The sequence below is a fragment of the Paenibacillus sp. MABNR03 genome, assembly GCF_050455445.1.
In the GTDB taxonomy this organism is placed as follows: Bacteria; Bacillota; Bacilli; order Paenibacillales; family Paenibacillaceae; genus Paenibacillus; species Paenibacillus xylanilyticus.
Genome location: NZ_JBCIYR010000004.1, coordinates 403,701 through 461,371, shown reverse-complemented (window position 1 = coordinate 461,371; position 57,671 = coordinate 403,701). Strand labels below are relative to the sequence as shown.

At 49.4% G+C, this 57,671-nt stretch carries 54 protein-coding genes and 1 riboswitch (2 of these 55 cut by a window edge); of the genes, 13 read left to right on the top strand and 41 right to left on the bottom strand.

Annotation, left to right across the window (positions count from 1 at the left end; all coding sequences use genetic code 11):
• From AAIH57_RS21820 to AAIH57_RS21680, 29 genes are all read right to left on the bottom strand, one after another.
• Positions 1 to 141: the 5' portion of an ABC1 kinase family protein gene (locus AAIH57_RS21820; protein ID WP_175396741.1), read on the bottom strand. It extends 1,530 nt beyond the left edge of the window; only the first 141 of its 1,671 coding nucleotides appear in the window; it begins with the start codon at positions 139 to 141; its stop codon lies off the left edge, out of view.
• Complete coding sequence (locus tag AAIH57_RS21815; protein WP_175396742.1) at positions 142 to 522, bottom strand: phasin family protein; 381 nt, start codon at positions 520 to 522, stop codon at positions 142 to 144.
• Between the two features lie 72 nt (positions 523 to 594).
• The gene (locus AAIH57_RS21810) at positions 595 to 1,233 is read right to left on the bottom strand and encodes a ThuA domain-containing protein (protein WP_175396743.1); all 639 of its coding nucleotides are present in this window, start codon (positions 1,231 to 1,233) and stop codon (positions 595 to 597) included.
• A gap of 220 nt (positions 1,234 to 1,453) precedes the next feature.
• On the bottom strand, positions 1,454 to 2,173 hold the full coding sequence (locus AAIH57_RS21805) for an SDR family oxidoreductase (protein WP_175396744.1): 720 nt from the start codon (positions 2,171 to 2,173) through the stop codon (positions 1,454 to 1,456).
• Positions 2,174 to 2,343: 170 nt separating this feature from the next.
• Entirely contained in the window at positions 2,344 to 3,843 is a 1,500-nt protein-coding gene (locus AAIH57_RS21800) for a cobyrinate a,c-diamide synthase (RefSeq protein WP_430022959.1), read from the bottom strand.
• 97 nt (positions 3,844 to 3,940) lie between these two features.
• Positions 3,941 to 5,029 carry a cobalt-precorrin 5A hydrolase gene (locus AAIH57_RS21795; protein ID WP_430022957.1) on the bottom strand — a complete coding sequence of 363 codons (1,089 nt, stop codon included), beginning with the start codon at positions 5,027 to 5,029 and terminating at the stop codon, positions 3,941 to 3,943.
• Positions 5,022 to 5,819 (bottom strand): precorrin-4 C(11)-methyltransferase, encoded by a 798-nt coding sequence (gene cobM / locus AAIH57_RS21790; RefSeq protein ID WP_430022955.1) that lies wholly within the window; start codon positions 5,817 to 5,819, stop codon positions 5,022 to 5,024. The genes AAIH57_RS21795 and cobM overlap by 8 nt, the downstream gene beginning before the upstream one ends.
• Positions 5,816 to 6,532 carry a precorrin-2 C(20)-methyltransferase gene (gene cobI, locus AAIH57_RS21785; protein ID WP_430022953.1) on the bottom strand — a complete coding sequence of 239 codons (717 nt, stop codon included), beginning with the start codon at positions 6,530 to 6,532 and terminating at the stop codon, positions 5,816 to 5,818. Before cobI ends, cobM begins: the two co-directional genes overlap by 4 nt.
• Positions 6,533 to 6,564: 32 nt before the next feature.
• Positions 6,565 to 7,845, bottom strand: coding sequence for a precorrin-6y C5,15-methyltransferase (decarboxylating) subunit CbiE (cbiE, locus tag AAIH57_RS21780; protein WP_430022952.1), 1,281 nt, complete (start codon positions 7,843 to 7,845; stop codon positions 6,565 to 6,567).
• Positions 7,808 to 8,944: a cobalt-precorrin-5B (C(1))-methyltransferase gene (locus AAIH57_RS21775; protein WP_175396750.1), complete on the bottom strand. Its 1,137-nt coding sequence runs from the start codon at positions 8,942 to 8,944 to the stop codon at positions 7,808 to 7,810. Before AAIH57_RS21775 ends, cbiE begins: the two co-directional genes overlap by 38 nt.
• Before the next feature lie 498 nt (positions 8,945 to 9,442).
• Positions 9,443 to 10,090, bottom strand: coding sequence for a precorrin-8X methylmutase (locus tag AAIH57_RS21770; RefSeq protein ID WP_430022951.1), 648 nt, complete (start codon positions 10,088 to 10,090; stop codon positions 9,443 to 9,445).
• A 68-nt stretch (positions 10,091 to 10,158) separates the two neighbouring features.
• A complete protein-coding gene (cobK, locus tag AAIH57_RS21765; protein ID WP_175396752.1) occupies positions 10,159 to 10,929 on the bottom strand; it encodes a precorrin-6A reductase in 771 nt (256 codons plus the stop codon).
• Positions 10,926 to 12,104 carry a sirohydrochlorin chelatase gene (locus AAIH57_RS21760; protein ID WP_430022950.1) on the bottom strand — a complete coding sequence of 393 codons (1,179 nt, stop codon included), beginning with the start codon at positions 12,102 to 12,104 and terminating at the stop codon, positions 10,926 to 10,928. Before AAIH57_RS21760 ends, cobK begins: the two co-directional genes overlap by 4 nt.
• 207 nt (positions 12,105 to 12,311) lie before the next feature.
• Positions 12,312 to 14,189, bottom strand: coding sequence for a precorrin-3B C(17)-methyltransferase (gene cobJ, locus AAIH57_RS21755; RefSeq protein WP_430022949.1), 1,878 nt, complete (start codon positions 14,187 to 14,189; stop codon positions 12,312 to 12,314).
• A 387-nt stretch (positions 14,190 to 14,576) separates the two neighbouring features.
• Positions 14,577 to 14,765: riboswitch (cobalamin riboswitch) on the bottom strand.
• Positions 14,766 to 14,959: 194 nt separating this feature from the next.
• The gene (locus tag AAIH57_RS21750) at positions 14,960 to 15,784 is read right to left on the bottom strand and encodes a uroporphyrinogen-III synthase (protein WP_430022948.1); all 825 of its coding nucleotides are present in this window, start codon (positions 15,782 to 15,784) and stop codon (positions 14,960 to 14,962) included.
• 132 nt (positions 15,785 to 15,916) lie between these two features.
• On the bottom strand, positions 15,917 to 17,119 hold the full coding sequence (locus AAIH57_RS21745; protein WP_175396756.1) for a GerAB/ArcD/ProY family transporter: 1,203 nt from the start codon (positions 17,117 to 17,119) through the stop codon (positions 15,917 to 15,919).
• A 52-nt stretch (positions 17,120 to 17,171) separates the two neighbouring features.
• Positions 17,172 to 17,393: a hypothetical protein gene (locus AAIH57_RS21740; protein ID WP_430022947.1), complete on the bottom strand. Its 222-nt coding sequence runs from the start codon at positions 17,391 to 17,393 to the stop codon at positions 17,172 to 17,174.
• Positions 17,386 to 18,585, bottom strand: coding sequence for a Ger(x)C family spore germination protein (locus AAIH57_RS21735; RefSeq protein ID WP_175396758.1), 1,200 nt, complete (start codon positions 18,583 to 18,585; stop codon positions 17,386 to 17,388). The genes AAIH57_RS21740 and AAIH57_RS21735 overlap by 8 nt, the downstream gene beginning before the upstream one ends.
• Before the next feature lie 4 nt (positions 18,586 to 18,589).
• On the bottom strand, positions 18,590 to 20,173 hold the full coding sequence (locus AAIH57_RS21730; RefSeq protein WP_430022946.1) for a spore germination protein: 1,584 nt from the start codon (positions 20,171 to 20,173) through the stop codon (positions 18,590 to 18,592).
• A 175-nt stretch (positions 20,174 to 20,348) separates the two neighbouring features.
• Positions 20,349 to 21,335, bottom strand: a complete 987-nt coding sequence (locus AAIH57_RS21725) for a siderophore ABC transporter substrate-binding protein (RefSeq protein ID WP_430022945.1) — start codon at positions 21,333 to 21,335, stop codon at positions 20,349 to 20,351.
• A gap of 35 nt (positions 21,336 to 21,370) precedes the next feature.
• A complete protein-coding gene (locus AAIH57_RS21720; RefSeq protein ID WP_430022944.1) occupies positions 21,371 to 22,129 on the bottom strand; it encodes an ABC transporter ATP-binding protein in 759 nt (252 codons plus the stop codon).
• Positions 22,123 to 23,085, bottom strand: coding sequence for an iron chelate uptake ABC transporter family permease subunit (locus AAIH57_RS21715; protein WP_430022943.1), 963 nt, complete (start codon positions 23,083 to 23,085; stop codon positions 22,123 to 22,125). Before AAIH57_RS21715 ends, AAIH57_RS21720 begins: the two co-directional genes overlap by 7 nt.
• A gap of 2 nt (positions 23,086 to 23,087) precedes the next feature.
• The gene (locus tag AAIH57_RS21710; protein WP_430022942.1) at positions 23,088 to 24,041 is read right to left on the bottom strand and encodes an ABC transporter permease; all 954 of its coding nucleotides are present in this window, start codon (positions 24,039 to 24,041) and stop codon (positions 23,088 to 23,090) included.
• A gap of 269 nt (positions 24,042 to 24,310) precedes the next feature.
• Positions 24,311 to 24,724 carry a DoxX family protein gene (locus tag AAIH57_RS21705; protein WP_430022941.1) on the bottom strand — a complete coding sequence of 138 codons (414 nt, stop codon included), beginning with the start codon at positions 24,722 to 24,724 and terminating at the stop codon, positions 24,311 to 24,313.
• Between the two features lie 39 nt (positions 24,725 to 24,763).
• Positions 24,764 to 25,624 carry a M56 family metallopeptidase gene (locus AAIH57_RS21700; protein WP_430022940.1) on the bottom strand — a complete coding sequence of 287 codons (861 nt, stop codon included), beginning with the start codon at positions 25,622 to 25,624 and terminating at the stop codon, positions 24,764 to 24,766.
• 1 nt (position 25,625) lies between these two features.
• Positions 25,626 to 26,042: a BlaI/MecI/CopY family transcriptional regulator gene (locus AAIH57_RS21695; protein ID WP_413036278.1), complete on the bottom strand. Its 417-nt coding sequence runs from the start codon at positions 26,040 to 26,042 to the stop codon at positions 25,626 to 25,628.
• 245 nt (positions 26,043 to 26,287) lie between these two features.
• The gene (locus AAIH57_RS21690; protein ID WP_430022939.1) at positions 26,288 to 27,751 is read right to left on the bottom strand and encodes a catalase; all 1,464 of its coding nucleotides are present in this window, start codon (positions 27,749 to 27,751) and stop codon (positions 26,288 to 26,290) included.
• 237 nt (positions 27,752 to 27,988) lie between these two features.
• Entirely contained in the window at positions 27,989 to 28,795 is an 807-nt protein-coding gene (locus AAIH57_RS21685) for a winged helix-turn-helix domain-containing protein (RefSeq protein ID WP_175396768.1), read from the bottom strand.
• The gene (locus AAIH57_RS21680; protein ID WP_175396769.1) at positions 28,771 to 29,166 is read right to left on the bottom strand and encodes a Fur family transcriptional regulator; all 396 of its coding nucleotides are present in this window, start codon (positions 29,164 to 29,166) and stop codon (positions 28,771 to 28,773) included. Before AAIH57_RS21680 ends, AAIH57_RS21685 begins: the two co-directional genes overlap by 25 nt.
• 274 nt (positions 29,167 to 29,440) lie before the next feature.
• Between AAIH57_RS21680 and AAIH57_RS21675 the strand changes: the two genes are divergently transcribed.
• Complete coding sequence (locus tag AAIH57_RS21675) at positions 29,441 to 30,565, top strand: GGDEF domain-containing protein (protein WP_430022938.1); 1,125 nt, start codon at positions 29,441 to 29,443, stop codon at positions 30,563 to 30,565.
• 103 nt (positions 30,566 to 30,668) lie between these two features.
• Here the strand turns inward: AAIH57_RS21675 and AAIH57_RS21670 are convergent, their stop codons facing one another.
• The gene (locus AAIH57_RS21670; protein ID WP_175396771.1) at positions 30,669 to 31,607 is read right to left on the bottom strand and encodes an aldo/keto reductase family protein; all 939 of its coding nucleotides are present in this window, start codon (positions 31,605 to 31,607) and stop codon (positions 30,669 to 30,671) included.
• A gap of 189 nt (positions 31,608 to 31,796) precedes the next feature.
• Positions 31,797 to 33,419: a histidine kinase dimerization/phospho-acceptor domain-containing protein gene (locus AAIH57_RS21665; RefSeq protein WP_430022937.1), complete on the bottom strand. Its 1,623-nt coding sequence runs from the start codon at positions 33,417 to 33,419 to the stop codon at positions 31,797 to 31,799.
• A gap of 393 nt (positions 33,420 to 33,812) precedes the next feature.
• Here AAIH57_RS21665 and AAIH57_RS21660 point away from each other — a divergent pair, with 393 nt between their 5' ends.
• From AAIH57_RS21660 to AAIH57_RS21650, 3 genes are all read left to right on the top strand, one after another.
• Complete coding sequence (locus AAIH57_RS21660) at positions 33,813 to 35,774, top strand: anaerobic ribonucleoside triphosphate reductase (RefSeq protein WP_430022936.1); 1,962 nt, start codon at positions 33,813 to 33,815, stop codon at positions 35,772 to 35,774.
• Positions 35,771 to 36,280 (top strand): anaerobic ribonucleoside-triphosphate reductase activating protein, encoded by a 510-nt coding sequence (gene nrdG, locus AAIH57_RS21655; protein WP_430022935.1) that lies wholly within the window; start codon positions 35,771 to 35,773, stop codon positions 36,278 to 36,280. Before AAIH57_RS21660 ends, nrdG begins: the two co-directional genes overlap by 4 nt.
• A 245-nt stretch (positions 36,281 to 36,525) precedes the next feature.
• Positions 36,526 to 37,365: a methyl-accepting chemotaxis protein gene (locus tag AAIH57_RS21650; RefSeq protein ID WP_175396775.1), complete on the top strand. Its 840-nt coding sequence runs from the start codon at positions 36,526 to 36,528 to the stop codon at positions 37,363 to 37,365.
• Positions 37,366 to 37,457: 92 nt separating this feature from the next.
• Here the strand turns inward: AAIH57_RS21650 and AAIH57_RS21645 are convergent, their stop codons facing one another.
• Entirely contained in the window at positions 37,458 to 40,277 is a 2,820-nt protein-coding gene (locus tag AAIH57_RS21645; protein WP_175396776.1) for a glycoside hydrolase family 3 C-terminal domain-containing protein, read from the bottom strand.
• Positions 40,278 to 40,661: 384 nt separating this feature from the next.
• On the opposite strand from AAIH57_RS21645, the gene AAIH57_RS21640 reads away from it, so the two are divergent.
• From AAIH57_RS21640 to AAIH57_RS21620, 5 genes are all read left to right on the top strand, one after another.
• Positions 40,662 to 42,206, top strand: a complete 1,545-nt coding sequence (locus AAIH57_RS21640; RefSeq protein WP_430022934.1) for an FAD-dependent oxidoreductase — start codon at positions 40,662 to 40,664, stop codon at positions 42,204 to 42,206.
• 259 nt (positions 42,207 to 42,465) lie between these two features.
• Positions 42,466 to 42,795: a PadR family transcriptional regulator gene (locus AAIH57_RS21635; protein ID WP_175396778.1), complete on the top strand. Its 330-nt coding sequence runs from the start codon at positions 42,466 to 42,468 to the stop codon at positions 42,793 to 42,795.
• Positions 42,788 to 43,381, top strand: coding sequence for a DUF1700 domain-containing protein (locus tag AAIH57_RS21630; RefSeq protein ID WP_175396779.1), 594 nt, complete (start codon positions 42,788 to 42,790; stop codon positions 43,379 to 43,381). Before AAIH57_RS21635 ends, AAIH57_RS21630 begins: the two co-directional genes overlap by 8 nt.
• Positions 43,378 to 44,277 carry a DUF4097 family beta strand repeat-containing protein gene (locus AAIH57_RS21625; RefSeq protein WP_430022933.1) on the top strand — a complete coding sequence of 300 codons (900 nt, stop codon included), beginning with the start codon at positions 43,378 to 43,380 and terminating at the stop codon, positions 44,275 to 44,277. Before AAIH57_RS21630 ends, AAIH57_RS21625 begins: the two co-directional genes overlap by 4 nt.
• 78 nt (positions 44,278 to 44,355) lie before the next feature.
• The gene (locus AAIH57_RS21620; RefSeq protein WP_175396781.1) at positions 44,356 to 45,075 is read left to right on the top strand and encodes a 3-ketoacyl-ACP reductase; all 720 of its coding nucleotides are present in this window, start codon (positions 44,356 to 44,358) and stop codon (positions 45,073 to 45,075) included.
• 162 nt (positions 45,076 to 45,237) lie between these two features.
• Here the strand turns inward: AAIH57_RS21620 and AAIH57_RS21615 are convergent, their stop codons facing one another.
• The gene (locus AAIH57_RS21615; protein WP_175396782.1) at positions 45,238 to 45,609 is read right to left on the bottom strand and encodes a glyoxalase superfamily protein; all 372 of its coding nucleotides are present in this window, start codon (positions 45,607 to 45,609) and stop codon (positions 45,238 to 45,240) included.
• A 353-nt stretch (positions 45,610 to 45,962) separates the two neighbouring features.
• Here AAIH57_RS21615 and AAIH57_RS21610 point away from each other — a divergent pair, with 353 nt between their 5' ends.
• Positions 45,963 to 46,934, top strand: a complete 972-nt coding sequence (locus AAIH57_RS21610; RefSeq protein ID WP_217506493.1) for a cation diffusion facilitator family transporter — start codon at positions 45,963 to 45,965, stop codon at positions 46,932 to 46,934.
• A gap of 126 nt (positions 46,935 to 47,060) precedes the next feature.
• Here AAIH57_RS21610 and AAIH57_RS21605 read toward each other — a convergent pair whose 3' ends face one another.
• Positions 47,061 to 47,651 carry an NAD(P)H-dependent oxidoreductase gene (locus AAIH57_RS21605; RefSeq protein ID WP_430022932.1) on the bottom strand — a complete coding sequence of 197 codons (591 nt, stop codon included), beginning with the start codon at positions 47,649 to 47,651 and terminating at the stop codon, positions 47,061 to 47,063.
• Positions 47,652 to 47,808: 157 nt separating this feature from the next.
• Here AAIH57_RS21605 and AAIH57_RS21600 point away from each other — a divergent pair, with 157 nt between their 5' ends.
• Together AAIH57_RS21600 and AAIH57_RS21595 are read left to right on the top strand one after the other, a co-directional pair.
• The gene (locus AAIH57_RS21600; protein WP_430022931.1) at positions 47,809 to 48,846 is read left to right on the top strand and encodes an AraC family transcriptional regulator; all 1,038 of its coding nucleotides are present in this window, start codon (positions 47,809 to 47,811) and stop codon (positions 48,844 to 48,846) included.
• A 193-nt stretch (positions 48,847 to 49,039) separates the two neighbouring features.
• The gene (locus AAIH57_RS21595; RefSeq protein WP_430022930.1) at positions 49,040 to 49,540 is read left to right on the top strand and encodes a hypothetical protein; all 501 of its coding nucleotides are present in this window, start codon (positions 49,040 to 49,042) and stop codon (positions 49,538 to 49,540) included.
• Positions 49,541 to 49,914: 374 nt separating this feature from the next.
• On the opposite strand, the gene AAIH57_RS21590 is transcribed toward AAIH57_RS21595, so the two are convergent.
• From AAIH57_RS21590 to AAIH57_RS21575, 4 genes are read right to left on the bottom strand one after another with little or no spacing between them, the layout of a single operon-like run.
• Complete coding sequence (locus tag AAIH57_RS21590; protein WP_430022929.1) at positions 49,915 to 50,988, bottom strand: ABC transporter substrate-binding protein; 1,074 nt, start codon at positions 50,986 to 50,988, stop codon at positions 49,915 to 49,917.
• The gene (locus AAIH57_RS21585; RefSeq protein WP_413036301.1) at positions 50,985 to 51,791 is read right to left on the bottom strand and encodes an ABC transporter permease; all 807 of its coding nucleotides are present in this window, start codon (positions 51,789 to 51,791) and stop codon (positions 50,985 to 50,987) included. The genes AAIH57_RS21590 and AAIH57_RS21585 overlap by 4 nt, the downstream gene beginning before the upstream one ends.
• Positions 51,766 to 52,599 (bottom strand): ABC transporter permease, encoded by an 834-nt coding sequence (locus AAIH57_RS21580; RefSeq protein ID WP_175396789.1) that lies wholly within the window; start codon positions 52,597 to 52,599, stop codon positions 51,766 to 51,768. The genes AAIH57_RS21585 and AAIH57_RS21580 overlap by 26 nt, the downstream gene beginning before the upstream one ends.
• Positions 52,589 to 53,698, bottom strand: coding sequence for an ABC transporter ATP-binding protein (locus AAIH57_RS21575; RefSeq protein ID WP_175396790.1), 1,110 nt, complete (start codon positions 53,696 to 53,698; stop codon positions 52,589 to 52,591). Before AAIH57_RS21575 ends, AAIH57_RS21580 begins: the two co-directional genes overlap by 11 nt.
• A gap of 217 nt (positions 53,699 to 53,915) precedes the next feature.
• On the opposite strand from AAIH57_RS21575, the gene AAIH57_RS21570 reads away from it, so the two are divergent.
• A complete protein-coding gene (locus tag AAIH57_RS21570) occupies positions 53,916 to 55,298 on the top strand; it encodes an MFS transporter (RefSeq protein ID WP_430022928.1) in 1,383 nt (460 codons plus the stop codon).
• 40 nt (positions 55,299 to 55,338) lie between these two features.
• Here AAIH57_RS21570 and AAIH57_RS21565 read toward each other — a convergent pair whose 3' ends face one another.
• From AAIH57_RS21565 to AAIH57_RS21555, 3 genes are all read right to left on the bottom strand, one after another.
• A complete protein-coding gene (locus AAIH57_RS21565) occupies positions 55,339 to 55,806 on the bottom strand; it encodes an NUDIX hydrolase (RefSeq protein WP_430022927.1) in 468 nt (155 codons plus the stop codon).
• 144 nt (positions 55,807 to 55,950) lie between these two features.
• Positions 55,951 to 57,159, bottom strand: a complete 1,209-nt coding sequence (locus AAIH57_RS21560) for a nitric oxide synthase oxygenase (RefSeq protein WP_175396793.1) — start codon at positions 57,157 to 57,159, stop codon at positions 55,951 to 55,953.
• 127 nt (positions 57,160 to 57,286) lie between these two features.
• On the bottom strand, positions 57,287 to 57,671 hold the 3' portion of the coding sequence (locus tag AAIH57_RS21555; RefSeq protein ID WP_430022926.1) for a Dps family protein. The gene runs 95 nt beyond the window's last position; only the last 385 of its 480 coding nucleotides appear in the window; its start codon lies beyond the right edge, outside the window — the gene reads right to left on this strand; its stop codon occupies positions 57,287 to 57,289.

Below are 57,671 nucleotides of genomic sequence, written 5' to 3'. Positions count from 1 at the left end.
TGCTTCACGTGACATCCACCGCCGGGGTATGGCCAGCAGCTGGAACAGGCCCAGCTCCTCGACCATATAACCGAAGCCATGACGCACCAGCGCCATGGCAATTTCCCGGTATCTGCCGACATGTTTAATTCGCACAGCCATCTACTCGATCTCGTTTCCTTTAAGCGGAGGAGGAACTTCAAGTGGAGCTGGGGATGCATCTGGTTGAAGCTGTGGTGTGTGACCCAGTTCGGCGAGCTTTTTCTCCAGTACCGCAACGCGCTGTTCTAGACTGGTGACATCACTCTCGGACGGCACACCAACTTCCTGAAGCACTCGTTTAACCTGCTCATGGATGATTTTCTTGAACTGGCTCTGCTCTTCATCGCCCCGTTCCATCAGACGCTCAACCAAAGCTTTGGATTCACCGGGCGCAAGTTCCCCGCGCTTGACCAGATCATCTACGGTTTTTTCAATTTTTTCCTTGCTTACGACGGTAAGACCCAGCCCTAACGAGATCGCCTTTTTGAACAAATCGCTCATTCCTGTCATCCTCCTCTTCGTTGATCTCTATATTATACTCTTTATGGACTGCACCTCAAAGAAACGGTCAGATTACACGTAACGTGCGGCCCATTTGCCTGCCTGCAAAATCAGCTGGCGATAGGATTCGTTTGCAAAAGAAGGCACATGATGTCCTGGCATAAGGTAAACGATCCGGCCCAGCCCATAGGTATGCGCCCAAGCTGCCGGCTTAGGTCCATCCTCAGTTTGGTATTCAAGCAGAACGGTCGTTTCCGCAAATGATCCGAACTCGAACAGATAGGGCTCCTCTTCCATCGTGAATCCAGTGATTCCTTCGGTCACGGGATGTTTATGTTCTGTTACGGTAAACTCCAGCGGTGCATACGGTGGATGGTGCAGAAACTTGGCACCAATCATCTGCTTGAGCTCATAACGATTTTGAAGCGAAATCCCGTTATGTAGAATGACCAGTCCACCTCCGTTACTGACGTAGGACAGCAGTCCGGCTGTCTGCTGAGGAGAGACTTTTCCTTTCCAATCGTCCATGTAGGAGATACACACATCAAATCCGGATATATTTTCCTGCAGCAACATGTTGCGATTCTCGCTGCACTGCACGGTCATGCTATCATGAAAAATACGGCTGATCTCTGCGTCAACATCCTGCAGCGGATGCCAGTCTGGATGTGTATAATCGCCGAGTAACAATGCCTTTTTACGATGGTCCATTAATAAAAACTCCTTTCAAGTTAAACCTATATAAAATGAGAAAAGTTTCTACACAGTTCACTCCGATTGCAGAACCATCTTACGATCGCTGTTATCTCCAGATTTTTTGAATCCTTTTATAAATGGGAAAATCCGGGGATAAACCGAGCACTTCGTTTCTCCAGATTGGTTCTTCGCTCTCCGTTATAGTGTGAAATCAGACTCAATTTATAAACGAATATTACCAGGGAAGCTCGTCCCCCTTGTAGTCTACATACGCAGGCTGATCACCCATAAACTCCTTATGACGGTCGATGAGCGCTGCGATATGCTGTGCCGATTGTTCTGGCGTGAGGTCTGCGGCGGTATTCAGTTCCCCGCTCATATAGCTCTGCACCCACCCGGGATGAATCAGCATGACTTGTCCACCTTCATCCTTCAGACCGTTATGCACAAGACGGGCCTGCATGTTCAGCGCAGATTTGGACATGCAGTAGGCAAACCAGCCATGCCTGCTGCATTGCTCAATACTGCCTGCCTCCGAAGAGATGTCCACAATCAGCTTGCCTGCTCCCTGAAGAAGGAGGGGCAGCAGTGCATGAGTTACACGCAGCGAACCCAGGGTATTCACGTTGAATACCTCCGCCATCTCTGCAAAATTTAACGGTCCACGGACGTGGTCCGTAATATTCCCTAGTATAGCCGCATTATTGATCAGCATATCCAGATGTTCTGTATCCAGTTTGAGCGTTTCGGTAAAAAGGGCAACCGAGAGATCGTCGGAAATATCCAGCTCGATGACTCGGAGATGCTCCGGATAAGCTTGCGTAAGCAGACGAATCCCTTCGGATTCTTCCACATCGAGACCTGCTGCATAAACAATATAACCTCTCTTCAGCATTTGTGCCGTCAAAGCGAGTCCAAGTCCCCGGGCTGCCCCGGTTACACATACGGTTTTCATCTTACTATCCCTCCTTCGTCAGGCTACTCTATCTTATAATTCATTCCACATGGTCAGGCAAAAACCTTTAATTGTATACGGGAAAGCTCAACTTCACGACCAAAGTCTCATGAGACTTGCTCAGGAGTTACCACCTCATTTTTCTAACTTATAACCGGATTCCATCCTCGTTACTGGCCTCTTTTTCCTAATCGGTACGTCAAACAATGCTCTACCCATCTCCGTGCTGCATCAGGATACGAACCCAGATGGACATGCGTATACCCGGCAACGATATGACCTGAGGCATACCCCTCCTGCTTCAGGCCTCGTAATCCCTTGGTCTCATACGCATAAGGAATGGTGTCTTCCTTCCGATAGGTCATTGTCGAATAGTGGAACTCATGACCCCGAAGCACTTCTCCTTTTTTCAGTAAAAAAGAGTCCTGAACTGCGCTTGCCTCCCGATACCCGAGTGCCGCTCGCTTCACTTGCATCTGCACCTGTGCGGGAATAATACCCGCCATGCTGTGGGTTACACCCTGCCTGTCAGTCAGCGTCTCGGCAAGCACCATGTATCCGCCACACTCTGCAAACAGAGGCATATCACTGCGCACAGCCTGACGCAGCCCACTTAAGAATAACTCGTTCTCTGCAATGACAGCTGCAAACTCCTCCGGGAAGCCCCCGCCAAGATAAATGCCATCCGCATCCGATGGAATGCCCTCACCAGCAAGCGGACTGAAATAGGCAAGCTTAGCACCCGCAGCTTCAAGCAATTCCAGATTGTCCGGATAGTAAAAATTAAATGCAGCATCCCGTGCAACAGCAATGACAGGGCGCATATTGACGATCGTTTCCTCTTCTCCTGCTGATCCAGAACCGACATCCTTGCGGACATCGGGCTTCCTATCGTATGGTCTGGAAACAGGATTTTCCACCGCGATATCAATGTATTCTGACGTGTTTCCCTCCAAAGGCGGAGCACTCGCTGCAAGCTCCACAATCATGTCCAGATCGGTTCCTTCCAGCAGCACGTCCGCAGCCCGTTGAAATAACGGTTCAAGTTCGCCGCGCTCAATGGCAGGAACCAGCCCCAGATGTCTCTCCGGAATGGACATGTCTTCATCCCGCTTCAGCCAGCCTACAACGGGAATGCCGCACATTTGCTCAATGGCTTTCTTGACGATACTGTAGTGACCCGCACTTCCGCAGCGATTGACGATGACGCCTGCAATGTTCAATTCAGGCTCCAGCTGTTGAAAACCAAGCACAATCGCAGCCGCACTGCGAGCCATGCTGCGAACATCGACAACCAGGATCACCGGGGTTTGAGTTACGAGGGCAATCTCCGCTGTAGAACCTGTATTGCTGAGTGGGTCTTTGCCATCGTACAATCCCATGACGCCTTCTATGATGGAAATATCCTGTCCCGCCGAAGCCTTGGCAAATGTATACCGGACATACTCGGGAGATGTCATCCATGCATCCAGATTGCGAGATGCTCTGCCAGTGACGGCAGTATGATAGGTAGGGTCAATGTAATCCGGGCCGCATTTGAAGCCCTGCACACGCATTCCACGCTGGGCGAGTGCTTTCATCAGGCCGAGGGTCACCGTTGTTTTTCCGGCACCGCTGCCGGTCCCAGCGATAATCAGCCGAGGTCTGGCATTTTTATTGGAATTGGTCATCTTCAGATCCACCTTTTCTTCAATATAACAAAACCGCACCAAGAAACGATGCGGTTACACGATACATGCAGCTTCATATTATTGAAGCGAAATATATTTAGTCGAACGGAATTCTCGTTACGGAAATCGTCAGGTTGCCGCTCTTTTTCTTCTCCAGCAGCCAGTGATTGGCTCCGGAAGAGAGTAATGCCGCAGGCTCGCTTACACCGTAAGCTCCGGTATATTTAAACACCGTCTCGGACGGATTCGGAAGCTTAACCGTATTCAGCTCGGCCGGCGAGTACGTCACCAATTCCCAGCCGTACTTGGCACACAGAGCCAGCAGGCCTTCTTCGTCTTTTTTCAGGTCAATCGTCGCTACGTTGCGCACACTCTTCACCGAAAGGGACAACTCTTCCAATGTCGCGAGTACTTCCTGCTCCAGTTCCTCCACGGATGTGCCGCGATTGCAGCCCATGCCCAGTACAAGGCTTTTCGGACGGTACAGAACCCCGTTCGTAAGGAATCGCGTTTGTTCATCTTCTGTAAGCAGGCGGTCGCTGACCACCAGAGCTGCATTAAACGTGAACGATTCGGTTTCCTCCATGCTGCTGAAGACACGGATATGATCGGGTACGGGTTTGTTATATCGCCACCAGTTCCGCTCCCCTGTCTCCTGAATCAGGGCAACAGGCTCCTCGTTCACAACAGCCGCGCTGACAGGTGTTGCCTTGTCGAAGCTGTCCACGATCCAGCCCAGTTCCCGGCCGAACATGTCTACCGGAATCGTTCCCTGGACGTCTGAAGCCGTCGTGATTACCGCATGTGCGCCGAGTACTTCCGCGACCTGACGAGTCAGTTCATTTGCGCCGCCGAGATGGCCGGATAGTACGCTGATGACGTTCTCGCCGCGGTCATCGATGACCAACACGGCGGGATCGACTTTTTTGTCCACGAGCAGTGGAGCGATCATCCGCACGACCGCACCTAGAGAGATAAAGAGGATGATGCCATGATAGCGCTTGAACAAATCAGGCAAAATCAGCTTCACCGAGCCTTCAAACAGCTGATAACCCAGCTGCTCTTCGTCTCCTCGGGCAAACTTGCTCATATAAAATACGTCCGTGCCCTGAAACTGTCCAGCCAGATTGCGCACCATCTCCACCCCGTGTTTTGTAATGGCAACGGCTGCAAACGGATTACTCACCAGACTTCACTCCTTTGCGATAACCATGGGTGAAGGATTTATCGTACAGCTTGGAACGGTGAGCATCCCGGTTTACCAGATCGGGGTCCAGCGCCCAACCGGCCAGAATCATCGCATGCATTGTAATGCCTGCGGCACGCAGATCCGCTGCCAGGTTGGCAAGGGTGGTCCGTACAATTTTCTGATCAGGCCATGTCGCTCGCTGTACCACTGCCACCGGTGTATCTTCGCTCCAGCCTGCGGCGAGGAATTCAACCACGACTTTTTTCGCCAGCGTCGCACTCAGGAAGAGCGCCACCGTACAGTGATGGGATGCCAGATCACGCAGTTTCTCCCGCTCAGGCACAGGCGTACGCCCTTCTGCACGTGTAAGAATCACCGTCTGCGTTAGTTCCGGTACGGTTAATTCCGCCCCCAATGCAGCTGCCGAAGCAAAGACCGAACTCACACCCGGAATGATCTCATATTCCACACCCTGCTGTTTTAGCAGCACCATTTGCTCCAAAATCGCGCCGTACATCGCCGGGTCGCCGGTATGCACCCGAGCCACACTGCGGCCTGCACGAATGGCTTCACACATCAGCTCTACTTGGTGCTCCAGGTCCATACCCGAGCTTTGCAGCACTTCCGCCTCAGGCTTCGCGGTGGCAATCAGTTCATCATTCACCAGGGAATCGGTATACAGGACTAGATCTGCGCTTCTTAAAATGTTCGATCCTTTTACTGTAATCAGTTCCGGGTCGCCCGGGCCTGCGCCAACGATATAGACTTTCGGTTCCAATGTCTTCATTTGCTCACCACCATCAGGCTCAGATATTCCAGCTCCTGCCCTTTCAGTTCACGGGCATCGCGCCAGACCAGTTCATATGGAGAAGTGACTTTGGTCACAACCGAAGCCTTGCCGCCGAGTCCCATTTCGTCCAGCAGTTCCAGCATCGCGTCAAGCACCTTCGCCACCTTGATAAATACAATCGTATCGTGATGCTCGATCGCCTGCCGCATCGCTTCCTTATCCGATGTTGCCGGAATAATGCCTACTTGTTCGTCTCCGTCTGCCAGATGGATATCCAGCGCTGCTGCTGCACCCAGTACAGATGAGATTCCTGGTATCGAAGCAATTGGCACTTCAGGATGCAGCTCCCGCATCAGCCTTGCGAGATGAATAAATGTGCTGTACAGGTTCGGATCACCTTCTGTAACAAAAGCGACATCCTTCCCTTCCTTCAGTGCAGCCCAGCACGCTTCCACGGTCTTGCCCCACTCGCGTTCAAGCACCACCGGGTCCTTGGTCATTGGGAAGATCAGGCCGAGCATCTCTTTCTCTTCCGGGTTCACGTATAGTTCCACGATCTCGTGGGCATACGATTTACCGCCTTTGCGCTTCTTCGGGTAAGCGACGACCTGACATTCCCGGATCATCCGGTATGCCTTGACCGTAATCAGCTCCGGGTCTCCCGGCCCAACGCCCACGCCATACAGCGTACCTACTGCTGCCGTACTCATGTTGTTTCCCCCCTTGTCCTGTCCTTGAAAGGTCATTCAGCCGTTCCAGCTTCCGCATCATCTGTCGATGCATGCTGTCCTGTAATTACGTAAATCGGGTTCAATCCGTCAAAACGGGTCATGTTCAGGATCGGCTTGCTGCGCGCCGTCTGGAGTAACGTCACGGAGGCAATCAGGCCCGCTTCGCGCATGGCCTTCATGCTGTCATGCAGCGTCTCGATCGTGGCTGCATTCACCACAATGCGTCCCTCCGGGCGGAGCCGGGACGCACACAAGGCGATCAGCTGGCCGAGCTCGCCGCCGCTGCCCCCAATGAACACCGCATCCGGATCGGGCAGTTCGTCCAGCCCTGCTGGTGCTTTGGCATGAAGGACGGTGAAGTCTGTCCGGAATTTCACCCGGTTGGCCTCGATGTTCACGAGGTCACCTTCGTTCTTCTCGATGGCGAATACCTGGCCTCGTGGCGCCAGCCGCGTGCATTCCACTGCCACCGAACCGGAGCCTGCGCCGATGTCCCACACGATGCTGTCCTCCGCGAGCCGCAGCTCAGACAGGCTGAATGCGCGCACTTCACGTTTGGTGATCAGGCCTTTCTCCGGTTTGCGTTGATGGAATTCATCGTCCGCAAAACCGAATCCCCGCCGCGGCGCAGGTGCATCCTTGCGGCGCAGCAAAATAACGACGTTCAGCGGACTGCATTCGGCTGCCGCCAGCTCGTCCAGGGTGTAATGGCGGGCACGCTCATCTGCCCCGCCGAGGTTCTCGGCAACGTAGGCATCATACTCGGTCATGCCGAACTGTTGCAGATAGGCCCCGATCGCAGCGGGGCTGTTATGCTCGTCCGTGAGCAGCGCAATTTTGGCTTTGCCATCGATGCGCTGTGCGAGGCCTTTGAGCGGGCGTCCGTGCACGCTCTCGAGCACGGCATCGTGCCAGCTCTCGCCAAGCTGGGCAAATGCCAGTTGCAGCGAACTGAGATTAGGCCGGATCTCCAGCTGATCCGGGCCTAATTTGCGCGCCAGATACCCGGCAATGCCGTAGAACAGCGGGTCTCCCGAGGCAAGCACAACGACGTTATGTGTGGACTGCAACGCTTTTATTTTCACAACCAGATCGCTTAAACCGCTCTTGATCGCTAACTTCTCACCTGCAAATGCCGGGAAATAGTGGAGCTGACGCTCGCCGCCCACAAGTACATCTGCCGCCTGAATGAGATTCAGGCTATCCGTTGTCAATCCTGCCGCGCCTTCTTCACCCACGCCAATAATGCGGATTTTACGATTCTTTGCTCCAGTTGCTGTCTTCGAGTTCACTGATTTCCGCCCTCCCCAGTTCCATTCCTTTCATCGTCACCAATACCACTTCCACCGTTATGCCGCCTCCCGCATGCTCCAGACAGTGCTGACAGGCATATGTACACAGCTTTTCAAAATAGGGCAAGTACCCGGCCTCGGTCATCATGTCCGCCACCTGAGTCGCCGTGTTGGCTTCCTCGATCGCTTGCGCCAGCTCATCTCCGGCTCCGGTCTCGCGGGCCACGGACGCAAGAAATCCAAAATCCACCGGCGCACTCTTGGAGTGCACCATCATGACACCTTGAGCCACTTTGGCAAATTTGCCCGGCATACCGACCAGACTGATGCGTTTCATGCCCAGTCGCTTACCATGCTTGATGGCGAAGCCGACAAAGTCACCCATCTGGATAAAAGCTTCCTCTGGCAGTTCAGGCATCATCTTCATAGCGTATTTCTCGCTGCTGCCGCCTGTCGTCAGCACAATGTGGTCACAGCCGGATGCCTGAGCAACGGAAATAGCTTGTACCACACTGGCTCTATAAGCAGATGTCGAGAACGGAACAACCACGCCCCGGGTGCCCAAAATGGAGATACCTCCCAGAATACCGAGCCGGGAATTTAGTGTCTTCTTGGCGATCTCTTCGCCTTCCGGCACGCTGATCACGACCCGCACCCCTCTGGCTGTGCCGTGTTCGGCAAGCACCTGGGTGACGGCCTCGGTAATCATGCGCCGCGGGACGGGATTAATGGCCGCTTCGCCGACCGGCACAGGCAGACCAGGCTTCGTGACGCGGCCTACGCCAATTCCCCCATCCAGGTCAATGCCAGGCTCGTCCCGCCAGGACACATGCGCGATGATCTTCGCCAGATGTGTGGCGTCCGGGTCATCTCCGGCATCCTTAATCGTTGCACAGGTGGCTACGCCATCCGTTAGTTCCTGCTCAATCAGTTCGAACGAGTGGTCAAAGCCTGCGGGCAGCGACACAACAGACTGCGCCGGAGTTATCCCTGTTAGCAGGAGTTGGGTTGCCCCTTTGGCAACTGCCGTTGCACACGCCCCTGTGGTGAAGCCGGAACGCATCGGTTTGTCCGGATCGGGTTTTTCTCCGCTTTTCATGGTATTTGACCTCCCGTCCTTTCTTATCGTAAAAGTGATGATTACACTAGCCACTACGCTGGCAGAAAACCTTCAAATCGCTGTTGTCTCCAGATGTTCTTTGATTCCCTTTTGAAAAGGGAGAAATCCGGAGACAAAGGCGAACGCTTCGCTTCTTCAGATTTTTCTGCCCTCTTCGTTATCGTGTAATCACATTGGTATACTCTAAACAACGACCTGCGGTCGTTTTAGGTAACTGAACATTCCATGCCACTAGGAGATGGCATGGAATGTAACGAACCTAGGAGTCGCTATTGGTGCCAAAATGCGCAAACAAAAATAGTAACGAATCATAGCGACGTTATTTCATTAAAAAGACGATGTTCCCAACACTTTTTAGCGTTTTTTACCGGAATAGCGTTACTCCGGTTCGTTAGAATATGAAATGGATGAACATCCTTGATATAAGATCTATAGGGTTTGTTAACGCTCTCCAATAACCTGTGGTCGTTTACTTAACTAGGCCTTCATTGCCATCAGGGAAATGGCGTTCAGGGCTGCTACCACGATGGTACTGCCGCCTTTGCGGCCGATATTCGTGATAAACGGGATGTCCAGCTTGCGCAGCTCGTCTTTGGATTCTGCTGCGGATACGAATCCAACAGGCATTCCGATGATCAGACCTGGCTTGGCCTCTCCTTCCTTCACCAGACGAATCAGCTCCAGCAATGCTGTTGGTGCGTTACCGATCGCATAAATTCCACCTTCGTACATTTGGGTCGCTTTGCGAGTTGAGATGATCGCCCGGGTTGTATTCAACCGCTTTGCCTCCTCCATCACATCCGGATCGGAAATGTGGACGTGAACGTCGCCGCCGAGACTGCGAATACGATCCTTGCTGACGCCAGCCTGGATCATCTGCACATCGGCAATGACGGATTGGCCGGCACGAAGCGCTGCAATTCCAGCTTGAATGGCATCCGGATGGAACACCATGCTGCGGCCCAGTTCGAAGTCAGCCGAGGCATGAATCACACGTTGTACAACAGGGTATTGCTCATCCGTAAAGGGATGCTCTCCCAGCTCCTCGGTAATCATCTCGAAGCTTTTCCCCTCAATTTCCTGAGGCTGTACGGTCAGAGGTTTAAATTCCGTTTTGAAATCCATTTGCACTCACTCCTTCAATGTAATGTGATTCAAAAATGGTTTATCCAAATTTGGACTATTCGGGTGTTCTACTGCACCAATACACGCTTCAACTCGGAGAGCACGCCTTCAAAATGATCAAACACCGTTCCGAATTCAGCCTCCGGACGGGAAATCAGCACGACATGAATGCCAAGCTCCAGAGCAGATTGGATTTTCTCATCCACAGCCCCGGTCTTGCCGCTTTCCTTGGTAACCATAACGGTAGTCGCATAATGCTTGTACAACGCTTCGTTCATTTCACGGGAAAAGGGTCCCTGCATCGCAATAATATTGCGCTGTTCAACACCCAGTTCTCCGCATTTCTCCATATTGTCGAGGCGCGGAAGCATGCGGGCAACAAGACGAATATCCGGATCACCGAGCAGGTGCTTGGTGAACATTTGCAGCGTCTTGCTGCCTGTTGTCAGCATGACAGAACCTTTAAGCTCTTTCGCTTTAAGTGCTGCTTCATCATAGGAAGACACGACATGAAGCAATGGATGGTCATCATATGCCAGTCCTGTCCGCTCATAGCGGATATATGGAATTCCTGCCTGTCTTGCTGCCTCCATCGCGTTCGCGTGGGCCTCCTCAGCGAAGGGATGACTTGCATCCACAATGGCACGGCTTTCCTTCTCACGTACAAGTTCGACCATGGCCTCCACAGTGAGTCTGCCCGTACGAACAGATAATCCCGCTTCGTTTAGACTACTGGCCGCACTGTCAGTTACAACCGAAGTAAGTACGTCCGTCCCCTGCTGCTGAATCTGCAGTGCAAGCTCGCGCGCATCACTGGTACCACATAACATGAAGATCATGGGCGATTCACCTGCTCCGATGCTGCAGCAATCTGAGCATGATCTGGCGAGGTATTTTCTTTACCATTCCCCTCTTCATCATGATCACTTAACGCAACTTCAGGTTCATGGTGCGAATGTTGAAACTCATCGTCATGAACATGGTGATCATGCTCATGGTTATCGTGGTCATGACTATGATCATGTGTGTGATCGTGATGGTCATGGCTGTGATCGTGATGGTCATGGCTGTGATCATGTCCGTGCTCATGATGGTGATGATCGTGGTGATGATCATGATCGTGATCATGATCATGTCCTTGATCGTGATCATGGTGATGGTGATGATGTTTGGCAGCCTCAAGTCTGAATTGGCAGTTGTCACAGTTGGCCGCTACCCGTCCATTTAAGCCTTCATTCGCCCGTTCCAACACCAGTTCCACCAATTGCGGATGGAATCCAAAATATCCGCCTATCTCGACCTGAATGTCGGGATGAGCAGCAGCAAACTCTGCTGTCATTTCATCAATGCGTTTAATCAGCACACCGGTGAACAGGAAATAAGGCATAATGATAATCTTCTTCGCACCAAGCAGCAAACAGCGCTGCAATCCATCTGGGAATGAGGGCTGGGTCACGCCGATAAAGCTGCTTTCTGCCCATTTATAAGGCAGCTTCTCCCACAGCATCCGGGTCATTTTGAAAAAGTCACTATTGGCATCCGGGTCACTGCTTCCCCGGCCAAGCACCAGCACTGCTGTCTCTTCATCCGTGACAGGTGCAGGCGGAGCCGCTACTGCTGTGCCGCCATGAGCTGCTGCAACAAGGACAGGCTGAGCCTCCTGCAGACGGGTCTGCATAATTTGAACCACTTTCTCATGCACGCCAATCGGACGTCCGTACACAAATTCCACCTGCGGATAACGCGCCTTGGCCCGGTCAATCGCATTAGGTATATCAATTTTGGCATGGCCTGCAGCAAACAGAATGATCGGCACCAATACGACACGTGTTGCCCCTTTATCCACACAAGCGGTAACCCCTTCGGCAATGCTTGGTCTTGTTAACTCCAAAAAGCAGGTCTCCACTACGGTATTCTCCGGGGCTTTCTCCGCTACTGCACGTGCAAACTCCATCAACTCCCGGTTTCCCTCAGGATCACGGCTGCCGTGTCCTACCAACAAAATGGCATTCATCTCTGATTCCTTCCTCCCCCGCCTGATCCACAGACCAGGCATCTCATCATTTTTTATTGTGCTTGCTCGGTGAACGCGCCTTCATCGGAAGACAACTTCGTTACCCAATCATTTCGATCTATATGAAAAAAATGCATTTCAACTACCGCCAATATCACATAGGCATCTGTCGTCAAAACGATTGCTTCTCAGACGATGACATGACTACTAGTCACCACATACCGGGTTTACTTCCACGGTGACGGGAGCATCTACGTGACGGAAACCCTGAATTACCCCAACACGTTTGAAAAATTTGTGGAATCGCTCGTTCGGATGTCCCTTTTCCTTGTACTCCGCCACGATCCGTTCCACAATCTCGCCGATCTGATCGCCTGGAATGCCCTCAGCTACAGGCTGGGCAGGGTGAGCATTTCGTCCAAACTTTTTGCCGCCAAGGAAGAGATCGTACCCGCCTTTGCGGTAGACAATTCCGATGTCCTCCAGCACGGCACCGTAACACGCCATGCCGCAGCCATTCAGGGCCACACTGGTTTCTTTCGGTGCGCTAATCCCGCCAATAATGGCCTGCAAATGATTGGCCATCGGTACAGCATCGTCCTTCTCCATATTGCAGAAGTCGCAAGCCTTCACCTTGATGACATCTCCGATCGGAACCACGATGAAGTTCGCTGCGCGCAGCTCCTCTACCAGTTGATCCGGCTCAAAGGTCGGTACTCGCAAAATAATCTGATGTTCCGGCGTGTACTCCAGCTCGCCTTCTTCACTCGCACACTGCGCGAGCAGCGCCATCTGGGCTGCGGTAAACTTCTTATTGCCGACGCCCGGCGAGACGCCAACCTCGAACAGCGGCGCTTTGCGTCCCGGCTCGGGTGTCGTGCGTACCGCTGCTGCCGTGACCTGCTGCGGCGTCCCGGCTAACGAGCCCGGCGCAGCCGCATCCAGCCATCGACTGGCTGCTCCGCCAGCGAGCTTGCCGCCTGCCGCGAGCCGCGTCAGTGCCTCGGCAGCCAGCTCAGCCGCATCTGCACGCGGCTCCACTGCGGCTGAACGCGGTGCGGGTTCTACCGCCGCGGGCCGCTCGGCGGCAAGCACAGCGGTGCCACTGCTGCGTGCCGGGCTTGCCGCAGGCTGGGCAGCAGGCGCGTCTGCGCGCGGCTGCCCTTGCAAAGCCGTGTCCGCACTGCCTTGCGCAGCGCGAACCGGGCCCGAATCTGCTGCCTTGCCGGAGGCAGCAGAGCGGGCTTCCATGGCGCCGAGCGACCATGGCTCGGCTTCCGTGCGCAGTCGCTCATGCGGTCTGAGCGACTGTTCCGCGGTATTCAGCGTATACTTCCGCTGATACCCGCGCGGTGTGACCATGAGTCCTTCGTACATCATGGTCGAGGAGTTACCAATGATCACGGTCGTCAGCATGCCGATGTCATGATTCAGCATGTCTTCCAGCGTGGTCATCACAACATCCTGACGTTCACGGTAAGCACTTTTTACGAGCCCAACCGGTGTCTGCGAATCACGGTAACGAAGCAGCATCTCCTGTGTCTCGACGATCTGGCGTGTGCGGCGTCCACTACGAGGGTTGTACAGAGCAATGACAAAATCAGCCGCTGCAGCTGCTTCAACTCGCCGAATAATCGTGTCCCATGGCGTGAGGTGGTCACTCAAACTGATCGTACATGCATCATGCATCACGGGTGCACCCAGTAGTGAGGCACAGGATTGAATGGCGGATACGCCCGGAATGACCTCAACGCCAACACCACTCTCCGGCTTCCAGCCCTGCTCCATCAGCACTTCATACACAAGTCCGGCCATACCGTACACTCCGGCATCACCACTGGAGATTACAGCCACAATTTTACCCATCTCCGCCTGTCTGACTGCTTCCTGCGCCCGGCTGACCTCTTCGGTCATGCCTGTCCGTACAATCTCCTGACCGTCCAGGAGCGGCCTGATCAGATCAACGTAAGTGTTATAACCGATGATGACCTCGCTCTCCCGCAGTGCTTCCAATGCCCTTGTGGTGATATGCTCCATCGCACCCGGGCCAAATCCGATAATCAGCAGCTTCCCTTGACCTTGCATTGCTTCTCCTCCTCCGTATCCTCAGTCCCGTGTCTTAGCACGTCAAAATCTTCTATATGATCACTTCACCAGTCCGCAGTTAGGCTTGATGGCATAATCCACTCTCCTCATTCAGACTGATTGTAAACATTGAAGAGGGAGGCTTGGCCAAATTTCCCTGTGCGGCATGTTCAATTACTTCCGGTTCCATAACCTTCTTCTTAAAAAAAACAAAAAAATCCCATCCTTATAACGGATGGGATACGCATGTACGTACACTCAAGAAGACAGTCCACGGCCCTTGCAGAGGAGGGTCCTGTGGCTGCATGGCCGAAAAAGGCCTGCCAGGCGAACCGATTGTTCGCCCGTTTCCTGATTCTTCGTACACCACTCCTTTCCGCGAAGGGTTCGGTGACACAATGCAAGGTAGGTCTCCTGGCTCTGGATCATCAGCTTCCTTTTCTGTCTTCCCCGAATATACGAGTGACTTGGATGAAAAGGGCTTCCCCATTACAGTGGCGGGACCGCTCGGGATTTGCACCCGATTCCCTGTTACCTCTTGCTTCACGCAAGAGCACCTTGCTTGTTTTCATGAATAATAGTGGTTTCATCATAACACCGCTCAGGAAAAAATGTCCATGCTTATGATACTTATCCATTCTTCTATTTTCAGACTAAAAAGAAAAAGTTCTGATCCATAACGGATCAGAACTTTAATTAAGTTATCCATATAAGCAGCCCTCATAAGATCCTACCTGATGCTTTAAAGGGCGTATGTCCGGTTCTGCTTCTCAGGATTTATCTGCATGGGTCGCAGCAATAAATCGTCCCAGTTCAACGATGAGCGCTCCCATCTTTTCTTCCTCCGGAACAACAAGTGCCTCAATGCCTTCTTCACGCATGGCATTAGCCGTCACCTTGCCTACAGAAGCCGGAATCACACCTTCACGAAAAGCCTGCTGCAACTGATCAAGCTTGCCCTGGGAAGCTGCATATGCTGTCAAAAAACGTACCTGGGGACCACTCGTAAATGTGACGGCATCCACCTCATGCTGTACAATCTCATTCAAAAGCAATTCCAGTTCGTCCTCTTCCGGCGGCACATGGCGATAAGGTAAAACCTGTCTTACGTTCGCACCCTGTTCTTCCAGCCAGTCGACCAGCTTCGGCGCAGTCTCCCCGTGAAGTTGAAGCATGACTTTTTTGCCTGCGAGGTCATGTGGTGCAAATTCGCGGATCAGCCCGTCCGTACTGCCATCATCATCCCGGACCAGTGGAGAGAGCTTGCGCTTGCGAAGTGCATTGACCGTTTTGTATCCTCTTGCCGCAATGGAAGCTTCGGACAGAACATCGAGCAGTTGTCCGGCGATGTCCATATCTTCAGCCATTTCAAAAATGGCATCCAGCCCCATTCCTGTCGTCAGCACTGCCCAGTCCGGTGGGTCCGAGATCAGGGATACGAGACCATCCCGTATATTCCGATCATCCAGAAATACCGTGCCCTGTGCAGGCCGCACGAGTGGAATGCCACCCATTTTCTCGACCAGTAATGCCATTTCCTTCGATTTACGCGGTCCCGTCAGCGCTACACGTATACCCGCCAAATGTTGAGCCATTCTTGTTTCCCCCCAGTTCGTTCAGCCGAACGTTCATCCGTCTGACTACAGTATACAGGCTAGTTTCATGGAGGGAAACCTCGTTTCACGTCATTTGACCTGTTCTTCTATAACGATTTTTTATGATAATGATCAGGAAGGCTGAAGCTCTCCTCCCTGCATATCATCTCGTTTGGTTTTGCCCTCTTTGTCGGATTCATCGTTTTTCTTCTCCTGATCCTGATGCTTTTGTTCTGTTTTCCGCTGCGTATCTCCTTGGCGGGAAGCAGCGGGCTCCCCTCGGCGCGGACGAAGAAACACAAAGAGAATAATGGGGAACAACACCTCAAACAGAATGGCGATCCATGTCCATTCCCGTGTAAAGCGGAACAGCTGAATTGCATTTTTGAAAAACCAGAACGCACACACGAACCCCACCAGTGCTACAGGTCCAGTCATGATCTTTCCGGATACCTTGGGAATCATCCGCTTCAGTCCCCAGCAGATGAAGTACAGATCAAATGCAATCTTGGTAATCATCGCAGGTAGAGTTGCTGCTGCCAATGCCAGATCAAACCGGTCGAGAAAATCACTGATCTGCAGCTGCCTTGCAAGCTCATAGGAAGGGTATACCAATCTGGACGCGACGGGCACACCAATCGATGTTATGGTCTCGATCAAAACCAGAATCAACAACAAGGTTGAAATTGTAATTCCCCACAAGACGGATTTGAAACGAAAATCACTGCCCTTAACTACAAAAGGCAATGCAATCATCTCTCCAAAAAAGGAGAATAGGTACCAGCTTCCTCTGCCAACATCTGCAACATCGATGTAAAAATATGGCATCAGATTAGCAAGATCAACTTGCTGAACAAGCATAAACGGCACAACTAAGGAAATCAGAATGAACAAGGTTACATACAACTCGGACATTCCAATTAATGATCCAAGACCTCCCCTTACAATAAAAACAGCCATGACCAAAAGGGACAACACAATGATCGAAATCGGGGTAGTCTCCAGCAATGTAATACTTACGTAGTCACCTATTAACCGGATATCGCGGGCAAATACAAAGAGAAAAAACAAGATATACAGCAGCCCTATTACACGTCCCATAAAAGGATGACGCTCAACGAGAGACTCAAACAAGTCCTGATTGGAGAATCGCTGCTGAACACGATTTAGCATCCACATTGAACACGTCATCACCAGAAACAAAGGGATATAGGATAAATAGGCATGCTGTTCGGCATGGTAGATGGCCTGTGCATGAGGCTGAATCAAAGTGCCTGTAATACTGAGCAGCATCACGAGCAGCACCAGCTGACGATTGGTTACCCCCTGATTCATCGCATACCTCCTTTCTATCTGTTTAACTGAAGATTAGGATATTTCGAAACATCTACGGCAGCGGTAACAATCGTTGTATCCAGTGCGTAAGCCATATCGTGATAAAGAAGGTTTTGCTCAGAAGGGTCACATGAATCCAAATCCCGATGCTGCATGCAATCAACCCATAGGATAACCATCTGTTAATCGCTGCTCCCTGCCTCAGGTGCCTAAAGTCCATAACGATGACTGCGATGACCATAGCCAGGTAAGTAAACATCAGCGGCTTAATCATGGATGATCTCCTCCTCCGTCAGTCCAATCGGCTTGTTGGTGATCCCTACATTTTCGATAATAATATGGGGCTCTACCACAACCTCCATATTGGGATATATGTCATACCAACGGTCCTTAATCTTGTCCCATTCTTTCGGCATTTGCTGACGAATGGAACGGCCCAATCCCAAAATATCGGCATTATATTTTTTCTGGATCAACCTGACCCCTTCCTCAATGTCATCCTTCACTTTTTTATGAATGGCTTCGTTAAGACTTAGAATTTCAACTTCTCGCAAATCCCCATAATTGGATTCGTTATCAACCAAAACCCCCTTGGCGTATAACTGAATGGTTACGCTCACCTTGCCATTGCGGATATGTGGACTATAAGATGAATTGTTTTCATTAAGCTTGATGAACAGGCTCCCTTCGCCGCGTGGAGCTTTGAGCAGTACTTCTGGCGTATTGGCTTCTCCCATGGCTAAAATAAGGGCATCCGCGGGAGCCTTTTCGATCATTCCTACCAGCTTGTCCTTTTTGAAAATGGCCAGTCCATCCAACTTAATGTTCGTTTTGACATCCTTCCACTCCTTCGGTACGTTATTCGTAACAGAAGCAACAGGGAGAAAGGGATCTATACCCTCGGCAAGTATGGAATCGATAAAAAGCTTAAGTGAACGTGGATTCCGCATATTCAGGAAGCATAACTCCCTAACCATTTCGGAGGGGAATTTTTCAATCGGTGCGTCAGCATCCAGGACCTTATATGCTTCTCCTCTGGTAACTACAGGCATGGCAGACAGACGGTTTAACGGATACCTTGTCAATAGATCCAGCATGGGGGCAATGCCTTCTCTTGCCAGATCCTCCCCAATAAGCAACGTACGGCGATGAGCATAATAAATTCTCCGAGACAGGGCCTTTTGCGCCTCAAGTGAGGTACCGTGAAAGGTTTTGGCTGTATTGGAAAGCATGAACCACGATTTATCCCCACTTGTGCCTCCCCCCCCTCCTTCACTTCCAGCTGCGCCGGATTGACCCGGAAGAGCAATTTGCAGACTTGTCCTGTAATCCTGCTTTTCCTTATCAATGGCAATTCCAATGACAAAAGCAATATCATTGATTTCCTCGCGATCCCAACAGCCTGACAGCAAAAGGGTACAAAGGAAAAGCAACACTACAGTGCGGTACTTATGCATAAACTGCATGAGCTTACCACCCCTCTTCAGCTTCTGGCGAACCGTTAATCTTTTCATTCATTCGTTTCTGATCCCGATGCACTGTGGAAGGACGATTGATCATTTTCCACCATGGTGCACGAATCACAATATCCTTGGTATCTGTCTTGCTATAAGGACTTAAACCAGACAAATACGGCACACCGAACGAAGTCATCTGAGTGAGATGCACGGAGATCAATACCAGTCCAACGACAATGCCATATAGTCCAAGCATGCCAGCGAGGAGCATAATCGGAAACCGCAGTAAACGAACCGTAATGGCAAAGTTAAAGCGCGGGATGGTGAAAGACGCAATACCTGTCATGGATACGATAATAACCATGGGTGCCGATACAATCCCGGCCTGCACTGCTGCCTGCCCAATCACGAGCGCTCCGAGGATACTGACGGCCTGGCCCACCGTTTTGGGCAGCCTGATCCCGGCTTCGCGCAAGGCTTCAAATGACAATTCCATAATAAGAGCTTCAACCAGGGCAGGAAACGGAATGGCTTCCCTTGCTCCGGCGATGCTCAGAATTAGCGTTGTAGGCAGCATGTCCTGGTGGAAGGTTGTAATCGCGATATACAGTGCTGGCAGAAATAGCGCAATAGCGACAAATAAAAAACGAATCCATCGCACCAGATTGGTGATAAAGAACCGTTCATAATAATCCTCACTGGCCTGCAGCATTTGCCACATGGTGACGGGGCCAATCAGGGCAAACGGACTGCCATCCACCAGAATGACAAAACGGCCCTCCAGCAGGTTACCCACTACCGTATCGGGACGTTCCGTATAATGCATCTGCGGGAACGGGGAATACGGATGGTCTTCGATCAATTCCTCGATATACCCCGTTTCTAGAACGCCATCAATCTTGATCTTATTCAGGCGTTTTTTGACATCCTTAATCAACTTGGGATCTACAATGTCATCCAAATAGGTCAGTACGACATTGGTTTTGGTTTCTGTCCCGATCGTCATACTCAGCATCTTGAGCGAAGAAGTTTTTAACTTGAATCGAATCAGTGCTGTGTTCACACGTAAAGTTTCAGTAAACCCTTCACGAGGACCCCGGATAACGGATTCGGTTTGGGGTTCCTCTACTCCCCGCCGGACGCCGCCTTTGACATTAAAGAGCCAAGCCTCCCGGCTTCCATTAATCAGCAGCAGTGCAGAGGATTCCAGCACGCCGTCTGCAGCGGCAGCCCAGGAATCTACCTTTTTGACCTGAGTAAGTGCAATTCGGGTATCATCAATCGGCACATCAGGTTCATCGGTACGCTGCTCAATCAGCCCCCGAATTAATGGTCGCAGCATGTGATCCTGGATATCAGCCGAATTCACGATTCCTTCGATATACACCAGGAGTCCCTGCACTTCAGGTGAGATCATGACATTGCGGAAAACAACATCCGAACTGTCCGAGAAGATGTCTTCGAGCGCGAGCATGTGGCTCTCATGCGTCAGTCCGATGGGTTGCTTTAATATGGGCGGAGACGGCAGCCCCAAGGGTATGTGCTTGTTTTCTACTGATGCTGGGGAAGCTTCTTTCCCTGTTTTCCTATCGGCCATATACCGTCCCTCCGCTCTTTTTTATACAAGGTAGCTTGTGCCAGATGAACGGGAATTATGTGGGCAATTTGCAAAAATCCATGCAGCCTTCCCACTTCAGGAAAACAAAAAAAGATCCCTGCATTTGCAGAGATCTTCTTTTCCCAATTCCATATGTTGCTGAGTTTCATTCCATTTAATTGACGCTTGCGTCCACTCCCTTAATCATTTCCTGAATGGACTCCAGACCGCCGCCGGACAAGTACCAGTAATTCGGGTCAAGGTACACAATATGTCCTTCTTTGTAAGCCGTCGTATTTTTAACCAGATCGTTCTCGATCACCTGCTTAGCTGGAGCTGCTTCGCCTTGACCGGCAACCACTGCACTACGGTCTACTACAAACAGGTAATCCGGATTCGTCTCCATTACGTATTCAAAGGAAACGCTCTGTCCATGCGTGGACACTTCAATATTCGCATCTGCCGGTGTAAATCCAAATACATCATGGATCACACCAAATCGTGAACCTGCGCCATATGCACTCAGTTTGCCTTCGTTCGTCAGAACAATCAGTGCGTTTTTCCCTGCGGCCGTTACTTTATCTTTCAACGCTTTGGCAGAGTCTTCAATGGAAGCCAGTTGTTGCTCTGCTTCTGCTTCCTTGCCGAAAATCTCACCAAGTGTCTTCACATTACTCGTCAGTGAATTCATGTAGTCTTCAGTATCGACCGCCATATAAATGGTAGGTGCAATCTCACTCAATTCTTCATATGAATCCGACAGACGACCTGAGATGATGATCAGGTCAGGACTCATGGCATTTACTTTTTCAAAATCAGCCTCTTTCAATCCACCGACATTGGTGTACTTGGCATCATTATACTTTTCCAGATATGGAGGAATGCCCTCTTGGGGAACCCCGGCAACTTCTACCCCCAGCTGATCCAGGGAATCGAGTACACCATAGTCAAACACAACCACTTTTTGCGGGTTCTTTTTCACTGTTGTCTCGCCGAGTTGATGTTTAATAACGATCTCCTCACTGGATTGTTCCGCAGCAGCATTCGCCTCCGAACCCGTACCCGTACTTTCGCCCGTATTCTCTGCTGTTTTAGTTCCCCCACATGCTGCCAGAACAACGGACAATACAACCAACAACGTAAATAACCAACCCTTTTTCATAAACAGACACCTCTCGCTCTCTATATTGGTTTACTTCACGCAAAGTACACACAAATCTTACGCCCATCAATCCACTGCACCGGAATGTGCATGTCATACACCTGCTGCAATACATCGGTATCAATGATGTCCTCCGTTTTACCTTCCTGCACGACTCGGCCTTCCTTGAGCGCGACAATATAATCGGAGTAACATGATGCAAAATTGATGTCATGGATGACAATCACAATCGTTTTGCCTAACTCGTCCACCATTTTGCGCAGCACTTTCATAATCTGCACGGAATGTTTCATATCCAGATTGTTCAATGGTTCATCCAGCAGGATATATTCAGTGTTCTGTGCAATAACCATGGCGATATACGCCCGCTGCCGCTGTCCACCACTAAGCTCATCCAAAAACTTTTTGCGAAACGGCCCCAGCTCCATATAATCGATGGCTTCCTGAATCCACTGGTGATCCTCTGGTGTAAGCCTTCCTTGTGAATAAGGGAACCGCCCAAAGGCCACGAGATCCTCTACCGTCAACCTGATATTAATATGGTTGGATTGTTTGAGTACCGAAATCTTTTTGGACAATTCCTTGCTCTTCCAGCCTTCGATTTCCCGGCCTTCAATCAGAACCTGGCCTGTGTCTTTGCTGATCAGTCTCGTAATCATGGATAACAGCGTGCTTTTGCCGGCACCATTCGGCCCGATAAATGAAGTGATCTTTCCTTTGGCAATATTCAGTGATACGTCATCCACTACCCGGACGCCGCCGTATTGTTTTGTGACATTTCTGACTTCTACCACGACTTATTCTCCTTTAGCAGTAAATAGATGAAATACACACCGCCTATAAAATTGATAATGACACTTACGGTTGTGGAGAAGGTGAAGACCCGCTCCACCACCAGCTGTCCACCTACCAAGGCAACGACGGAGATGATAACCGAGCCCCAGATCAGCACGACATGCCGATGTGACCGGAATACCTGATGAGCCAGATTCACGACCAGCAATCCCAGGAACATGATCGGACCTACAAGCGCGGTGGAGATGGACACCAGGACCATGACAACCAGCAGCAGCCGTTTGACAATGTAGTGATAATCGACACCAAGGTTCACTGCGTGATCCTTCCCAAGTGCCAGTACATCAAGGTACTTGGTAAATTTCCGTGCATACAGCAAGATCAGGAAGATGGCTGCCATGGAAATGATCAACAGGTCCGTATTTACATTGTTAAAGCTGGCAAACATCTTGCCTTGAAGGATGAGAAACTCATTCGGATCAATCAGCACCTCCATGAAGGAGGACAGGCTCTGGAACAATGTTCCCAGAATCAGACCCACCAGCAGCAGCAGATAGATATTGCGCCCACGTTCTCGTTTGAACATAAACTGATGAAGAAGCAGTGCAAACAGAGTCATTAACAGGACGGACACCGCAAAGTTAAGATTTTTATTCACAAAGCTGATGTGACTGCTTCCAAACACAAACACGGCAAAGGTCTGGAACAACATATACAGGGAGTCAAGCCCCATAATGCCGGGTGTAAGAATCCGATTGTTGGTTATCGTCTGGAAAATGGCGGTTGAGTATGCAATACATGCTCCGGTGAGCACGATGGCCAGAATTTTTTTCCCTCGACGCGGCAGGATGTAATCCCAATTGCCTCCGGATTGAATGACCATAAATACACCGATCAGAACCACTGCCGCTGCGATCAAAATGCCAAATTTTAAAGTATTCGCTGTATATTTCATTCTTATGACCCATATGCCTTTCTTCGAAGCAGTAAATACAGAAACAGCACACTGCCCACGACTCCCACTGTCAAACTGATGGACAACTGGTACGGATAAATGATCAACTGCCCCAAAATGTCACAGACCAGAACAAATATGGCGCCGAGCACTGCCGTATGAGGCAGCGTATCCCGCAGGTTGTCCCCCTTATACAGCGTAACGATATTCGGCACGACCAGGCCCAAGAACGGTATGGTGCCTACGGTAATAATGACGACGGCTGAAACCATGGCCACCAAAATCAACCCGAGGTTAACCACTCTCCGGTAGGCCAATCCCAGGTTGGTCGAGAAGTCTTCCCCCATACCCGCCAGTGTAAACCGGTTGGCGAAGAGATAGACGATAATCAGAAGCGGAATACTGATATAGATCAGTTCATACCGCCCCTTCATAATCGTGGAGAAATCACCCTGCAGCCAGGAAGACATGTTCTGGATCAGATCGTTTTTGTAAGCAAAAAAAGTTGTGACCGAGCTAACGATGTTGCCGAACATTAGACCCAGAAGGGCGATGTAGATCGTATCCTTGAACTTGACCTTCTCAAGGATCCGCATAAAAATCAGCGTACCCGCCAGCGCAAAGGCGAAGGCGACCAGCATTTTTTGCAGAGGGGATGCCCCGGGAAACCACATCAACGTCACCAGGATGCCCAATCGGGCTGAATCCATGGTGCCTGCCGTTGTAGGCGAAACAAACCGGTTGCGTGTCAGCTGCTGCATAATCAGACCAATGACGCTCATACTGACGCCAGCGACCAGAATGCTGATCAAGCGGGGAAAACGGCTGACTTGCAATACCTGCAGCTGGACTGGGGTCAAGTGGAATATATCCAAGGGCGATATGTCCGAATTCCCGATAAATATGTATACGATAGACAGAACAGCCAGTGCGATTAACATGTAACCTAACTTCATCTCTCTAATAATCCCCTCACCGATAGCCGTAAAACAACGTATTTGCTCTTATCTTTCAGCATATGATATTGATATTCATTATCAATTAATTTGAATTATATCTACTTTAATTTCCAAATGTCAACCCTGGGTGAGCTTCGCAATTTTTGGGATTTCGTGAAACAACCCGAAAGATATATTCGGCATGACTAAATAGATATAAGGAAATAGGCCTTCCGTTATGGAAGGCCCATGTCGTTCATTTCGCTAATCACAAACAGTAACCTGTGTCATGCACTCGCATTACGACTAACCGAGCCCTGTCTGGCGAAAAACTGGTCAACTGCCAGAAAGCGGCTGCCTGTGAACAGCAAGGTCAACGAACCGGCCAGCAGCAGGTAATCAAACTCTGTCCCACTCATAAATGGCTGACCTACTTTGGCGGTGAGCAGAACACCAGCCATCACCGCTATAAACAACGCAGCAAATACACGTGTTCCCAGCCCCAAAATCATCGCTGCCCCTCCGGCCAGCTCAATAATGGCTACCACCGAGGCAAGAAAACCGGGAATGCCAATACTTTCGAAAAAACCGACTGTCCCACTAATTCCACCTTCGAATTTGCTCCAACCATGCAATACAAAAATTAGGCCAATCATAATTCTTGAGAAAAACAGGCCAATCTCTACACTCCGACTATTCATGTTCATCTCCTCCTTGGTATTAAGTTCAACACATCAGAATTATCCGATCGACCAGACAAACAAAACAGACATCATCAGAAACACCGTTGCAGACATTACAATGGCAAACCACGGCAGGGCGAGCGCAACGTCCTGCTCCGGATCGAGCAGACGGGAGATACGTACATTTACCGAAGTATCGGCAAATGAGGATTGCACAGCCATTTCCCGTACCCGCCATGGTTCTGGACAAGCACGGATCAGTTTGAGCAAGGCACTGCCAATGCCCGCTGCATTCCCCGTACGCTCAATCGCTTCATTATCAGCCAGGATTTCTCTGACAATATGATATTGCTTCGAAGTATGCTTCAATACGGGAATGTACGGCATCATGATCGCAAAGACCGAAAGCAAAGTTGTCTTGAGTGGATCACGGTGCCACAAATGATGAACTTCATGATAGACAACTGCCGCTTCCTCTTCAGCATCGAGCATGTCCATCAATCCCGTTGAAAGTACGATCGAAGGTTTCCATAAACCAATCGTAAAAGCAATCGGTGAATGCTTGTCCACAACGATGAATGCCGGTTGCTTGAGATGACGGTACTTGGTCTCCATTTCTCCCGACATAGCCGAGTTCTCGATCGAACGGAGCTTTCTTACGGCAGCCCTTGTCTTCATCATGCGATGCATGAACAGCCAACCTGTTCCTCCAAACGTCAGTGCTACCAGCAGCATCAGAAAATGGCCTACCGATAACCAGCCCAGCCGGCTCATCCAATGATTGCACAGCCAGAGCAGATTAAAGGGAATATCCCAACCGAATATTTTGTACATCGTGTACATGAACATCTGCATGAACACCAGCAGCGGAATGCCAAACCCGACAGTAAACAACAGCTTCGAGCGGGCCTTCCACATATCAGTCGCTATCCTTTTTCCATTGTTTGATCTTCTGCTCCAGACGTTCGATCAACCCCGCATCGGCTTCGTCCAGTGCATCCAGCATATGGCTCACTGCCAGTGCTCCGAACTCGTCTACCAGTTCATGTGACAGCTCTTTCGATTGGTCGTTCATAAACTCCTCCTTGCTCTGTACCGGGTGATACAGTGACGTCCGGCCCTTCTGTGTCTTGCAAAGCAACCCCTTATCTACGAGCCGGTTCATGACCGTCATGACCGTATTGAAATTAACATCTCGATCTTGTTCAAGTGCGGTTTGCACTTCACGGATGCTGCTGCCTGGACGCGCCCATAAAATATCCATTATTTTCGCTTCCAGCGGACCAAAAAAGCGATTCAGCCCACGCTCACCCACTTTAAAATTGTGTATTTTCATGTTCAGACACCCCTCACCCTACCCATTGTAGTGCCAACAAACGAGAAGTCAACCTCTATGTCAGGTATTTATTGTAAATGATTTGTAAATTTGTTTTCCATTTCTGAATTTCATTGGAGAATAGTACCCCTGCTTGAATGCAAAAAAAGCATAAGGCTGGGCAGTTCTGCAATTACTGCAGTCCTGTCCAGCCTTTTGCCATCGCTGTATTTGTTACTCTGTATGAGAAATATTAATAATGGCTCTTATTTACGGTCTGCCGATGGCATATATGCCGAAATATCTACACCAAGTCCACGAGCCAAACGTCCGCCTAACTGTCCATCAGCTTGGAAGAAGTGGCATAATGCACGCATCTGTGTCTGTGCCGGCACGCCCTTCAGGTCATTAATCAGATTATCAAGCAAATTGTTCTGTTCTTCTGCCGTAAATGAACGGAACAATTCTCCTGCCTGGGTGTAATCATCGGTTTTCTCGATTTTCTCTCGTGTAACATGCCCCTGCAGTGGAATCTGAGTGTCCCGGTATGCCGGATCTTCCTGCGGACTGCTGGAGGAACTGTTCGGTTCATAGTTCACTGGAGACGGGTCCTGATTCACATTCATGAGTCCATCGCGCTGATGGTTGCGAACCGGCGCGTATGGGCAGTTAACTGGAATCTGCAGATAGTTCGGCCCAAGTCTGTGACGCTGTGTATCCGGATAGGAGAACAGACGTCCTTGCAGCAGTTTATCCTCGGATGGCTCTATTCCCGGTACCAAAGCACTTGGTGAGAAGGCTGCCTGCTCTACTTCAGCGAAGAAATTTTGCGGATTGCGATTCAGCGTCATGGTCCCTACCGTCTGGAACGGAATGATATCTTCAGGCCAGGTTTTGGTCGGGTCAAGCGGATCAAAAGAGAAATCATCCATCTGCTCCGGCTTCAGGAGCTGCACCTGCAGCTTCCATTGCGGGTATTGGCCGTTTTTGATGTGGTCATGCAGATCCCGGGTAGCGTGGTTAAAGTCCTGTCCTTGAACTTCTGACGCTTCCTGCCGAGAGAAACCGCGTACTCCCTGCGCAGATTCCCATTTATACTTTACATAATGGATCTCGCCTTGGGCGTTAATCCATTTGAAGGCGTGCACGCCGAATCCATCCATCTCACGGTAGTTAGCGGGTGTACCCAAATCGGAGAACAGCCAGGTCATCATATGTGTGGATTCAGGTGAGAGGGTCATGAAATCCCAGTACCGTGCAGGGTCCTGAATATTGGTATCTGGCGCAGGTTTCAGGGAATGTACCATATCCGGAAATTTCATCGCATCACGGATGAAGAATACAGGCAGGTGGTTACCCACAATATCATAGTTGCCTTCTCTGGTGTACAGTTTGACCGCAAACCCGCGTGGATCACGCGCAGTCTCTGGTGAACCCGTTCCGTGAATAACCGTGGAGAACCGAACCAATACTGGCGTCTCCGTTCCTGGCTCCTGCAGGAAGTCCGCTTTGGTAAACTCCTTCATGCTCTTCTCCAGTGTGAATACACCATGTGCACCAGCACCTCTGGCATGCACTACCCGTTCCGGAATACGTTCACGGTCAAAATGGGCGATCTTCTCGATCAGATGATAATCCTCAAGCAAGGTTGGTCCTCTTCTGCCTGCTGTGCGGGAATTTTGGTTGTCACCCACAGGTGCTCCCTGGTTGGTTGTCATACGTTCTGTCATATCTGAATCCTCCTCATGATGGTCTCATGCCTGCTGTATATACTTTTTAAATCATATTCGTCATTACTTTAAATATACATTTAGACTTGATCTAACTGTTAAAATGATTCTAACATGTCCAAGATAGAGCCTGCATGAGGTTCTCATGAGGTTATAATGAGTTTCCCAGTCGTTTCATGAATGAAGGATGAACATACGTCAATAACACAACCTGCTGAATATAAAAAAAAAAGCAGACTAATCCGCCAGGCGGTAGCCCACTCCTCTTACAGTTACAATATATTGCGGGGAAGCCGCGTTATCGCCAAGCTTTTTGCGCAAGCTTTTGATATGAACATCAACCACATTGCTTCCACCCGTAAAGTCAGTCTCCCAAATGTCGCTGAGCATTTCCTCCCGGGAAATTACAGCTCCCTTGGCATCAATCAGTTTGAGCAGCAAATCGTATTCGGTCTTGGTCAGATGAATCCGGTTGTTATCCCGCTGCACACTCATACGTTCACGGTCCAGCCACAGATCCTTGAACCCGATACGTTGTCCTTCCTCAGGCAAAAATCCACGTTTCGGTGTAACCGGACTATTGCCAATCATGCGCTGTACCCGGTACAGCGCCTCCTGCGGACGTGCCGGCCAAACCAGCAGTTCCTCCTGAAGCATCGGTCCGCTGGCACTGCCGATCATATTCTCGCCCACCAGATAAAGACATGGCGCCACATGCTCTGCCTCTCGGTTTAACCGGCTGCTGATCCCCGCGAACGCATCAATCGTTCCAGCCACAGACAGATCATAGATCAGCAGATCAAATACCAGGCGTTCATGAAGATCCGGTTCCCAGCGATGGAACACCAATACATCGAAGCAGCTGTCCGTCAACGCTTTGACCAGCTCATGAACCTGGCCCGGCATTGGACTAATCAGAATGACACGCCGCGTAACAGGACAAGCCTCCACAAAGGGAGCTGAATCAGCGAGAGCTGGCTTGACCCGCAGCGGCAAACGGCGATCAGACATCCTGATTTTTACTTGATCCGTTTGTTTTTGCATTCCCCGCAGACACCTCCAAAGACCACATGAGCATGATCAATTGCATATCCGGTTTCCTCGGCCACCTGCTGCATCCAATCGACAGGAACCTCTGTCATAACCTCATCCACTTTGCCACAGACTTCACACATAATGTGCTGGTGATCATCCATGCGGGCATCGTATCGGCTTGCAGTCTCACCGAGCTTAAGCTCCCGGATCAATTCCTTGTCCGTTAAATAACGCAGCGAATTATACACGGTGCCATAGGCCAAATTATATCCTTGCTCAACCAGACGGTTCATCACGTCTGCGGCAGTCGGATGGTCTTCCGAGTGGCGCACTACATCGTAAACGGCCTGTCTTTGTATCGTCAGATTTAGAGTTCTCACGGCAATTCTCCTTTATTAATCCATTCAAAATTATATACAATGACATAGCATCCACTGATCGCTATGGTCCCTAGAAACATGAAAATCAATTTTGATTTAGATTAAGTATAAATCTTAATGTATAATGAAGTCAACATCAGCTCTATGAACAAATAAGTTATATTAATAATGATCCATTTCCAGCAATCAACTTTCATATTTGCCATAATATGGTTCGCTACTGCACTCTTTTTCAGATAAACTATACTAATGTGCGTTAAAGGGGGGCTGTTCATTGTTAAGCACGTTCTTTATTAATGTTTGTGTCATGATCACATTCATGTACATATCCGGAATTATCGCCAAATACTATAATATTCGTGTCCCGTTTCCTTCACTGCGTGTGCAGTTGATTGGCGGTATCCTGTTTGGTGTCTATGGCACTGTGCTGATGAACTATTCTTTCCCTCTGAATGACGACACCATTGTGGATCTGCGCCATCTTGCGATCGTTACAGCAGCAGTTTATTTGGGGGGACTGGCCTCGGTCATTGCCGGACTTGTCATCTCGATTCTGCGTGTAGTCATGTTTGGTTTATCGTCCGCAGCGATTGATGCCGCCTTCGTTATGACGCTCATCGGGCTGTCGGGGGTATATTTTGCGTACGCTTCCTGGTCAAGATTAACCAAAATTATTACCATGAACCTGCTCGGCATAACACTGATTTTTGTGATTTTGGTGCTGAATACCAGCAGTATGAATTCATTAATGAAAATATATCCGTTACAGATGACCATTTCTTTTGTTGGTGGGATCTTTATTTATTTTATTGCAGAATTTATTAATAAATCGAATGAAATGTTATTTCTGCTGGAACGAAGGGCATCCACAGACCACCTCACCAATCTCAGCAATCGCCGGCAATTTGAGAAATCACTGGAACTGCAGCTGGAGCGAGCCAGGGAAAGCAAACAGAAACTATCCCTGCTGGTCATTGATATTGATCGGTTCAAAAAGGTGAATGACACGTACGGCCACAGCTCTGGTGATGCTGTCTTGAAGCAGCTTGGACAATTGCTTATTGAGCATTCACGATCAGCTGACATCGTCTCACGGAACGGAGGCGAGGAATTTGCCATTCTGCTGCTGGATTGCGGAAGTCACCAGGCCCTCGCGATCGCTGAATCGATTCGGCAGTCTGTCGAAAAGTATCTCTTTGCTCTGCCTGACGGCACGACGATTCGCCTGACCATTTCCATCGGGGTGGCTGTCTTCCCGGATCATTGTGATGAGCGGGATGACGCTGACTTCTTCGAACAGGCTGACCGTGCACTATATGAAGCCAAAAATACCGGCCGGAACCGGGTATGCGCCATTCCGAAGCGGCCCGCTGTGTTTGCCGGGAAACGTTTGCTCTGACATGATTGAATAAGGGATGCCCCAAGCCTTCTTCTGGCCAACGGGGCATCCCTTTTCTTCATTTCGATATGCAATAAACCTTGAGGATTTCTCGACTATCCGATTAGGAAAGGATTTGCTCGATTTCTTCGACGATGGCGGCATCCAGTTTTACACCCGATGCAGCAGCGTTCTCCTTCACCTGCTCGGGACGGCTTGCGCCTACAAGTGCACTGGACACATTGTTCTGACGCAGAATCCAGGCAAGGGCCAGTTGTCCCACCTTCAGATCAAGTTTGTCCGCTACTTCAATCAATTGGCGTACTTTCCCGATTTTGTCTGCATTGATTTTCCCTTCGTCCCAGCCCAGCTTCGCTGCACGGGAGTTCTCCGGGATATCCGAGACCGAGGTATACTTACCCGTTAACAGACCTTGTGCAAGTGGAGAATAGACAACTTGTCCAATCCCTTTGCGTTCACCCAGCGGAATAATCTCATTCTCAATATAACGGTCGAACATGTTATACACCGGCTGATTGACCACGATATGATCCAGGAGAAGACGATCGGCGGTACCCAAGGCAGCTTCCATCTGAGCGGCTGTCCATTGACTCACCCCTACGTACAGCACCTTGCCCTGACGAACCAGATCATCCAGTGCCCGCAGCGTTTCTTCAATTGGTGTTTCGTTATGATAACGATGGCAATAATAGATGTCCACATACTCCACGCCTAAACGCTTCAAGCTGGCATCACATTGCTCCTTAATATGTTTGCGGGATAAGCCCTGGTCATTCGGACCGTCTCCCATTTTGCCAAATACTTTGGTTGCGAGAACATAGGAGTCACGGGAATACGCTTTCAAAGTCTGCCCGAGCAGTTCTTCTGCCGCGCCACGCTCATATACATTCGCTGTATCAAAAAAGTTGATGCCTTCATCGAATGCGGCTTCAATCGACTTCACCGCATTTTCACGCTCCACATACCCTCCGTACGTCAGCCAGCTGCCCAAGCTGATCTCGCTTACTTTCAGTCCGCTTCCACCCAATCTGCGGTATTCCATTGAATGCACATCCTCCTCTATGGTTATGTAGTTATGATCGTTACTTTTCTATTGTAACGTAACCAGCGTGGATGAAAAGGACTTTGACGAAGAAAATGGTAATTTAGTAAATTGAATTGTTCGGGGTGCCTCTTCCTACCAGCAATAAAAAACGCACCTGCTCAGGTGCGCCATGTAATCTTATTATGCTCAATGCAATATTGCGCTCAGCGCGTTTAATAAATCCAACTGTCTCACCGGCTTGGTCAAAACAGCATCAACGATTCCCGCCTCATGCGGATCGATATGCAATCCGTACGGTACCAGAATGATGGTCGGGAGTTGTTTTGCGCTGCTCTTCAATTCGTGCACTAACTTGACAGCATGCGCTTGGTGTAATCCCATATCGATCACGGCAACGTCAGGCTCAAGTCCCTCATCCATCCATTGATGTGCCTGCTCCGAGTCTGAAGTCATGTGAACATCCATCTGCCATCTGCGCATGAGGGAAGATACCCCCTGCAAGATGTCGGGTGCTTTGACAAGCAGAACCCTCTTGCCTTTCAATCGCTGCTGAATGCTTGCAAGCTGCGGAAGTTCCCAGTGTCTGATCAGCGGCAGCCTGATTTGGAATTCCGTTTCCTCTTCTCCCAAGCTGTTTACCTCAATATGACCATGCATGAGAATGGCAAGATTTTGGCTGACGGCCAAACCGAGATTAGTACCCACAAGCTTCTGGATGCTGAACTTTCCATCCAGCGTATTGAATGCCTGCAAATTTTTGTCCGACGTCAACATCCTCCCAGTGTATTTGACATGGAGCAATAAAGTACCCACCTCATCCAAGTCATTACCGTCCACAAGAGCTCTAACCAGTACAGAACCTGCACGGGTTGAATCAATGGCGTATTTCAGCACATTTGCGAGCAGTTGGCCGATCTTGGCCTCATCTCCCACGAACACCTGAGATATATTCATTTCCAGGTTCAAACCAAGTTCAATTCCCTTGTCCATGGCCTGAGCAACATGCAAATAAACGGTATTCTCAATGGTGGAAACCAAATCAAAGGGATCGTCCTGGACTACCGTTTTACCCGTATCATTAATGTTGAAGTTCATTATATTGTTTAGCAGGGACAGCAGAATGTTACCGCTTGTCTCGATCATGTTCACATACTCCACATGTTCGTCAGGCATATCCGGTGTGCGCATCAGATCGGTTAACCCAAGAATGCCGTTGAGCGGGTTGCGAATCTCGTGGCTCATGAGTGCAATCATCTGTGTCTTCGTCATCGCTTCCGACTCTGCACGTTCCTTCTCGATCTGCAACTGGTGCTTCAGCTGCTCCGTGTCATTCAGCTTTTGTTTCTGCAGGAGCAGATTGCTCTCCAAATCAACGACATACCCAAGAAACACGGCCATCGCGTTCAACGTTTTCATATCAGCTTCACTGATCACATAGTCTGGATCATCCATTATACAAATCGTACCAAATGTCTCACCCGAACGCCGCATAATGGGGATGCCTACAAAAAAACGATTACCCAGCTCCCTCGTTACACCCATTGAACAAGTTAGCGGATGTGCGGCAGTATCCGTAATCGTCAGATGATGTGTTGGATCTTGCAGTACCAGACTGCAGTAAGAGGACTCAAATGGGAGTTCGCTGCCTCTGACGACCCATTCTTCCCTGCGATTAAATGCTTCAAGAATGACATTAGTCATCCCATCATTGGTGGCTACGAAGATCGTATTAACCTTCAATACCCCACTTAACACGTCCACGATGTGAGACGCAGCTTCCTGTATGTTTTCAAAAAAACCTCTAGTCATGCCTACCGTTCCCATGATTCACCCCTCAAGTCTAAGCTGCAGTTCTACATTTCCATATCAAAAAATGAATCTGTCCTGTATATGAAGGTCGAATCTTCTTCTTAATCCATTGTCACAACATGTACATATATGTTTACCACCACAGATGTCTAAGAGAATCATAGCGTAAACACGCTCATCCCCTGCACAGCATAAATAGAAATTATACGCTTCCCCATTCACTTTGAAAACCTTTATTCATCAATACCGGTTAACTTCAGTCTGGAGAGTGTAGCGTTGTGATGATCATCACACCCTAAAATCCATATATAGTTTATAAATGGATAATGTAAAACTACATATAGTATCTAATTGAATTCAAATCATAAACAAATCATTTAGGAGGAACCTGATATGAACATGCTTGAGTATGCCACTCCATCGGCATCCGATCTACTATCCGACCTGGGAAGACGAATTATTGGCGCAGAAGACGCGGATACACTGAGGGAGAACGCCAACCTCAACGGCGATTCGTTCAGCGGCAAAATGAGCAGGCTCGGCTCGGAAACGGCCAAGTGGCATGCTCTTCGTCATGTGCTCCCGGATGAGCTTGCTGCGTCTGTGGAAAACGGTGATCTCTATGTCCACGATCTGGATCAGTATGCGCTCGGAACGACCAATTGTATCTTTATTCCGTTTGATCGCCTGCTGGCCTCCGGATTTAATACGGGAAATGGTTCCGTGCGTACGCCACAGACCATTATGTCAGCCATGGCACTGGTCGCCATTATTTTTCAATCGCAGCAAAATAGCCAATACGGCGGGGTCTCCGCCAACAAAATCGACTGGGATCTTGCTCCTTATGTACAGCGATCCTTCCGCAAGCATTATCGTAAGGGTCAGCGGCTGCTTGGAGAACATGCACTAATCGGTGATGAGCAGCTGTATTTGGATAGCCTTGAGGCACGGGAAGCGTGCCCACGTGCTTACGATTTCGCTTGTGAAGAGACAGAGCTTGAGACTGGACAGGCTGCCGAATCCCTGATTCATAACCTGAACACCATGAGCAGCCGGGCAGGCGGACAGATTCCCTTTACCTCCCTGAACTATGGACTATGTACTTCTGCCGAGGGAAGGCTCGTATCCCGTTCTCTGCTGGAGGGAACCATCCGCGGCCTCGGTGGCGGGGAAACCCCTGTGTTTCCACAGCATATCTTCCAGTGCAAACAGGGAATCAACCAGGCGCAAGGGGAGCCGAACTATGACTTGTTTCGCCTTGCCGTAACCTGTTCTTCCCGGCGCATGTATCCCAACTTTGTCAACGTGGATGCATCATTCAACCTGCCTTACTACCGCCCGGAAGATCCGGATACCATCATTGCTACCATGGGATGCCGGACACGCACACTGGCCGATCGTTTCGGACGAAATCGTCAGAGCGGTAAGGGCAACCTGTCGTTTAACACCATCAATCTGGTCAAGCTCGGCATTTGTTATGGCATCTGCCAGGGGGCACGGGCTGTCGCGGACCGCACGGGATTCTATGAAGCACTGGAAGTGGTGATGGACCGTGCGGCTTCCGGACTGCTGCACCGCTATCGCATTCAAACGGCACAGCCTGCCAAGGCATCCGATTTCATGATGAGAGAAGGTGTGTGGGAAGGCGGCGAGCAGCTCGCACCGGATGAGCCTGTGGCTGAACTGTTGAAGCATGGCACATTGTCCATTGGTTTCATTGGGCTTGCCGAATGCATGACGGCCCTGTATGGCCGGCATCATGGACAGGATCCCCATATACACCGTGAAGCGCTGAACGTCATCCGCACCATGCGCGAATTCTGTGACCGAATGAGTGAACAGCATAACCTGAATGTTACATTGTTCGCCACGCCAGCGGAGGGGCTGTCCGGCAAGTTTACCAAGATTGATCGTGAGCGGTATGGCTTCATTCCAGGGGTCACTGACCGTGAATACTATACGAACTCGTTTCACATCCCGGTCTATTACACACTGCCAGCCTATCGCAAAATTGAATTGGAGGCGCCCTTCCATACGCTGTGCAATGCCGGAGCCATTTCCTATGTTGAACTGGATGGAAATGTACGGGCCAATACCAGCGCCTTCCAGCGCATTGTACAATATGCACTGGCACAGGATATCGGTTACTTCTCCATTAATCACCCCATTGACCGCTGTCCTTCGTGTGGGTATGAGGGTGTCATCGGAGATGTGTGCCCAGGTTGTGAAGCACATGAAAACCATGTACACTTTCAGCGATTGCGCCGGGTCACCGGTTATCTTACCGGCGATTACAAGGTGCGTTTCAATTCCGCGAAGCAAGCTGAAGTCCGGGACCGGGTGAAACATAAGTGAATCTGTACGGTTATATTCCCGAGTCCGTGAATGAAGGTCCCGGTCTGCGAGCTGTCATCTTTATCAGCGGTTGCCGCCACGCCTGTCCGGGATGCTTCAGTCCGGATTCATGGAGTTTCCGGTCAGGGGAGCAGTTTACCGAGGAACGGCAGCAGCAGATTTTGCGTGAAGTCACTGCCCACCCCCTACTGGACGGGATTACGCTATGCGGAGGCGATCCTTTTTTCTCGGCTGAGCAATGCATCCCCTTGGTTCGCCGTTTTCGCGCAGCGTGCCCTGGTCAGACAGTGTGGGCGTATACGGGATTTCTCTATGAAGAGCTTGTTGCTGATCCTGTACGGGCGGAGCTGGCGGGACTGTGCGATGTCATTATAGACGGCCCTTATGTGGCCGCTGAGCGTGATGTGTCTTTACCTTTTCGGGGGAGCCGCAATCAGCGATTGGTTGATGTGCAGGCAACGTTAAGGGAAAATAGGATTGTTACACTCGAGATGGATGCATTGTGACGGTTGTTTTCTTTCCATTAAATGAAGATGATATTCTACTCTGACCTCATATCCACAGTATCATCGAACCTTACATTTCCATTCAAAAGACACGGATCCTGAGATTCGTGTCTTTTTTGAACGGGAATATTTTTCTTTTTTGCTACTCAGATCTTGATTACATGTCGATATAATATATAGGTGGTTACTAAAATAAACCTTAACACTTTTCTATATTATACATCTCAGGAGGCTATGACCCAGTTATGGATATTATTCAAGCATTAATTACATGCATGCCGTTTTTCCGCGATACCATACGTCAGGATGTAACCCTTTCCATTATTGATCGCGAAAAATTCCTATACTTTTCTGCAGGAGAGTCGTTAAAGCAATTGGAATTCAAAGCGGGGGACCCTCTGCTTGAAGCCAATCGTGATTTTGCCGATCTGAAAGGCAGTACGGAGAAACAATTTGATCATTATCCCAAAGAATTGTTCGGTGTTCCGTTTGATGTGTCCTACCTTCCGATCAAAAATGAACAGGGTGAAGTCATCGCCATCTTCAATCTGCTCTACAGCATGGATGATCAGGCACAGCTACAACAGCTCATGGAGGCGACCGAGCAGCTGACCAACCAGCTCATTGACAGTGTCCAGCATGTGGCTGCACACTCCGAAGAACTGAGTGCCACCACAGAAGAAATCCGGAATAATTCCAGAGAAGCTGTGCAGAAATCAGGGAACGTCACTCAGGTAGCCAGCTTCATTCGAGAGATCTCGGAACAAACCAATCTGCTAGGGCTGAATGCGGCCATCGAGGCGGCTCGTGTAGGTGAAGCGGGTGCAGGATTCGGCGTCGTTGCCAAGGAAATCCGTAAACTGTCCGTGGACACCAAAGAAGCAACCACCCAAATTGAGGAGTCCCTCCTCGCTGTCCGGCAATCCATTCATATGATGGAGAATGAGCTTGGGGAGATTACCGCCAGCTCGCAGGAACAGGCAGAATTGGTTACCAATTTCATGAGTACCATTGAACAGCTGAATGACACCAGCCAGCAACTAAAACAGTTTGTGCACAAACTGATTACGTTTGATGGCAGATAAACGGCAAATAAGTACGATGTTCAAACATAAAAGCCCCCGAATCTACTCGGAGGCTTTTTTCATGTTGATCGTTGCTGGTACTGCCTGTTGGTTTAGCGGATCTCAAAATGGCTTACACGTACACCCGCAGACAATACTAGGTATATGTCACGTTGACCTGCTGCACCTTGAAGGTCAGCCTTGACCGTTGACCATTGCTGCGCACCGCTCTGTGCAATGTCGACACGTCCTGCCAGTGTACCATCCGCTGCATCCAGACGCACTTCGAGCACTGCACCTTCCTGTTCAGCCGATACACGTGCCTCAATGACAGCTGCATGGCTGCCCAGATCTGCATCCTTGAAGGCAATCCATCCCTGTTCGCCAATCACACGGACAGAGGTACCCCCTTCTTTGCTCTCATCCAGATCCACACCGAAATAGGCGTCATAATTCTCAGCACGTGTTACCACGCTCAGATTACGAGCAGGGATGGTTTCCCCATCGACCGTCAGATCGGCAACCAGTTGAATATCGGATGACGATTTGCCGACCATGATGGAATATGTTCCTGCTTCAACCACATAACGATCCCGGGTCACATCCCAGATAGCCAGTTCCTGTACCGGCAGGTTGAAGCTCACTTTCACTGTGGCTCCCGCTTCCACATGGAGACGACGGAATCCTTTTAACGTTTTGAGCGGACGTTTCACTCGGGATTTGCCGGCACGTACATATAACTGCACCACTTCATCACTGGCAATGGTTCCGTTGTTTGTTACGTCAACTGATACTTTAACCGTTCCTTCGGTTCCAGCTTGGCCAGGATTTAACTCCAGGTTACTGTATTTGAACGGAGCATACGTTAATCCATGTCCGAATGGATACAGAACATTGCCTTCAAAATACTGATACGTACGCCCGGATTGAATAATATCGTAGTCCTTGATATCCGTTAATTGATCAGCCGATTGTACCCACGTCATGTTCAAACGGCCTGCTGGCGCGTAATCTCCGTAGAGCACATCGGCCACAGCGTTACCCAGCTCCTGTCCCGCATGGGAAGTGTACAATACAGCCGGGATGTTCTCTTGAACCCAATTGGATGTGAACGGATAACTGCCCACAATAACAACAATGGTATTCGGATTCGCAGCATATACAGCCTCAACCAGACGCTGTTGGGATTCAGCCAGATCCAGACTTGGACGGTCGATCTCTTCCTTCCCGTTCACAAGCGGGTTATTACCTACAAATACAATCGCCGTTTCGGCTTCCTTGGCTGCTGCTACGGCTTCATCCAGTCCGTTCACAACAATATCCTTTTTAAATGTCTCCGTGACTCCAAAAGACTTCAACTCTTCGGACACAGCGAATGCATCGTTACCGCCATTTGGCGCAGTAACCGTTTTGCCATTCCAAGTCGTCAGGCCCACACTGCCGTCTTCCTGCGGAAGCAGGTGGAATACTTCCTTGACGAACCAGCCGTACACTTCATCTGCTGAAGCCGTTACCGTTTCTTCATCTGTCGTCAAATATTTGCCGTTACTTTCTGCCTGCAGCGTGTAACTTCCGAAGCCCCAGTCTGTCAGCGTAAACGTCTCTGCCTCTCCAGAAGCAATGACAGGTGATTTCTCAGCTTCAGACAGCCCAACTGCTTTTCCGTTTGCTACCGAGGTCAGCGTAATCCGGTCATTTCCATCCTTGAATGCAACCTTGTCGCTGCCTATTTTGCCGCTAATCGCTTCAAGCGGGGATACACTGTACGGCATGGTGCCTGCGTACCAGTCACGATAGACCGTGCCGCCAAGCTGACCAATAACGGCCACTTTGCCTGATTTTGTTTTATCCAGCGGAAGTGTGCCTTTGTCATTCTTGAGCAAAACAACCTGTTCTCTTGCTGCTCTGAGGGACAATGCCTTCGCCTTCTCTGTCATCATCGCTTCTTCGCCAATGGACGCATACGGATTGCCTTCAGCCGGATCAAACTCACCCAGGCGGAAACGTACACGGAACGTATTAAACAACGCCAGATCGATATCTTCCATGGTAAGCGTTCCTTGTTCCAGACCTTCACGGAGCGCTTGCTTGGACAGATCAGCATCATCCGTAATGCTGTCGATTCCCGCTTTTACCGATTCCACGGTACCCGGTGTATGAGAGTCATAATACTTATGGTCATTTTTGATCCCCATTACATCACCCGCATCGCTGACAACGAAACCGTCCATACCCCATTCGCCTTTGACAATCTCGTTAACGAATGGATGCAGCAGTGCAGGCGTTCCGTTAATGGAGTTATACGCGGTCATCATGGACTGCGCGCCGCCTTCCTTGAAAGGCTTCTCGAAGGCTTTCAGATAATATTCGCGCATGTTGCGCGGATCAATGCTGGATGAGCCGCTTCCGCGGTCGACTTCATTATTGTTGGCAAGAAAATGCTTCAATGTCGCAACGGCCTTGTAGTACTTCGGATGATCTCCCTGAATCCCTTTGACGAGCGCAGTTGTAAGTTCCGCGGTCAGTTCGGGATCTTCACCATAAGCCTCTTCATTCCGGCCCCAACGCGGATCACGTTCCATATCCACCGTAGGTGCCCACAGCGTGAGACCGTTGACAGCCGGATTCCGTTTGTAAAACACTCGTGCCTCGTCCCCAATGACGGAGCCGATTTCTTCCATGAGTTCCGCATCCCATGTGCATGCCAATCCTACGGGCTGCGGGAAGGATGTAGCTTCGCCAAGCCAGGCCAGGCCGTGAGCGGCTTCCGTTCCGTGTTTATATGCAGCAATGCCCAGACGCTCTACGGCTGGCTGATATTGCAGCATGGATTCGATTTTCTCATCTTCGGTCAGACGGGATACAAGGTCTTTCACTCTTGTGTCCAGTTCGAGCGTTGTATCCTGAAATGGATATTTGGTTTGATTGGTCATGGTTGGAATCTCCTTTGGGCTTGTGATCGTTTATTTGTCGATGATAGCGAATACATAAAATGTAATATACTCTGTCCATTTCAACACACCAATACTCTTCTCATACAGGCAAAAAACCTTGCCAAATCAACATTTTAAAGAGTCATATTATGTTCTTTTCTCCATTTACTAAAACGGTTTCGATAACCTTATCATAAAGCATGTTCAGCAAAAAAAACAGGGGTTCTATACAGGAAAATGTGAACATTAGTCTGTAAAGTCTGCATCGGATCGTTTTATTCGGACACAGTGTGGCAATCATGGATAGGAGTACGTCCCATTCGTGCTTGCCTGGGATACGAACCATGGATTTGACCTGAAGAAAGATCAAGGAGGAAATACCGAATGAGCGATAACCAACAGCCCCCAGCGGGCCTGCCCCCTGTTCCGGAGTCCATCTGGAGGGCTACTCATGAATTCGATGCATATCCGAAGCTTACTGAAGACATCAAGGCGGACGTAGCCATTATTGGTGCAGGCATTGCAGGTATCACAACAGCCTATTTGCTTGCCCAAACAGGCATGCGTGTAGTGGTTCTGGAAGCGGGAAAAGTACTGGATGGTACAACCGGCCATACCACAGCCAAGGTTTCTGCACAGCATGGGGTTATATTCGATGAACTGCTCCACCACTTTGGACAAGAACAGGCACGCATGTATTATGAAGGCAATGCTGCAGCTGCCAACTGGATGCAGAATCTGGTGAGGGAAAAACAGATCGATTGCCAGTGGGCAGAAGAAGATGCCTACGTGTATATTCAATCGGAGGATAACCTGAAAAACTTGGAGATCGAGCTTACCGCCTACGGCAAGCTGAACATTCCGGGTGAATGGGTCGACCCACTTCCAATTCCGGTTCCGTCGAGGGCAGGCATAAAAATGCCTGGTCAGGCTCGCTTCGACCCACTGGCTTATTTGCATTATCTGCTCGATTCAGCGGTCAAGCAAGGGGTGCAGATCTATGAGCATACAACGGTGACCGATGTGGAGGAAGATGCCTCACTTCATGTACGAACCTATGGTAATGGTCCATCCGTGACAGCTGAACATGTCGTTGTGGCTTCCCACTTCCCTGTGTATGACCCGGGTTTTTATTTTACAAGGCTGCACGCCGAGCGCTCATATGCTGTTGCAGTGGAACCTCAAAAAACCTATGCCGGCGGCATGTATATATCGGACGATGAACCGACCAGATCCCTGCGCAAAGTGCTTCATGAAGGAAAGGAACTGATTCTTTTCGGGGGAGAAAACCACAAAACCGGACAGGGGATCTGCACCTATGGCCATTACGAACGCCTCGAACGATTCGCAGAGGAGACTTATGGGATCCGCAGCATTCCTTTCCGCTGGTCTGCCCAGGATCTGATATCCATCGATAAGGTACCCTATATTGGACCCATTACCGGAAGACATGAACGGGTCTATGTTGCTACCGGGTTCGCCAAGTGGGGCATGACCACAGGAACAATGGCGGGACATATCCTGGCAGACCGTATCACCGGTCGTGACAACCCCCATGCCGCTGTATTTGATCCCGCGAGATTCAAAGCCGATCCTGGTGTAAAAAACTTTATTATAGAAAACGCGAATGTAGCAAAAGAATTAATCTCCGGCAAAGTAGACATTGTTCACAAGGACGTCAACGAGATTGGCAACGATGAGGGCGCCGTGGTTCGTCATAACGGCAAACGGGCCGGTGCCTACAAGGACACCAGTGGCAAACTGTTCTTGGTCGATACAACCTGTACTCATCTGGGATGTGAAGTGGAATGGAATGAAGGAGAACGCTCGTGGGACTGCCCTTGTCACGGTTCCCGCTTCGATTTTGCAGGTAAAGTGATTGAAGGACCCGCTGTCAAAGACCTCAAAATGCTTGAAGCCTCAGAATAATAGTAAAGATTCGGTTTACAGACCCGGGTAGGACTCCGTCTTCGGACGGAGGCATCTTACCCGGGTTTTGCGTATGCTGGTTTTATGGGAAGTTATTGATCCATAATGTCACCAGACGACAATAACTCAGGACAGAATCGTGACACGGAACTATTTTTAAATCACTACCTTGCATTAAACAGTACTGAATGCTATGATGAATCCATAACTACTGATCAATACACACTAGTGATTGAAGAAGGAATAAGGAGGAACCTGTGTGAACGTGAATATCCAGTTCAAAAAGGGAGTGCTGGAGCTATGCGTCCTGGTACTGATTAACCGCCAGGATCGGTATGGCTACGAACTGGCTCAGGCGGTTTCCAAACATATTGAAGTTGCTGAAGGCGCACTGTATCCATTGCTGCGCAGACTCGTACAAGACGGTTATTGCACCACCTATTTGCAAGAATCAACTGAGGGGCCACCGCGTAAATATTACAAGCTGTCCGATACCGGTCGTGATTACATGCAGGCCTTGACTACAGAATGGAATGAATTTGTGCGCAATGTCGCAAATCTTATTGAGGAAGGAACCCATAATGAATAGACAACAATTTATGCAGGCCATGGAAATTCATCTGCGGCCAATGGAAGCTCAGGAACGGGCAGAGTTGCTCGCAGACTATGATCAGCATTTCGAACTCGGACTTCGAGAAGGCAGACCGGAAGAGGAGATTGCCCGTGAATTGGGCCGTCCGGAAGAGATTGCACGGGAAGCACTTGGTGACCGCTATGACGTAAATACACCGGGCTCAGATCCCTTTTACGCTCCGACTTACGGAGAAATGCGGCAACCGAAGAGCAGTAATCGAGCAGCTCGCAACTTTTTTACCGGAATTGGATTGATTTTTCTGAATTTGATCCTGGGGATTCCTCTGGGGTTAACACTCTGGTCGGTGTGGCTTGTGATTGCCAGTCTGTCCTTGCTGGTCTTGGCCCCTGTCGCAGCTGCTTTGGACTTCCTTTTTCTCAATCATTTTGACAAGGCAGAACTGTTCGTGGCCATTGGGGCATTTGGTGTGGGTATTCTATTTGCCATTGCTGCGAAATCGGTATTCAAGGGCTTCAAGGCAGCCACTCTTCGATACCTTAGATGGAACAATAAGACGATGAAAGGAGACGTTTCCGCATGAGTACAAAAAAATGGTTGGCTTTAGCAGTGATCTGTATCGGTATAGGTTTGCTCGGAACGTCCATATATGGAGTTCAGTTCGGAGACAAGCGAGAAGAATATTCCAAGCGATGGGATTTTAAAAGTGATGAGTTACAAAGTGTAATCATGAATGCTAATTTTAGCGCGGATATCGAATTCGTGGTCAGCCCGGACTCCGGTAGTTATATCGAGGTAGACGGTAAATGGGACCCAGCTGTTATCCAAAGCTTCGAACAGGCTAATTTTTCAGATGGAATATTTAAACTGTCCCAAACCGAACGTGAGCAATTACAGTTTTTCACTCTGTATTGGAATGACCGTGATTCCAAAATTACCGTTGCCCTGCCTGAAGGGCACCAACTAAATGAGGTTAAGCTCGATTCTTCTTCAAGCGACTGGACTTTGACCGGTTTAAACGCCAATCTGCTTGAGCTGAATAATACCTCAGGTTCCATTCAGCTGGAAGATATCTCTGCCCCACGTATTGAACTGGAATTAACATCAGGCGATCTCGAAGCTTCCAGGATTCACGGGAGTCTGGATGTGTCTATGAACTCCGGTAATTTCCAGGCAGATCAGATCACAGGTGATTTGAACAGCCGAATCCAATCCGGCGATACCGAGATTACCAAATTAAGCGGCGCCGCCTTGATCAAATTCACTTCCGGTAGCGTGAAGGTTGAGCAAGCTGCATCCGGGCCTATCGATGTGTCGGGACAATCGGGAGATATATTCATTCAAGCCGCACCGGACTTTGAGGGAGTCTATGACGCCCGGGCCACTTCCGGAGATGTTAATGTTCCGGAATCTCCGATGATTAACCAGGAAGTCATCAAGGCCCGTACCACTTCAGGCAGCATCAAAATCACTAATTAATGATGAAGCAAATATCCGAACTGTGGGTAATATAGTATAATTAAATGCCAGTCCAACTTTTAAGGAGGAGTTACCCACATGGAACTTAAAAATAAAACGGCTGTCATTACTGGCGCCGGTAAAGGCATTGGCCGCGCCATTGCTGAAGCACTTGCTAAGGAAGGTGTACATCTCGGCTTAATCGCCCGTACCGCCTCCGATCTGGAGGCCCTTCAGCAATCCTTGAGCCAGGAATACGGCATTAAAGTAACAAGTGCCGTTGCTGACATCTCCGATCGCACCCAAGCTGAAGCCGCTGTAGCAGCGATCGAAATGGAGCTTGGTGCAGTCGATATCCTCATTAATAACGCAGGCATTGCCAGCTTCGGAACATTGCTTGACATGGATCCGGAAGAGTGGGAGCGCATCCTGCATGTCAACGTTATGGGTACATATTACGTCACACGTGCCGTACTGCCGAGCATGATCAAGGAAAGCAGCGGCAGTATCATTAATATCGCTTCTACTGCAGGGGAGCGCGGATTCGCTACAGGTTCAGCGTACTGTGCATCCAAGTTCGCTCTGCTTGGGATGACTGAATCCCTGATGCAAGAAGTACGCAAATCCAACATTCGGGTAACAGCATTGACACCAAGTACGGTAAATACCGAGCTTGCGACCAATGCCGGTCTGAAGATTGGAGACGAAGACCGCATGATGCAAGCGGAAGATGTAGCCGAGCTTGCTCTGGCGACACTCAAGCTCTCCGACCGTGTATTTGTTAAAGCTGCAGGTATTTGGACAACCAATCCACAGTAAACAACAGAAATGATCAGGCCGCCGGAGAAACTCTTGGCGGTCTTTTTAATTGATTGCCGTCTCATCACCCATATTGGTCACCTCATAAGGAACGATGGTATTTCCAGCTAAAGCCAACCAATAATCCATCATTCTTTCCCTCCCCTTCTCTTTGCTAAGTCCTCAATCTATCTTGCTGGAAGCTTCATAGTAAATAATCCGGTTGCCAAACGGATCCGTCACAGTCATTTCCCTCATTCCCCAAGGCGTATCATTAATCCCCGGTCTGGAGTGTTTATATTTTTTCTGATTAAGCTTATCACACAATTCATCCAGATTAACCGTTTCTATTCTTAGGGCCGCCCCCGGTGTACAATCGCCATGATGCTCGGACAGATGAAGGACAACAGAATTGAGCGATATCTGCATATATAAGGGCATATCCTCTTCAAAACGGTGCTCCCAATCTACGCCAAACCCCAGATAGTCAACGTAAAACACTCTGGCCTTGTCCTCATCAAATATCCTCAAAATAGGTACAATCCCTTTCAACATCCTGATCACTTCCTTTGGAATAATATATGATTCCACTTCAGCCCGCTAAACTGTATTAGATATTTTTTATACGTAACATATTTCCATAATACAATAAATCTTGAACCTGCAATGGAATCATGATCGTTTTTGTTCAAATATAAGGATCTGTGAATTTGCGCTTATTCATTTTCTATAATTTTGTCCATATTATAATATGACCTTTTATGCATAATGCTGGGATATGTAAAGCGGGTTATAATAACATTTAGTGGTAATGCACAAGATGTAACGAAGAATCTTGAATTTTACATCTATCAAATCTTTTGGGAGGAACATTCAACGTGGCTGAACAAGCAAAGTCTGAGAGCTTCATGTCTCTCGTCAAAAAGGGAAACACATCCTCGGCCGTAGCTATGGCAGGTAATGCCGTACTCGCTCTGTGCAAAGGAGGAGCCTTTCTATTCAGTGGCAGCGGGGCCATGTTTGCCTCTGCCATGCACTCGCTCGCCGATGCCATCAACCAGGGGTTCGTCTTTGTCGGAAGTGTGTTATCCGAAAAAAAACCGACACGTCGCTTCCCAACCGGATTTGGACGGGTCATCAACATTTTCTGTATGATTGCCGTGATCGTGGTCACGATTATGGCATACGAAACCATCCATGAGGGAATTCACCTGCTGCAGCATCCTGCTGGTCATTCAGGCGGCCTCTGGATCAACATCGGTGTGCTCGTATTGAACATTGTGATTGACGGTGCCATCCTGATCAAAGCGATGAAGGAAATCCTTGTTGAAGCGCGTGCGCCCAAGGCGTCCGGTTTCTCCCTTGTTCCTGCAGCGATCAAAAACGTGGGACGCGCTGCACCACCAACACGTCTCGTATTCTACGAAGATGTGGTAGCGGTACTCGGGGCAACGCTTGCCTTAATCTCTGTCATTGTCATTGCATTGACCAATTTCGCATTGCTTGATGGCATTGTGACGACCCTAATTGGCTGTCTGATGATTGCTGTAGCCTTCCGGGTCGGATACGACAATATGATTGGACTCATCGGTGTCGCTGCTCCGCAGGATATTGAGGACAAAGTGTCGCAGACCATTCTGGCAGACTCCCATGTGGCCGATATCCAGATGATGCGCATCATCCAGGAAGGCCGTTATTACCATGTTGAAGGACTGATTGAGCTGACCAAAGGCCTTTCTCTGGCCGATGCTGACGATATCAAGTTCCGTGTTCAGGAGAAATTGATGACCAATCCGGACATCGCCGATGCAGCCATTTCCATTATTGAAGATGATGGGGTGAAAAGCTGGGGCAAGAAACACTCGGATGTCATAAAATAACGACCGCTTTGATATAAATTAAAACAGACCAAGCCCACTCCAGCTGAAGTGGGCTTCTTCATGCTCAATTAACTTTCGACTATAGCCTTCAGGCTGTCGTTCCGTCCTGCAGATCAGATTAGTGTCTTATTGACCCTTGCCCTGTTTCATCCCCAAGGCCTCGATTTTCTCCAGCCACTTCAGGCGAAACGCTTCAGTCGATCCCTTGATTGGACTAATCTCAGTAACCCGTACCGGGGATACACCGGAAAAATTCAAAATATTCAATTTCATGACCCGGTGCCCGGCTTGCCTATATATCAAATGATTATACCAACGGGGTGTATCCATCGTAACAATGAGATGCGCGGACTTTCCTTTTAATAATTTGTCCCACAGGAGCGAGCCTTCCCGATATTTCATGGCAAACCCCGGCAAAAATATACGGTCGATAAATCCTTTCAGAACAGCCGGCATCGCTCCCCACCATAAAGGATACACAAACACCAGATGGTCTGCCCAACGAATGAGCTCCTGGGCTTTCACCAGATCATCCTCAAGATCCGTCCGCTTCCGATAACCGTATTTCAGGTTGGGATTAAACTGAATGTGGCTCAAATCAATAAAATTCACATTACTTCCGGCTCTTTGAGCCCCTTTGATATAAGCATCGGATAGCCCTTTGCAATAACTTTCCGGATCAGGATGGCCGTTAATGACCAGAATATTGGATTTCATACTTGGGTTCCTCCTGTATAATAAGTACGTAAGCATTTTGCATAAAATGCTGACATGAAAGCCGAAGAAGCAGGCGTACTATCATCATAAGGTGAACCTACATCTAAACAAATGATCGAGGACGCCAAAAAATTGCTAATTCGCGCAATGGAGGTACATGAATAACCACAATCTCGGAGTATCCATTTCCATGTTGTATCCAATCATGAAAACTCTCGTTCACAAAGGATATGAACCCGAAACCTTTTTCAAGTATGCCGGTTTTGACTCGGCAATATTGCAGCATGCTGAAGCCCGAATTCCAGTCGAAGAACTGGAACGAATTCTGCTGAAAGCTTCTGAATACTCCAATGATTTGTATTTTGGCTTAAATCAAGGACTCCTGCTCGACTTTGCTGACCTGGGCCTTCTCGGTTACGTTATGATGCATTCCAAAACGATTGGTGATGCACTCGCTGCATATCAGCGGTATAACATCATTTTGTACAGTGGATTCAATCTGGATTGGGAGATCCAAGGGCAAGATGTGGTTGTTCGTCTGTTTTTGCAGTCACCGCAGCAGATGTCCCGTCATTGTGTGGAAGATATGACTGTCTCCGTGTTATCTCTCATCCGCAAATTGGGGAATTGCCCAGTCGACATAAAGGAGATCCGTTTTAGCCATGAAGCACCTGAAGCAGCAAGAAACCTGACCCCATACGTCGACATGTTCGGAGTAACTCCCCAATTTGGAGACAACCATAATCAATTACGCCTGCACAAAGACATTCTCAGTCACCCCGTTCTTTACTCAGATGAAAAGATGCTGAAAGTATTTGAAACGATGGCCCAGGAAAGCAAGGAACAGCTGCATTCTTCCCATACGTTCTCTGGCAAAGTCAGCCGCTGGCTGCTTGATAGCCTTCCTGCCACCTTTCCGACATTACAACATACCGCAGAGCATCTGGGTGTTAGCATTCGCACACTTCAAAGCCGATTGCGTGAAGAAGGTACGACATACCATGAAATATCTGTTCAGGTACGCAAGGAGCTTGCGCTGAATTATTTGCGGGGAGGAAACTATTCCGTTGGTGAAATTGCCTATGCCCTTCATTTTTCCGAGCAAAGTGCTTTTCAGAACGCCTTCAAAAAGTGGACCGGACGGACGCCCAGGCAATACCGCGCGGACCTGAAGCAGTCTGTGGCATTCGATTAGGACTATACGAAGGTACGACTTCGGTTTGAGGAACCTGATCCTTGGAATCTTCCTAGACTTAAGTCTAGGTTCATTTTAACTCCAAAGACCGAGGATAGCCTTTTCTCGTTCATGGTATGCTGTGTGTAACGAGAAAAAAGACTTCAGGACTGTTCGGAATGACTCTAATGAAATGATAAAAAGGAGAGATATCATGGCTAAACGTACGATCCTTGCGCCTGTGCTCATTTTGCTGGGCGTGTACCTGATTCTGAACCAGGGAGGTTCACTCGGTCCGGGGACAATCTTTGCCAACTTCTGGCCTACCCTGTTTGTGATCCCGCTGGGGCTGTTTTTCCACTGGCTGTACTTCTCCATGATTGGCAGAGGGGTTGGGTTGCTTGTACCGGGCGGTATTTTGCTGACTGCCGGTGTGGTTAGCCAGATTGCCATGCTCTTCGGTAACTGGGGCACGATGTGGCCTGGATTTATCCTTGCGGTAGCTGTAGGTTTGTTTGAATTGTACTGGTTTGGCGGACGGAACAAATGGCTGCTTATCCCTATCAACATTTTGACGGTGATCTCGCTGTTATTCTTCTCCGTCATGTCCATTGGTTCGATGCTGAGCAGCCTGTCCTTCATCCAGCCGTTCTTGGCGATTGTGCTGATTATGGGTGGGGCATGGTTAATCGTGGGTCGCAAAAGAAACATGTAGTGGCATAAGCTGAAGGGCTCGATTACACTAGACCACTCCGATGACAGAACAACTTCCGATCGCTGTTATTCCCGGATTTCCTTGATTCTCCCCTTTAAAATGGAGAAATCCGGGAATAGCTTATGCTTCCGAAGTAGCTTTCTTTCAGAAAGCTTTTAGGCGCACGCTTTGCTTCTCCAGTTTGTTCTATCCTCTCCGTTCCATGTAATCTTAATGTTCATCTTATATACCAATAGCAAGTGCATTTTGCTCTGAAGATAAGGGTAAGAGAAACCCCGCTGATCCATTCAATGATCAGCGGGGTTTTTGACTTTGACTTTATAAGCATATTCAAGTGTGTAACAGCCGTGTATGCGTCATGCCAATCCAGCTGACTATTTGCTGTGCATTTTAAACTCAAGGAACAAGTCGTTGTAATGCGAAAGCATTTTTTTACCCAAGTTATCGTACACTTCCAGCTTGCCTGTCAGTGTCTCATCCGGATAGAAACGCTCATCGCCCGAGATATCCTCTGGCAGCAGTTTCAGTGCCTCGGCGTTTGGTGTGGAGTATCCGACATACTCGGCATTACGTGCGGCGTGATCCGGGTCCAGCATAAAGTTAATAAACTGGTGTGCTCCTTCAATGTTGCTCGCCGTCTTCGGAATGACCATGTTATCGAACCAGAGATTCGAGCCTTCCTCAGGCACCACGTAATCGAGCTTGTCGTTCTCGTCCATAATCTCGGACGCATCTCCGGACCATACGAGTCCAACTGCTGCTTCCTCGTTGGCCAGCAGCATTTTGATCTCATCACCCACAATGGCTCTGACGTTCGGCGTCAGGGTAGACAGTTTTGCCAACGCCTCCTGCAGGTGGTCTTCGTTGGTATCATTCAGGGAATAGTGCAGACTGTTCAGTCCCATCCCCATGACTTCACGAGCACCGTCGAGCAGCAGGATCTGGTTTTTCAGGCGCGGGTCCCACAGGTCGTTCCAGCTCTCAAACGTCAATCCGTCAACCAGCTCCGGATTGTAGACAATCCCCACCGTCCCCCAGAAATACGGGATGGAATACTGGTTGCCTTCATCAAAGGACAAGTCCAAGAACCGGGAATCAATGTTATTCAAATTCGTTAATTTGCTGTGATCGATGGGAACGAGCAGGTTCTCTTCTTTCATTTTGCTAATCGCATATTCGGAAGGGATGGCTACGTCAAAGGTCGTTCCCCCCTGCTCAATCTTGGTCAGCATCGCTTCATTGGAGTCGAACGTCTGGTAGATGACCTTGATGCCCGTCTCTTCCTCAAACTCCGTCAGCAGATCCGGGTCGATATAATCGCCCCAGTTATAGATGGTCAGCGTGTTGCCGCCAGAGTATCCCTGGCTCTTATTGAGATATGACGCCAGAATCATCAGGGCAAAGGCTGCCACAAACACGATTGCAAACGTCCGTACCAGTTGCTTCATGGACGCAGCCCCCTTCCGGCAGGTGTCCGTGCGGCGCGGCGGTTAATGAAGTAATATCCTATAACCAGCACCACCGTCAGCAGGAAGAGCAGGGTCGACAGTGCATTAATGGACAGTGACACACCCTGTCTGGCCCGGGAATAGATCTCTACCGAGAGTGTGGAGTATCCGTTCCCCGTGACAAAGAATGTAACCGCGAAGTCATCCAGGGAATACGTCAGTGCCATGAAAAATCCGGCAAATATACCCGGTTTGACGTAGGGCAGCACCACACGTGTCAGGATCTGCCATGATCCCGCTCCCAGATCGCGTGCCGCATCCATCAGCGTTGGGCTCATTTCCTGCAGCTTGGGCAGGACCATGATGACCACGATTGGCACACTGAATGCGATATGGGACAGCAGGACGGATGTGAATCCCAGTTTGATCCCGATCATGGTGAACAAAATCAGGAAGGATGCTCCGATAATGACATCCGGGCTTACGATCAACACGTTATTGAGAGACAACAGCGTGTTTTTGGTCCGTTTACGCCGCACATGATAGATCGCAAGAGCTCCTGCCACACCAAGTATGGTCGAAATTGCTGATGACAGCAGGGCGATAATAAATGTGTTGAGTACTATGATCAGCAGCCGGGTATCGGCAAAAACTTCCCTGTACCATTCCAGCGTGAACCCTTCGAAATTACGCATGTGGCCGCCACTGTTGAACGAATAGAAGATCAGGTACGCAATCGGTGCATACAGGATCGCAAATACAACAGCCAGATAGACGTTAGACAGCTTTCCGTTTCTTCCCATTACGCACCTCCTTCTTCCCTGATCCGGTCAGAAACATAATGATCGCCATCGCAATAATCAAAAAGACGGCAATCGTTGACCCCATCCCCCAGTCCTGGGTGACGAGGAAATGCTGTTCAATGGCTGTTCCCAGCGTAATAACCCGGTTCCCCGCAATAAGGCGGGTGATCATGAACAGGGATAATGCTGGAATAAATACAGCCTGGCATCCCGATTTAACTCCAGAGAGCGTCAGCGGGAAGATGACCCGGCGAAACGTCAGCCAGGATGAAGCTCCGAGATCCCGCGCTGCATAGATCAGCGAAGGATTCATTTCCTCCAACGCGTTGAAGATTGGAAGAATCATAAACGGAATGAAGATGTACACCGAAACAAAGATAAAGCTGAAGTCGGTGAACAAAATCTGCTGCGAACCTATACCGATCACTTCGAGCAGGGAGTTGGTCAGGCCATATGTTCCGAACAGGCCGATAAAGGCATAGGCTTTTAACAACAGATTAATCCAGCTTGGCAAAATGATCAGCAGAAGCCACAGCTGCTTGTGCTTCGTCCGGGTCAGCAAATACGCTGTCGGATACGAAACTAACAGGGCAAACACCGTAATCAGCAAGGCATACCAGAATGAACTCAGTGTCATCTGCATATATACAGGCGTAAAGAACCGGGCATAGTTGCCAAAGGTGAAGTTACCCTCCACATCAAAAAACGAGTAATAGACAACCAGCAGTACCGGAGCGACAACGAACAGCACCATCCATAATACATATGGAATCAGATACGCATTGCGTGTACTCGCCTTACTCTGCATGGGTGGCCTCTTGATAGGCTTCAAGTCGTTTGTCGAATTCTTCTTCGGTCTCATTAAAGCGCATGACGTGGATGGCTTCCGGGTCAAAATACAGGCCAATCCGTTCCCCTACGACCGCTTTCTTCGTAGAATGCACAAGCCATTCATTGCCTGCATCGTCGTAACTGGATATCTCGTAATGCACTCCGCGGAACAGCTGGGAGTCGACATTGACCTTCAGCTTGCCCTGGTCTTCGGTTGTAATCTCCAAGTCCTCTGGACGTATCACGATCTCAACCGGCTCGTTCGGCTGTAATCCCTGATCGACACATTCATACTGGGCTCCGGCGAATTCCACCACAAAGTCCTGCTTCATCTTGCCGGATACAATGTTCGATTCCCCGATGAAGTCTGCCACAAAACGGTTAATCGGCTCATCATAGATGTCATTCGGCGTACCGCTTTGCTGGATCACACCGCCGTTCAGGACGAATATCTCATCCGACATCGCCAGCGCTTCCTCCTGATCATGCGTGACAAAGATAAACGTAATCCCCAGACGCTGCTGCAGCTCACGCAGTTCGTACTGCATTTCGGTCCGAAGCTTCAGATCGAGTGCAGACAATGGCTCGTCCAACAGCAGGATCTCTGGTTCATTTACAATCGCACGTGCAATCGCGACCCGCTGACGCTGTCCACCGGACATCTCGCCAATCTCGCGGTTTTCATATCCGGACAGGTTGACGAATTTGAGGGCTTCCAATACTTTGCTGCGTATTTCAGCCGTTTTCATCTTTTTGATCCGCAAACCAAATGCCACGTTCTCAAATACATTCAAATGCGGAAATAACGCGTAATCCTGAAACACGGTATTGACCTGGCGCTGGTGGGCAGGAACACGGTTGATCAGTGCTCCGTTAAAATAAATACTGCCCTGTGTCGGCTCCGCAAAGCCGGCGATCAGCCTTAATATTGTCGTTTTGCCGCAGCCCGATGGGCCAAGCAGCGTATAAAATTTACCCCGCTCAATCTCGAAGCTGACTTCCTTCAATACGGCTTCATCCTGATCGTATTGCTGAGTCACCCGGTCGAACCGGATAATTGGTTGTTGATCTGACATGTTTCATCTCGCCCCCTTAAACTTGAGGTACAACTTACCCTGTACACTTTCTATAAATACATTATTACAAATCCCATCTATTATATATGATTCAGCTATATCCGCAATGGTTTTGGTGTAAACGCTGTGTGTCTTTTCTTCTTATTTTCACAAATCCTGCATACATTACGGGTATATGTCGATATCTACGCATACCTCTGGGGAGATTGGAGGGATTTTGAAGTCAGATTTTGTGCGAAAGGAGTCTTTGCTCGTGGACATTCGCCGCAACCTGCCTTTGCTGATGATCATTTGTTTTCTTAGTCAGATGGGCGGATTCATGATCCTGCCCCTGTTTCCTTTGTTTATTGAGGAATTCGGCCTGTCCGGTTGGATGATGGGGGTTATTTTTGCTCTCTTTTATGTAGGGAAAGTCATTGGCGGGGTGCCGGCAGCGGCACTGTACCGTAAACTTGGAGGCAAAAAGGCGCTTGTTGTCATGCTGTTTGTTCTCGCAGTCTGCATGGGTGGCTTTGCGGTGGCTTCTGCTGCTTATTTGTTTGGCCTGCTGCGGCTGCTGCAAGGACTCGCCTCCACCGGACTTACGGTCATTGTGCGTTCCATCATCGGGGATGGGGGCAATACTGACAACCGTGGCCTGTACAATGGGTATATCAGCAGCAGTGAAGGCGGAGGTATGGTTCTCGGCCCGGTAATCAGCGGCTGGCTTGCACTGCATTGGCCACTGTCGGTTCCTTTCTTGCTTGTTACAGTGTGCTGCCTGATGGCCATGGGAACAGCCATGGGGATGAAGACCAGGCTGGGCTCTGATCAACCATCTGAACACATCGGACGTAAACATCCTTCAGGTTCGGACTTAGGAACAGCTTCTAACATGGCTGTAGAACATGCCCATGCGATTAAACTCCCCTCTTCAGCAACTGATGATACCGCTGTAAACAATACTGCTGTGAACGATATGGTCACAGCTTCTCCAACTTCCACTTCCGTTTCGCCTGCTCATAACGCTCCAAGCTCTTTTACAGGGCTTACCCGGCGACAACAACTTATTGGCTACGGCACGGTACATTTTCTGGAGATGAGCGCCTATGCCGTATTTCTGACGTACTTCGCCCTGTATGCGGCACACATTATGCATTGGGACCCGTTTGCGACCAGCCTTGCTTTTACTGTGGCCGGGATTTCAACCCTTGCTGCTGCTCCAGCAGCCGGATATCTGTCGGACCGTATGGGGGATCGTCTGTTACTCTGCATGTTCGGCATGTTGATGATCGGCATCGAAGTCATTGTTTTTCTAAGTACATCCTCTTATGTGTGGGTGTATGTTGGCATGCTGATTGGCGGGGTTGGCGGTGCCTGTTACATGGATTCGTTCTTTGCTCATATCGGGGACCACATCCCTGACACAGGTAGAAGCGAAGTCATAGGCAAAATTGTCTCCGCAGCCGAGATTGGCTCCATCGTGTCTCCTCTGATTGCTGCGCTGCTGGTGGAGTACATTTCGCTTTATGCTGTATTTGTGTTCAACCTTGTACTAATCGCTGCTGCCATCGCAGTTCAAGCAGGGATGCGGAGCCGGTACAGATCGAAACAAGGGTAACGCACAAGACTGCCCACACGAGTGGGCGGTCTTCTTTATTTTATTTTCTTCCTATTATAGAGGCTATATATTGTGCATTTTCGAGGATTTTTCTTTTTAAGTACGGGTCTGTCTTGTCAGGTAAATCTGTTGGCTTGTAAAACTTCGCTTCAAGAACTTCAACCCCATCTGGCCTCAGCTCTCCCTCATACTCCGTGCAAATGTACCCGATGACCACATTATAATATTCATGTCCGTTTTTTAATTTGGTATATAACTCCTTCCCGGAAAAGACACCGTATAGTTCAAGTTTCTTGAGCTCTATTCCAATCTCTTCATGGACCTCTCTCATCGCAGCCTCTTCTACCGACTCGCCGAGCTCCATGAATCCACCCGGAACTCCCCAGGTATCATCGATATGCCGAACCAGCAGAATCTCACCCGTCTTATTCAAAATCAAAATACTCGGTCTCACCAATATAACAGGAGCATTGCCAATCATTCCTCGCAGCGATTCAATGTAACCCATGGGTTATTCCCTCCCTATGTGAAGTCATGACCTCATTATAGGTGTGTTATATATTTCCATATAGAGAAAAAATTCTATTGTTTCTTTCCTATTTTATAGACTTCGTTTGATGCAAAACAGCAAAAAATAACCCGCTCGCACGAATTAGTGTGCAAACGGGCATTTCATCGGTGAATCTCCGGCCGGTGGTTGTTGATTCTCTGACTTGATACTGTGCTTTTCGCTATTCTGCAGTTCTGCTCCAGATGCTTTTCCATCCAGGGTATACGCCTGATCCTGTCTGAAAAAGTTCGGCTTCACGATATCATTGCGATAGGAACTGTGGAAAATATGCGTCGTCGCCGGAGATACGGGCGGAATCAGCCAAACCCAATCGCCGGTCAGCTCACGACCGGCCATCTCCTCCCGCTGCTCAAACAATGCAAATTGCGCTGCAGCCGTGTGGTGATCCACAATGCTGACGCCTGCTTTCTTGAACGAATGCAGTACGGCTACATTCAATTCAACAAGTGCTCGGTCTTTCCATAGCGTCGTTTCACTTGACGTATTTAGTCCAAGCGCTGCTGCCACCGCAGGCAACTTGTTGTACCTGAACGTATCCGCCAGATTGCGGGCACCGATCTCGGTTCCCATATACCAGCCGTTAAACGGCGCAGCCGGGTAAGAGATGCCGCCAATCTCGAGTCTCATGTCGGCAATCATCGGCACACCGTACCAGCGCAGGCCGAGCTTAGCAATCTCGGGCCGCTCCGGGTGTTCAATTGACACCTCCACAATGTCTTCCTGGGGTACAGAGTACCATTCAGGAGATTCCCCCTGCGCCTCAATAATGAGCGGCAGTACATCATAAGCGCTCCCTGCCCCTTTCCAGCCAAGTGACAGGGCCACCTTGGTCAATTCCACGGATGCGGGATCACCAACGATGCCTTGGCCTGTCTCGTATCCGGCATAACGGATGAGCTGGTGGTTCCAGATCCGCACGGGAGTTCCGCTTGGGCCATTCGGTGGAAGGATCGTAATCATGGGAATGACTTTACCACCATTGGATGCAACGCGGATATGATTCAGCACTGCATCCGCCGCCGTTCCAGCCGTGTCTGCGTGACGCGCATCCACAATCCGCAGTTTATCCCAGAATAATCGACCAATACAGCGGTTGCTGTTCCTCCATGCCATTTTACAGCCCTGCTCCAATTCTTCGGCTGTATGCACATAGGTGCCGGTATCTTCAATCTCTTGGTTAACGGCAATAAGCCGGGCCTCCGCGTCTTCACGCGAATGGCCCAGCTCGTCATAACATGTATATATAAACCGTTCAGCTTCCTCCTGCAATTGTTCCAGGTCTGCCCGCATCGTTCATTCCACCAATCTATACATCTTGAATGCCATCATTATACGGCAAGCACACCGGATTTGTAAGCGAACGGGGACTTTGTTCACGGACTCTACATATCGTTGTAAGGATGCAGGTTAACTTTGCTTATTTGCCCAGAAATGCGTTTAACATCCAGATTTCTTTATCCAGCACTGCTGTGAATCCAATCAGCATATCCTCCGTAGCGTTATCCTCAGCTTCACCTGCTGCATGAATGCCTTCTTTAATGACTTCCACCATCGTGCGCAGATCGGCAACTACAGACTCAACCATACGCTCAGCAGACCATTTTCCCTGTGCCTCTTGAATTGGAGACAAACGCAGCTGTTCAGACATGGTGGCTACCGGACGGCCACCAATCGCAAGCAGGCGTTCTGCGGCTTCATCCATGTTCGCAGTAGCCAGATTGTACAGTTCTTCGAATTTGGCGTGCAGCGTGAAGAAATGTGGTCCTTGAACATACCAGTGGAAATGGTGCAGTTTCGTATAC

What these genes read in the sequence shown, in the direction of transcription:
- AAIH57_RS21650 (WP_175396775.1), top strand. Translation starts at nt 36,526, where the DNA reads ATGGATATTATTCAAGCATTAATTACATGCATGCCGTTTTTCCGCGAT.
- AAIH57_RS21750 (WP_430022948.1), bottom strand. Translation starts at nt 15,784, where the DNA reads ATGGCTCAACATTTGGCGGGTATACGTGTAGCGCTGACGGGACCGCGT.
- cobK (WP_175396752.1), bottom strand. Translation starts at nt 10,929, where the DNA reads ATGATCTTCATGTTATGTGGTACCAGTGATGCGCGCGAGCTTGCACTG.
- AAIH57_RS21585 (WP_413036301.1), bottom strand. Translation starts at nt 51,791, where the DNA reads ATGGGAAGAAACGGAAAGCTGTCTAACGTCTATCTGGCTGTTGTATTT.
- cobI (WP_430022953.1), bottom strand. Translation starts at nt 6,532, where the DNA reads ATGAGTACGGCAGCAGTAGGTACGCTGTATGGCGTGGGCGTTGGGCCG.
- AAIH57_RS21810 (WP_175396743.1), bottom strand. Translation starts at nt 1,233, where the DNA reads ATGGACCATCGTAAAAAGGCATTGTTACTCGGCGATTATACACATCCA.
- AAIH57_RS21565 (WP_430022927.1), bottom strand. Translation starts at nt 55,806, where the DNA reads ATGGGTTACATTGAATCGCTGCGAGGAATGATTGGCAATGCTCCTGTT.
- AAIH57_RS21740 (WP_430022947.1), bottom strand. Translation starts at nt 17,393, where the DNA reads ATGATTAAGCCGCTGATGTTTACTTACCTGGCTATGGTCATCGCAGTC.
- AAIH57_RS21575 (WP_175396790.1), bottom strand. Translation starts at nt 53,698, where the DNA reads ATGTCAGATCAACAACCAATTATCCGGTTCGACCGGGTGACTCAGCAA.
- AAIH57_RS21815 (WP_175396742.1), bottom strand. Translation starts at nt 522, where the DNA reads ATGAGCGATTTGTTCAAAAAGGCGATCTCGTTAGGGCTGGGTCTTACC.
- AAIH57_RS21705 (WP_430022941.1), bottom strand. Translation starts at nt 24,724, where the DNA reads ATGAATAGTCGGAGTGTAGAGATTGGCCTGTTTTTCTCAAGAATTATG.
- AAIH57_RS21605 (WP_430022932.1), bottom strand. Translation starts at nt 47,651, where the DNA reads ATGAAATCCAATATTCTGGTCATTAACGGCCATCCTGATCCGGAAAGT.
- AAIH57_RS21745 (WP_175396756.1), bottom strand. Translation starts at nt 17,119, where the DNA reads ATGAATCAGGGGGTAACCAATCGTCAGCTGGTGCTGCTCGTGATGCTG.
- AAIH57_RS21770 (WP_430022951.1), bottom strand. Translation starts at nt 10,090, where the DNA reads ATGGATTTCAAAACGGAATTTAAACCTCTGACCGTACAGCCTCAGGAA.
- cobJ (WP_430022949.1), bottom strand. Translation starts at nt 14,189, where the DNA reads ATGCAAGGTCAAGGGAAGCTGCTGATTATCGGATTTGGCCCGGGTGCG.
- AAIH57_RS21590 (WP_430022929.1), bottom strand. Translation starts at nt 50,988, where the DNA reads ATGAAGCAACTGGTACGGACGTTTGCAATCGTGTTTGTGGCAGCCTTT.
- AAIH57_RS21775 (WP_175396750.1), bottom strand. Translation starts at nt 8,944, where the DNA reads ATGAAAAGCGGAGAAAAACCCGATCCGGACAAACCGATGCGTTCCGGC.
- AAIH57_RS21630 (WP_175396779.1), top strand. Translation starts at nt 42,788, where the DNA reads ATGAATAGACAACAATTTATGCAGGCCATGGAAATTCATCTGCGGCCA.
- AAIH57_RS21700 (WP_430022940.1), bottom strand. Translation starts at nt 25,624, where the DNA reads ATGTGGAAGGCCCGCTCGAAGCTGTTGTTTACTGTCGGGTTTGGCATT.
- AAIH57_RS21760 (WP_430022950.1), bottom strand. Translation starts at nt 12,104, where the DNA reads ATGAATGCCATTTTGTTGGTAGGACACGGCAGCCGTGATCCTGAGGGA.
- AAIH57_RS21625 (WP_430022933.1), top strand. Translation starts at nt 43,378, where the DNA reads ATGAGTACAAAAAAATGGTTGGCTTTAGCAGTGATCTGTATCGGTATA.
- AAIH57_RS21715 (WP_430022943.1), bottom strand. Translation starts at nt 23,085, where the DNA reads ATGAAATATACAGCGAATACTTTAAAATTTGGCATTTTGATCGCAGCG.
- AAIH57_RS21685 (WP_175396768.1), bottom strand. Translation starts at nt 28,795, where the DNA reads ATGCAAAAACAAACGGATCAAGTAAAAATCAGGATGTCTGATCGCCGT.
- AAIH57_RS21690 (WP_430022939.1), bottom strand. Translation starts at nt 27,751, where the DNA reads ATGACAGAACGTATGACAACCAACCAGGGAGCACCTGTGGGTGACAAC.
- AAIH57_RS21670 (WP_175396771.1), bottom strand. Translation starts at nt 31,607, where the DNA reads ATGGAATACCGCAGATTGGGTGGAAGCGGACTGAAAGTAAGCGAGATC.
- AAIH57_RS21560 (WP_175396793.1), bottom strand. Translation starts at nt 57,159, where the DNA reads ATGCGGGCAGACCTGGAACAATTGCAGGAGGAAGCTGAACGGTTTATA.
- AAIH57_RS21660 (WP_430022936.1), top strand. Translation starts at nt 33,813, where the DNA reads ATGAACATGCTTGAGTATGCCACTCCATCGGCATCCGATCTACTATCC.
- AAIH57_RS21725 (WP_430022945.1), bottom strand. Translation starts at nt 21,335, where the DNA reads ATGAAAAAGGGTTGGTTATTTACGTTGTTGGTTGTATTGTCCGTTGTT.
- AAIH57_RS21615 (WP_175396782.1), bottom strand. Translation starts at nt 45,609, where the DNA reads ATGTTGAAAGGGATTGTACCTATTTTGAGGATATTTGATGAGGACAAG.
- AAIH57_RS21695 (WP_413036278.1), bottom strand. Translation starts at nt 26,042, where the DNA reads ATGAAAATACACAATTTTAAAGTGGGTGAGCGTGGGCTGAATCGCTTT.
- AAIH57_RS21800 (WP_430022959.1), bottom strand. Translation starts at nt 3,843, where the DNA reads ATGACCAATTCCAATAAAAATGCCAGACCTCGGCTGATTATCGCTGGG.
- AAIH57_RS21805 (WP_175396744.1), bottom strand. Translation starts at nt 2,173, where the DNA reads ATGAAAACCGTATGTGTAACCGGGGCAGCCCGGGGACTTGGACTCGCT.
- cobM (WP_430022955.1), bottom strand. Translation starts at nt 5,819, where the DNA reads ATGAAGACATTGGAACCGAAAGTCTATATCGTTGGCGCAGGCCCGGGC.
- AAIH57_RS21595 (WP_430022930.1), top strand. Translation starts at nt 49,040, where the DNA reads ATGGCTAAACGTACGATCCTTGCGCCTGTGCTCATTTTGCTGGGCGTG.
- AAIH57_RS21735 (WP_175396758.1), bottom strand. Translation starts at nt 18,585, where the DNA reads ATGCAGTTTATGCATAAGTACCGCACTGTAGTGTTGCTTTTCCTTTGT.
- AAIH57_RS21645 (WP_175396776.1), bottom strand. Translation starts at nt 40,277, where the DNA reads ATGACCAATCAAACCAAATATCCATTTCAGGATACAACGCTCGAACTG.
- AAIH57_RS21580 (WP_175396789.1), bottom strand. Translation starts at nt 52,599, where the DNA reads ATGCAGAGTAAGGCGAGTACACGCAATGCGTATCTGATTCCATATGTA.
- AAIH57_RS21600 (WP_430022931.1), top strand. Translation starts at nt 47,809, where the DNA reads ATGAATAACCACAATCTCGGAGTATCCATTTCCATGTTGTATCCAATC.
- AAIH57_RS21620 (WP_175396781.1), top strand. Translation starts at nt 44,356, where the DNA reads ATGGAACTTAAAAATAAAACGGCTGTCATTACTGGCGCCGGTAAAGGC.
- AAIH57_RS21710 (WP_430022942.1), bottom strand. Translation starts at nt 24,041, where the DNA reads ATGAAGTTAGGTTACATGTTAATCGCACTGGCTGTTCTGTCTATCGTA.
- AAIH57_RS21730 (WP_430022946.1), bottom strand. Translation starts at nt 20,173, where the DNA reads ATGGCCGATAGGAAAACAGGGAAAGAAGCTTCCCCAGCATCAGTAGAA.
- AAIH57_RS21665 (WP_430022937.1), bottom strand. Translation starts at nt 33,419, where the DNA reads ATGACTAGAGGTTTTTTTGAAAACATACAGGAAGCTGCGTCTCACATC.
- AAIH57_RS21610 (WP_217506493.1), top strand. Translation starts at nt 45,963, where the DNA reads ATGTCTCTCGTCAAAAAGGGAAACACATCCTCGGCCGTAGCTATGGCA.
- AAIH57_RS21640 (WP_430022934.1), top strand. Translation starts at nt 40,662, where the DNA reads ATGAGCGATAACCAACAGCCCCCAGCGGGCCTGCCCCCTGTTCCGGAG.